Raw genomic sequence first — 55756 nt, 5'->3', positions numbered from 1 at the left:
CACAGCGGCGGCGCGTCGCTGCGCTACCTGCCCTCATCGGTGATTACGCGCTACGGCAACGATGCTTATGATGAACGCCTGCCTGCCCTAGCACGCGCGTTCGGCCTGCCCGATTGCGTGTTCTTCCGCGGCACGGAAGCTGGCTCGATGCCCGCCGCCGCCAGCCGCCACGGCGTGCTGCGGCTCAGCGCCGAAATCGGCGGCGGCCGCGAAACCAGCCAGGCGCTGGTGGATCGCTGCCGCGACGGCCTTTTGGGCTGCCTGGGCGAGCTGGGCCTCTTGCCCGACCGCCCTGCCGTCAGCACTCCCGAAGTCCGCCTCTACGATCTGGACGCTGCCGCCGCCACCTTGCGCGCCAACGAGGCTGGCGTGTTCGTACCCGCCGTCGAACTGGGCCAGATCGTAAGCGCGCGCCAGCGTATCGGCCAATTGATAGAACCCGCCCGCCCCGACTCTCCCGCGCGCGCCCTGACCAGTCCGCAGGCGGGCACCGTCGTCTGCCTGCGTTCGATTGCCCGCAGCGACGATGGCGATTGCCTGCTACAGGTCGCGCCCGCCCTTCCCCTCGACACTCTTGCTTCAAAGTACTGAAACATGCAGATGAACCCCAGTTTGTCCGGCCTGCGCTGCATCCGCTGCGCCAGCCTGTGGCCCCCCGCCGATTACCCCGAAGGCTGCCCCAGTTGCCTGGAAGCCGGCCATCCCGCCAGCCTGGAATGCCTTTACGAATCCTCCGCGGCGCAAACCATGCCCGTGCCGGTGCTGGGTGCCGTCACCCTGGGCGAAGGCGCCACCCCCTGCCTGGATGCGCCCGCGCTGGCGCAAGCCGAGGGTGTGGGCCAGCTTTGGCTGAAATGCGAAAGCGCCAATCCGACCGGCAGCCACAAGGACCGCATGGCAGCGCAGCTAGTGTCGCGCGCCCGTCTGGCCGGCGCCACGCGCGTGGCGGCCGCCTCCAGCGGCAATGCCGGCGTCTCGCTGGCGGCATACTGCGCCGCCGCCCGGCTGGAGGCCGATATCGCCATCACCAGCAACTGCCCTCCCTTGCAGCGGGAAGCCATGCAACGCTTTGGCGCCAGGTTGACCGCGTTCGAAGACAGCCTGAGCCGCTGGCCCCATGTGGAAGACCTGTGCCGCAATCATGGCGCCTTCGCCGGCACCAATTACCTGAATCCGCCGGTGGGCACGCATCCCTACGGCGTGGAAGGCTACAAGCCGATCGCCCTGGAACTGCTGGAGACTTGCGGTTTGCCCACCGACATCGTCGTGCCCACCGCGCGCGGCGATCTGCTGTGGGGGATATTCCTGGGGTGGCAGCATCTGCTGCAAAGCGGGCGCATTGCGCGCCTGCCCCGGCTTCATGCGGTGGAACCCTATGCCCGCCTGTCGCGCGCCCGCGCCACCGGCGACGCGCGCAAGATCTGGGACGGCGTGACGGACCAATACTCGATCGCGGGCGGCACCAGCACGCTGCAATCGCTGGAAGCCCTGTCGCGTTCCGGCGGCACGCCCGTGGAAGTATCGGACGCCGCAGCCGCTCAAGCGCAGCAGCGGCTGGAACGCATGGGCCTGGCCACCGAACTGTCCTCGGCGGCGGCGCTGGCTGCCGTCTCCCGGCTGCGGCGTTCAGGTCTGCTGGATGCCGAATCGTCCGTCGTGCTGATCGTGACCTCGGACGGACGTCGGGGTTGACGCGCGCGTAGCCGCCTGCAGCGCGCTAGACGCCGAAGCTGTCCGTCAGTGGCGCCAGCGCGCCGCGCAGGCAAGTAGCCCAGAACTTGCCCGCTTCGGACAAGGGGCGGCTGCCGTGCAGGATCATGTGGCATTCAAAATGCACGGGCGCCGCCAGCGGGCGATAGCACAGGCCCGCGGGCGCCATGCCCACCGCCGTGGCCGGATTGGCGATGCCCACCCCGTGTCCGGCCAGCGCGAGCTGGCACACGGTGCTGGAGTATGGCGTTTCGATGGCGATCTTCAGGCTCTGCCCGGCCTGCGCCAGCAGCGCGTCCAGGCGCTTGCGCGACCCGTCCTCTGCGTTCAGCGCGATCACGTCGGCGTCCGCGAGGTGCGAGAAATCCACTTGTTCCAGCCGCGCCAACGGATGGCCCTTCGGAAAGACCACCACGGCGCGCAGGCTGGCCAGCCGGTGGCCTCGCAACCCTTCAAGTTCGGACTCGTCGGCCACTGCGGCCAGGTCCAGTTCGCCCGACACCACCATGTCGCGCAAGGTGTTGGAATCCCGGATCTGCAGATAAAGCCCGGTATCGGGATAACGTTCACGGAAACGCGCGATGGTGTCGCTGATCACCGCACCGCTATACGCATGGATGCAGCCGATGCGCAGCCGCGGCTGCGCCGCGCCGCGAATCGCGCGGATCTTGCGGCCCAGGCTTTCGAGCCCGACATTCAGCCGGCGGATTTCCTCATACAGCAGAGTCGCTTCGGGCGTGCGCTGCATGCGCTGGCGCACGCGTTCGAACAGGCGCAGCTCGATGCTTGCTTCAAGCGCAGCGAGAGTAGCGCTGACGGTGGCCGGCGACACGTCCAGCCGCCGGGCGGCGGCTGTGACGCTTTCCGTTTCATAGACGGTGCGGAAGGTCTCGACCTGTTTTAGCGTGAAGGTCATGGCCGCGGCGCAATGCGCTCAGATGCGTTGCAGATCCAGCAACACACGCCGGGTCGACAAGGGACGACCCGCCAGGATTTCGGCCAGCCGTTCGCGCAGGTCGCGGCGCAGGGCGGGCTCGATCACCGGGTCGTCGAAATCAGGGGCTGCCTCATCCACGCCATAGCCCGTCTCGCGCAGCAGCGTCCATTCGAAGCGCCGCAGAGCGCCAGCGGCGCGCGTGCCGCCGGACAATTGCTGCAAGGCGAAATCGTAGGCGTCGAACAACAAGGGATGGGCATCTTCGCGAGGCAGCAGGCGCAATAGCAACTCGTTCATGTACCAGGCCGACATCAGCGCGGTGCCCGTCAGCGGCCGGATGCCGGCGATCTCGGCCCGCGTCAAGGTCTTGACCTCGCCGTTTCCGGTCCATGACAGCAGCAGCGGCTGGAACGCGGACAGCACCGGGCGCAGGACGGAATACGGGCGCTTGGCGCCCTTGGCGACCATGGCTACGCAGCCGTGGTCGCGGGAGAAAGTCTGAACGATAAGGGAAGTCTCACGCCACGCGGTGGCGTGCAGCATGTATCCGGGGCGATCCTGGACGCGGGGCGCCCGTCTACTCATAACCCAGATCGCGGAGCGCACCCTCGCGGTCGGACCAACCCTTGCGCACCTTGATGTAGACCTCCAGGTGCACCGGTTTGTCCAGCAGCTTGGCAATGTCCTGCCGCGCCTCCGTGGCGATGCGCTTCATGTGCATGCCGCCCGTGCCCAACAGGATGGGCTTGTGGCTGTCGCGTTCGACCACCACGCAGGCATTGATGCTGGCGCCCTTGTTGGTTTCTTCCCATTGCTCGATGACGACGGTACAGCCATAGGGCAGCTCGTCGCCCACCAGGCGGAAGATCTTCTCGCGCACCAGCTCGGCGGCGATGAAGCGCATGGGACGGTCGGTCAGCGTATCTTCCTCGAACATCGGCTCGCCTTCCGGCAGGCGCGACGCGATTTCTTCCAACAGCTGGTCCAATTGCTGGTTCTTGGTGGCGCTGACGGGGACCACGGCGCCGAACGGATGCAGCGCCATGATCTTGGACACGAAGGCGAACAGGTCGTCGCGGTTCTTCAGTGCGTCGATCTTGGAGACCACCAGGATGGTGCGCTCAGGCGCCGGCAGCAACGGCAGCAGCTTGGCATCGCCCTCCGACCATTTGCCGGCCTCCACCACGTGGACCACCACGTCCACGTCGGCCAGGGCCTGCGTGACCACGCGGTTCATCATGCGGTTCATCGCGCCGCCGTGGCGGGTCTGGAAACCGGGAGTGTCCACGAAGACGAATTGCTCGTGCTCGCGCGTCAGCACACCGTGAATGCGGTGGCGCGTGGTCTGCGCCTTGCGCGACACGATGGAGATCTTGGAACCGATCAGGGCATTCGTCAGGGTGGACTTGCCCACATTGGGGCGGCCCACGATGGCGACGAAGCCGGTACGAAAAGGGGTATCGCTCATTTAGTCTCTTGAGCCACTGCCACGGGCAGCGACAATTGCGCGGTTTTGCGCGCCTTGCCCGACTTGCGGGCAGCCTTGGTCGCCGGGCTGACGGCCAATGCGGCCTCCAGCGCCAGCTTGGCCGCCGACTGCTCGGCGGCGCGGCGGCTGGCGCCGGGCGCCATCACCTTGATCTCGAGCGCCGGAATGGCGCATTCGACTTCGAACTGCTGGCTGTGGGCCGCGCCATGCGTGGCCACCACCGTGTACACCGGCAGCGCCAGTTTGCGGCCCTGCAGGAATTCCTGCAGCAAGGTCTTGGCATCCTTGCCCAGGGTCTTGGGATCGACGGAGGCCAGCACCGGCTGGTACTGGCGCACGATCACGCGACGGGCGGCATCGAAACCCGCGTCCAGGAAGACGGCGCCGAACAGCGCTTCGACCGTGTCCGCCAGGATGGAAGGACGGCGGAAACCGCCGCTCTTCAGCTCGCCTTCGCCCAGGCGCAAGTACTGCGACAACTCCAGCCGCTGCGCAATATCCGCCAGCGACGCCTGTTTGACCAGGTTTGCCCGCAGGCGCGACAGATCGCCTTCGTCGATTTTCGAATAGCGCTCGAACAACATTGCGGCAACGACGAAGTTCAGCACGGAATCCCCCAGGAATTCCAGCCGCTCGTTGTGGCGCGCGCCGTGGCTGCGATGCGTCAGCGCCTGTTCGAGCAATGCCGGATCACTGAAGTGGTGATCCAGGCGGTTTTCTAGCGTGGCTAGCGACATGATCAGTTGAACCGGCCGATACGGCTGAGATCGCTGAAATTCATCCAGATGAAGAACGCGCGGCCGACGATATTGGATTCCGGAACGAAGCCCCAATATCGGCTGTCGGCGCTGTTATCCCGATTATCGCCCATGGCGAAAAACTGCCCTTCGGGTACTTTGCAGCGTACCCCATTACGGCTGTATTGGCAGTTCTGCCGGTTGGGAAATTGCCACATCGGTGCGTATTCCTGCGGTTTTCCCTCATCCAGCAGGATTTTGTGCTCAACTTCGCCCAATTTCTCTTTAAATTGCGCGATATACGAAACGCGATCCGGCTCGAAATAATCGCCGTCGCGCACATGCGGCACCAATTCGCCGTTGATGTAGAGCTTTTTGTCCAGGTAGGCGACCTCATCGCCCGGCAGGCCGACCACGCGCTTGATGTAGTCGACGTCCGGATCCACGGGGTAGCGGAACACGAACACGTCTCCGCGCTGGGGCTTGCCCACGTCGATGATCTTCTTGTCGATGACCGGCAGGCGCAGTCCATAGCTGAACTTGTTCACGAGGATCAAGTCGCCCGACTGCAGGGTCGGCAGCATGGAGCCCGAAGGAATGCGGAACGGCTCGACCACGAACGAGCGCAGCATGAACACGAACAGGATGACGGGGAAGAAGCTGACGGCGTATTCGATCCACCACGGCACACGGCGCGCGGCGTCGCCGGCTTCGCGCCGCAAGCGCTCGGCTTCCTGCGCATCGCCGACCAGGGCAGCATCGTACTGCGCCATCGCCGCCTGGGCCCGGCGTTCGCGGCCCTTGCGCAGCACTGCCAGATCAAGCACCCAGATAATGCCGGTCAATACCAGCAAAACAAAAAGAATCAGGGCAAAGTTCCAACTCATCAGCTAACCGCCTTCTTTGGGTTCTATTTGTCTTCCACTTGCAGGATGGCGAGGAACGCCTCCTGCGGAATTTCCACGCTACCCACCTGCTTCATGCGCTTCTTGCCGGCCTTCTGCTTTTCAAGCAGCTTCTTCTTGCGCGAGATATCGCCGCCATAGCACTTGGCCAGCACGTTCTTGCGCAGCGCCTTGACGTTCTCGCGCGCGATGATTTCGGCGCCGATGGCGGCCTGGATGACCACATCGAACATCTGGCGCGGGATCAGGCCGCGCATGCGCGTGACCACGTCGCGCGCGCGGTGACGGGCGTTGCTGCGGTGAACGATGACGGCCAGCGCGTCGACGCGGTCGTTGTTGATCAGCAGGTCCACGCGCACCACGTCGGCCGAACGGTACTCCAGGAACTCGTAGTCCATCGAAGCGTAGCCGCGAGAAACCGACTTCAGCTTGTCGAAGAAGTCCAGCACGATCTCGGCCAGCGGAATCTCGTATACCAAGTGCACCTGGCGGCCGTGGTAGCTCATGTTGACCTGCACGCCGCGCTTGTTATTGCACAGCGTCATGACAGGACCCACGTAGTCCTGCGGCATGAAAAGCGTGACCTTCACGATGGGTTCGCGGATGTCTGCGATCTTGCCGATTTCCGGCATGCGCGACGGGCTTTCCACCGTGATCACGGAGCCGTCGCGCTGTTCGACCTCGTACACCACCGACGGCGCGGTGGTGATGATGTCCATGTCGAATTCGCGCTCCAGGCGCTCCTGCACGATTTCCATGTGCAGCAGGCCCAGGAAGCCGCAACGGAAGCCGAAGCCCAGCGCCTGCGACACTTCCGGCTCGAACATCAGGGCGGCGTCGTTCAACTTGAGCTTTTCGAGCGAATCGCGCAGCTGGTCGTACTCGGAGCTTTCCACGGGATACAGGCCCGCGAACACCTGCGGCTTCACTTCCTTGAAGCCAGGCAGCGGCTGGGCTGCGGGCTTGTTGGCCAGGGTGACGGTATCTCCCACCTTGGCGTCTTCCAGCTGCTTGATGCCAGCGATGATGAAGCCCACTTCGCCCGCAGACAGATGCGGACGCTGTTGCGACTTCGGCGTGAACACGCCGGTCTGCTCGCACAGGTGGGTGGCGCCCGAAGCCATCAGCAGGATCTTGTCCTTGGGCTTGAGCACGCCGTTGATGATGCGCACCAGCATCACCACGCCCACGTAATTGTCGAACCACGAGTCGATGATCAGCGCTTGCAACGGTGCGTCCGGATCGCCCTTGGGCGCGGGCACGCGCGCAACGATGGATTCCAGGATCTCATCGATGCCCATGCCGGTCTTGGCGCTGGCCAGCACCGCTTCAGAGGCGTCGATGCCGATCACATCCTCGACTTCCTGGCGGGCGCCATCAGGATCGGCCTGGGGCAGATCCATTTTGTTCAGCACGGGCAGGACTTCCACGCCCAGCTCGATCGCGGTGTAGCAGTTGGCCACGGTCTGAGCCTCGACGCCCTGCGAGGCATCCACAACCAGCAGCGCGCCTTCGCAGGCCGACAGCGAACGGCTGACTTCATATGAGAAGTCCACGTGCCCCGGGGTGTCGATCAGGTTCAGGTTGTAGATCTTGCCGTCCTGCGCCTTGTAATGCAGAGCCGCAGTCTGCGCCTTGATGGTAATGCCGCGCTCGCGCTCGATTTCCATGGAATCGAGGACCTGCGCCGACATCTCGCGATCCGCCAATCCGCCGCAGCGCTGAATCAGGCGATCGGCCAGGGTCGATTTGCCGTGATCGATGTGGGCAATGATGGAGAAGTTGCGAATATGCTGCATGCTTGAAGTTATAAGGGACGGAACACTCGGCACGGAGCCGGAAGACACCGCCGCCGGAGTACGCACGGCTGACGAGGAGGGTGCCAACGGGCCTGGCCCGGGCAAAACAAGGGGGCGCCATGCGCCCCCTCTTGCGGCAACCAGGCATTTTAGCCGGTCTTGGACCTTTTTTGCCGACGGGACCGTCCTGAGGCAAAAAGGCGCCACGCCCCGGTGGGGTATAACCCGCCGCGCAGGGGCGTGGCGTTGAGCGAATTTACTTTGAAGCTGGCACGGCCACCCATTGCGTCTGGTCACCGCGGCGTACCAACAATCCGGCGGCGCGGCCCTTGTCCAGCTTGGCCACCAGGTCGCCGAATTGCTTGGCGCCAGTGACGTCGGTGTCGTTCAGGGCCAACACAATATCGCCTTCCTGCAGGCCGGCCTTGGCGGCAGCCCCTTCGGCGACCTTCACCTGGACGCCTCCCTTGATGCGCAGCTTCTTCTGCACGTCGGCCGGCACGTCAATCACGCCCAGGCCCAGCGCGTTGGTGACTTCCGGCGCCGGTGTCGCGCCCTTCTTGTTGGCGCTCGCCGCCTTCTCCGTCGGGATTTCACCCACCTTGACCGACAGCGTCACATTCTTGCCCTTGCGCCACACTTCCATGTCGGCGCGCGTGCCCGGCTTGGTTTCACCCACAATGCGCGGCAGATCGGACCAGCGCTTGATGGGCTCGCCGTTGAACTTCAGGATGACGTCACCGGGCTGCACCCCCGCCTGCTCGGCGGGACCGTCGGCTTCCACGCTGCTGACCAGCGCGCCTTCGGCCTTGGGCAGGCCGATGGCTTCCGCCACATCCTTGCCTACTTCGCCGATCTGCACGCCGACACGGCCGCGAGTGACTTTGCCCGTGGCGCGCAACTGGTCCACCACGCGCATGGCTTCGTCGATCGGGATGGCCAGCGAAATACCCATGAAGCCGCCGCTGCGCGAGATGATCTGGGAGTTGATGCCCACGACCTCGCCTTCCAGGTTGATCAGCGGGCCGCCCGAGTTGCCCGGGTTGACCGCCACATCGGTCTGGATAAAGGGCAGGTATTCACCGGTGTCGCGGCCGATGGCGCTGACGATGCCGGAGGTCACGGTGGAATCCAGGCCGAACGGCGAACCGATGGCCAGCACCCACTGCCCTTTCTTGAGTTTCTTGGGGTCGCCGATGACCAGCGGCGTCATGTCTTTGGCTTCGATCTTGATCAGCGCCACGTCCGTGCGCTCGTCCGTGCCGATGACCTTGGCCTTGAACTCGCGGCCGTCGGTAAGCGTCACGTAAATGTCCGTCGCATCCACCACCACGTGGTTATTGGTCAGGATGTAGCCGTCAGCCGAAATGAAAAAACCGGAACCCACGCCGCGAGGCACGGTGCGCTCTTCGGGCTGGGAAGGCTGGGGACGCTGGCGCGGCGACGGGCCGGGTTGGCCCGGAGGCTGGAATTCAGGACCGAAGAACCAGCGGAACAATTCGTAAGGGTCGCTGCCGCCGCCGGGCCCCATGCCGCGCACCGGCACGGTGGCCGTGGTGCGGATGTTCACGACTGCGGGGTCGGCCTTCTCAACAATGCTGGTGAAATCGGGCAGCGTTACCGCCGGCGCCTGGGCCACCGCGGCGGGCACGTAGGCGGCGGACATCATGACGCTGGCCGCGGCCGCCACCAGAAAGCGCCGGAAAACTGCATTCGACACTGTCATTGCTTTCATAAGTGTTACTCCGAAATTGCTGCTTGCCGCGCCCGGCCGATCACTTGGATTCGGCCGCGGGCGCCGCTGCCGCAGGCGCGGCGGGCACATATTCAGTGGATTGCGCAAGCTGCTCCAGCGTCGCGACGGGCACTTCGCCCACGGCCGTGAGCCAGAAATCAGCAATGCGGGTGCCGTATACCGTGATCGCCCCGCGCTGCGCCGCACCGTGGGGAGGGCGGTGGCCGCGCTGGCTGTCGTAGGGCTCGATGAATACGGAAATGGCCGCCAGTCCGTCTGACAATACCATCTGATTGACCGTTACACCCCGCCCCATCGAACGCGCGACCTGCATGACGGCCTTGAATCCCTTGGGCGCCGGGATGCGCCACCCCTGGGCGGCCAGATCCACCGGCTTCATCGAAGGCTCTAGCACCTTCCAGTCGCGCGTGCTCCAACGCGACGTCAGCAACTGGGGATCGACTTCCGAGCCCAGCCGCAGTGAGGTGAACGACACCTGCTCGACCACGCCGCGTGCGGCATTGAGGGTCTGGGCCTTGAGCAGCAGATTGGTCTCGACGTCGGCGCACAGCCGGTAACCATAACGCAGCTTGTCCAGTGGTTCGATCGTGATCAGGCGGCACTCACGTCCGGCCACACGATGCAGGGCAGACTCGGCGCGGATCTTGTAGTGCTCGGACAGGTTGGCGGCATCTCCCAGCAACAAGCCCGGGAAGCGGTCGCCGCGGCGGCGCTCCAGCAGCACGGTCTTGCGTTCGGGAATCAGGCACTGCACGTCTTCGTTGTGGCGGAGGTATTCGCGGGGCTGGCCGTCGAGGATTTCCAGGCGTTCGCGCTCGCCGGTGCCATCCATGACGTGCACGAGGCGAGAAGACTGGATCGTCTCGCCCTGCTGATACATGAAGACGCCCGCATAGTCCTGCTTGCGGGCGGCTTGTTGGATACGGGTCAGCAACTGGACCACGTCATCCGTGGCGGCGGGAGCGGCATCGGCGGCGCGCGCGGGTTCGTGCGCGGCCAGGAAAGCGGTCAGGAGCGTTGCGGCAAACCAGCCGGCGCGGTGGGCCTGCAGCGTGGCGGCCCGACCCAGCACCGGCCAACGCGATGGAAGCACCAGCGCCATCAGCGCCCCACCCCGGTGTCAAAGGACACCTGGCGCACGGCGCTGGGGCCGGCCATCTGGCGATGGGCCTCCAGATAGTCGCGCAGGCCGGAGTCGTCGGCAGCCGACGCCGGCGTACTGGCATCGGCCAGCACGCGCACTTCGGTGGCCGGCTCGCCGGTCAGGTAAGGCTGCGCCACCCAGGCAACCGTTGCAACCGCCGCGGCCACCGCCAGGCCCGACAGCCCGACGCGCAAAGGCGAACGGCGCCGAGGCGCCGCCACAATGGGCAATTCCGCGTCCAGCGCCCGTGCCAGGCGGGCCTGGAAGGCCGCGCTGGGGGTCAGCGCCAGATCGGCGTTGCGCAGGGAATCACCGATCAAATGATAGGTGTCCCAGGTCTCGCGCCCCTCGCGGGACAACAAACCGGGAAATATGTCGTCGGATTCTTCTCCGTCCATCCAGGCGGAAACCGATTCCTCCCAGGAGGACTCGGCGATCACGACGGATTTGGCTGCTGTTTGCATGACTGCCACTCCTTACCAGCGACGCTCGGCATCGGTGCCTAGCAATGGACGCAACTTGATGGCGATGGCTTCGCGCGCACGAAAAATGCGGGAACGCACCGTACCGATCGGGCAATCCATGCTCTGGGCGATGTCTTCGTAACTCATACCTTCGATTTCCCGCAGGACAATTGCGGTACGCAACTCTTCCGGCAATTCCTCAATGGCCGCATTCACCGTCTCGGCGATTTCGCGGCTGGCAACCATGGATTCCGGCGTGCTTATATCGGTTAGGTTGTCGGTTTCGTTAAAAGTTTCACCGTCTTCCGTTTCTATCGCATTGGGCGCGCTGGGACGCCGGCCCTGCGAGGCCAGCCAGTTACGCGCCGTATTGATGGCGATCCGATACAACCAGGTGTAGAAGGCGCTTTCCCCCCGGAACTGGGGCAAGGCCCGGTAAGCCTTGATAAAGGCCTCCTGGGCCACGTCCTCGATTTCCGAGGGGTCCCGGATCATGCGGGCCAATAGACGGAGAATCTTGCGCTGGTACTTGAGCACCAGCAGATCGAAGGCCTTTTTGTCGCCCCGCTGAACGCGCGCGACAAGCTCGGCGTCGACTTCGCGCTCGCTCATGACGCCTCCCGCAGGGTGGCCGCCGGACGGGCGGGCCGCGCCGCGCCCGCCAGCAGGCACAGGCGCCGCCAGGATTCGGGTCGCAACGTCCGCTGCCAGACGGTGAGGGTGATTGTGCTATTGGTAAAGGCCGTACTCCCGGTGGGCAAGGGCTGCAACGTGAGCGTCAGCCAGCCAAGACCGCGCTGGCCTTGCAACAGCCTCGCGTCCTGCCAGCCTTGCGGCAGGCGCACCTGCCAGCGCCCAGCCCCGGCGGCCGCACGTAATGCAGATACCGGGGACAGGCTGCTCCGTGCCGAGTGTAACAGCCCGGCCAGCACGAGCAGGAGCGCAACCAGCGCGCTCGCCACCCATGCCATGCCGTGCCAGTACGCTGCCGTCACCACGCAGGCCCCTGCCGAGACCAGCGCCAAGCCAAAAAGCGCCGTGGCGCTTCCTGGCCGTCGGACAGGCACGCGAAACGCCCAGCGTCCCCCGAGCGGCTCTTCCAAATCAGACCCGGCGAACGGCCATCGAGCCGTTGGTGCCGCCGAAGCCGAACGAGTTGGACAGGCCTACCTCGATCTTCATCTGCCGCGCCTCGTTGGCGCAGTAATCCAGATCGCATTCCGGATCTTGATTGAAGATGTTGATCGTGGGCGGCGACACCTGGTTGTAGACGGCCAGGGTCGTAAACACCGCCTCGATGCCACCGGCCGCGCCGAGCAGGTGCCCGGTCATGGACTTGGTCGAGTTGACCACCAGCTTCTTGGCGTGATCGCCAAAAGCCAGCTTCAAGGCATCGGTTTCGTTCTTGTCGCCCAGGGGCGTCGAGGTGCCGTGAGCGTTGACGTACTGGACGTCTTCCAGGTTCAGGCCGCCGTTACGCAGCGCATTCACGATGCCACGACGCGGACCGTCCTTGTCGGGGGCCGTGATGTGGTGCGCGTCCGAGCTCATGCCATAGCCGGCAAATTCACCATAGATGCGCGCGCCGCGCTTCTTGGCGTGCTCGTACTCTTCCAGCACCAGTACACCCGCGCCCTCGCCCAGCACGAAGCCGTCGCGGTCGCGGTCCCAGGGACGCGATGCCGTCTGAGGATCGTCATTGCGGGTCGACAAAGCGCGCATGGCGGCAAAACCGCCGATGCCAAGCGGCGACACGGTCGATTCCGCTCCGCCGGCTACCATCACGTCGGCATCGCCGTACTCGATCAGGCGGGCGGCATCGCCAATGCAATGCAGGCCGGTGGTGCAAGCCGACACGACGGCGTAGCTCGGCCCCTTCATGCCATAGGCGATGGACAAGTGCCCCGAGATCAGGTTGATCAGCGAACCCGGCACGAAGAACGGCGAAATGCGACGCGGCCCCTTGGACAGGTATTCGACCTGCGTTTCCTCGATGCGCGGCAAGCCGCCGATGCCGGAGCCCACGATCACGCCGATGCGTTCCGCGTTGGCTTCGGTAACTTCCAGGCCGCTGTCACGCCATGCCTGCATCCCTGCTGCCAGGCCGTAATGGATGAAGGTATCCATCTGGCGGGCTTCCTTGGCCGAGATATAGGTGCTGATGTCGAAGTCTTTGACTTCGCCAGCAATATGCGTGGTGATGGCCGAGGGATCGAAACGGGTGATGCGGCTGATGCCAGAACGTCCGTTGACGATATTGTCCCAAGCGGTGGTCAAGTCGTTCCCGACGGGAGAAACGATACCCAGGCCAGTGATGACGACACGTCGCTTCACGGATGACTCCTCAAACAGACAAAAGAAAGGCGGTTTTCGGGATGCGCTGCACGTGCGGCCCACGCGAAAGCGGGTCGGGCATTACAACGCCCTTCCCGCACGCGGACCACACGGCAAATTCCTGAAACCGCCCCGATTTCCCGGTTGGCCCCGACTTGCGTCGCGAGGCAACCAGAAGGGTAAAAGCCCAGCTTACTGCTTGCCGTGCGAATTGATGTAGTCAATCGCTTGTTGCACGGTCGTGATCTTTTCGGCCTCTTCGTCGGGGATCTCGGTCTCGAATTCGTCTTCGAGAGCCATGACCAGTTCGACCATGTCGAGCGAATCGGCACCGAGGTCGTCAAGGAAGGAGGATTCGTTCTTGATCTCGGCTTCGTTGACGCCAAGTTGTTCAGCGACGATCTTCTTGACGCGCTGTTCGATGCTTTCCATGCAGATCTCCAATTGGGAAAAATCCCGCGAATTATAGCCAAGCGCTGAGATTTGCGACGCCTGGCCGTGACAAAAATAACACCGCGCACTTGATCTGTCGCCGGGAATGGCGCAGGAAACCGGTGTGCGGCGTTTCCGGTTGAATCTCGCGTTGCCTGGCCGGTTGTCCGGCGGCGGCACGGCAGCCTGGGCCGCCTACGCGCGATCCGTGATTTATTGCATGTACATCCCGCCGTTGACGTGCAGGGTCGTGCCGGTAATGTAACCCGCCTGCGGCCCGGACAAAAACGCCACTGCGTGGGCGATGTCCGCGGGCGAACCCAGGCGGCCGAGCGGAATCTGCTGCAGCAGGGCCGCAGTTTGATTTTCGCCCAACGCGCGCGTCATGTCGGTATCGATGAAACCCGGTGCGACGCAGTTCACGGTGATGTTGCGGCTGCCCAGCTCGCGCGCCAGGGCGCGGGACATGCCTGCCACGCCAGCCTTGGCGGCCGCGTAGTTGGCCTGGCCGGGATTGCCGCTGGAACCCACCACCGACGTAACGTTGATGATGCGTCCCCAGCGAGCCTTCATCATGTTGCGCAATACGGCGCGCGACAGACGGAAAACCGAAGCCAGGTTGGTGTCGATGACAGCCGACCAGTCGTCGTCCTTCATGCGCATTGCGAGCGTATCACGGGTGATGCCGGCGTTATTGACGAGGATGTGCGGACCGCCGCCTTCCTTGCCCAGCGTGTCGATCAGCGCGTCGCATGCAGCGGCGTCGGTCACGTCCAGCACCACGCCGCGGCCGCCGAACGGGGCCAGCGCTTCGGTGATGGCGGCAGCGCCCGATTCGGACGTGGCGGTGCCGACGACCGTGGCGCCGCGCGCGGCCAGTTCCTGCGCGATGGCGCGGCCGATGCCGCGCGTGGCGCCGGTCACCAGCGCGATCTTGCCCTGCAGTTCGATCGAGGTGTTGTCCATGTTCTTAATTTCCGTTGACGGCGGCCAACGCTGCTTCAAGCGAAGCAGGATCGGTAATGGCCATGCCCGTGAGTTCGGGGTCGATGCGCTTGGTCAAGCCGGCCAGCACCTTGCCGGGACCGCATTCGATGACGTGCGTGACGCCCTGCGCTTTCATCGCGCGCAGGGTTTCAACCCAGCGCACAGGATGCCATGCCTGGCGCACCAGCGCATCCCGGATTGCCCCGGGGTCTGCGGGCGAAGCCACATCGACGTTGTTGATCACTTGCACCTGCGGCGCGGACACGGCCACGCCAGCCAACGCGCCAGCCAGCACTTCGGCGGCGGGCTTGAGCAGGCTGGAGTGGAACGGCGCGGATACCGGCAGCAGCAGCGCCCGCTTGGCGCCCGCGGCCTTGGCGGCCTCGCAGGCGCGCTCGACAGCAGCCTTGTGGCCGGCGATCACGACTTGAGCAGGCGCGTTGAAATTCACGGCCTCGACGACCTCGCCCTGAGCGGCGGCCTCGCAGGCAGCGCGCACGGCATCGTCGTCCAAGCCCAGGATGGCGGCCATCGCGCCCGTGCCCACCGGCACGGCGGCCTGCATCGCATCGGCGCGCACGCGCACCAGGCGCACGGCGTCTTCAAGCGCGAGCGAACCCGCTGCCGTCAGCGCGGAATACTCGCCCAGGCTGTGACCGGCCACGACATCGGGCTTGCGGCCGCCCGCGGCACACCAGGCCTCATACATCGCGACAGCGGCGGTCAGCATGGCGGGCTGCGTATTGGTGGTCAGGTTGAGTTGTTCCGCGGGACCTTGCGCAATCAGCGCGCCCAGGTCCTGCCCAAGCGCCTGTGAGGCCCGCGCCACGGTGTCCGTGACGGCCGCAACGCCAGACCAGGCGTCCAGCATGCCGACAGCTTGGGAACCTTGGCCAGGAAAGACAAAAGCGATTTTCATGATTGACCGTATGGATTGATTCAGTGTCTGTGTGGAATGCCAGGCACATCGTTCCGGCGGCTGCGGCGGGTACGCCGCGCCACGCCGGACCGCGCCCTTACATGCGGGCCAGTACCGAGCCCCAGGTGAATCCGCCGCCCACACCTTGCATCAGAATCAGCTGACCCGGCTTGACACGGCCATCGCGGCGCGCGGCGTCCAAGGCCAGCGGCACGCTGGCCGCAGAGGTGTTGGCGTGGCTGTCGACGGTTACGACGACCTTCTCGACCGGCACGGCAAGCTTGCGCGCCAGGAAATTCAGGATGCGCACGTTGGCCTGGTGCGGAATCAGCCAGTCGACATCGGCGATCTCCACGCCCGCTTCGGCGCAGGTATCACGCGCGGAACGGTCCAGCACGGTGACGGCCTGTTTGAACACGGCCTGCCCGTCCATGCGCAGGAACGGATCGCCGGTGACGTCACCGTACGCGACGTTGCCCGCGGCGTTCAGGATCTTGGCCTGGCTGCCGTCGGCGTGCAATTGCGCGGCCAGGATGCCGGGCTTGTCGGAAGCCTTGAGCACCACGGCGCCGGCGCCGTCGCCGAACAATACGCAGGTGGAGCGGTCGTTCCAGTCCAGGATGCGCGAAAAGACTTCAGCGCCGATGACCAGCGCGCAGCGCGCCCGGCCGGCGCGGATGAAGCTGTCGGCGGTGGTCATCGCATAGACGAAACCGCTGCACACGGCCTGCACGTCGAATGCCGCCGACCCCTTGGCGCCCAGGTTGGATTGCACGATGCAAGCGGTGCTGGGGAAGACGAAATCGGGAGTCGAGGTGGCCAGGACGATCAGGTCGATGTCCGAGGCCTCCACGCCAGCGTCGGCCAGCGCGCGGCGCGCGGCCTCGGTGGCCAATTGGCTGGTCGTGACGCCGCGTTCGGCCAGATGGCGCTGGCGGATGCCGGTGCGCTCGACGATCCATTCGTCGGAAGTGGCGATGTCGCGCGTCGCCAGCTCCGCCGCCAGTTCGTCATTCGAAACCACGCGTTCCGGCAAGAAGCTGCCGGTGCCCGCGATCACGGAATATTTCATTGCGGTATCCATCAAGCGGTGTCCCCAGCCACGTTTGGCAACGGCGCCGTAGGGCCCCCGCCAGATTGAACGCGCTTGGTAATCTGAGCGACCGTCTCAGCGGTGCGCTCCAGCAGTTTACTCACTACGGCTTCGCGGGCGCGCTGCAACGCAAAACCATAGGCGTAGACATCCGCGGAACCATGGCTCTTGATGACCACGCCGCGCAAGCCCAGCAACGCGGCGCCGTTATAGCGCCGGTTGTCGACGCGGGTGCGCAGGCGGTTGAGCACCGGCTTGGCCACCGCGCCAGCCAGCAGCGTGATCAGATTGCGTTTGAACTCTTCGCGAATGACGCTGGACAACATCTTCGCCAGTCCTTCGACGGACTTGAGCACGACGTTGCCGACGAAACCGTCGCAGACGACGACGTCGACCGTACCCTTGAATATGTCATTGCCTTCCACGTTGCCGTAGAAGTTGAGCGGGCTGCTCCGAAGAAGCTCGGCGGCTTCCTTGACGACTTCGTTGCCCTTGATGACCTCTTCGCCGATATTGAGCAAGCCCACCGACGGGCGCTCACGATGGTCGACCGCCTGCGACAGCGCGGCGCCCATGATGGCGAATTGGAGCAGGTGCTCGGCCGTGCAGTCCACATTCGCGCCCAGGTCCAGCACCGTGGTGGCGCGGCCCGTCTGGTTCGGAATGGACGTGGCGATCGCGGGGCGGTCTATGCCGTCCAGCGTCTTGAGCACATAGCGTGAAATGGCCATCCACGCGCCGGTATTGCCTGCGGAAACGCAGGCGTCGGCGCGCCCGTCCTTGACGGACTGGGCGGCCAGGCGCATGGAGGAGTCTTTTTTGCGGCGCAGGGCGACCTCGACCGGGTCGTCCATGGTGACGACTTCGGAAGCCGCCACGATTTCAATGCGATCACGCGCCACGCCGCGGTGCTCGGAGAGCGCCGCTTCGATGGCGTCGGGAAGCCCGACCAGCAATAGCCGGGTATCCGGAAATTGCCGGGCGAACTCGATCGCAGCCGGAATCGTGACGGGCAGACCGAAGTCTCCGCCCATACAGTCTATGGCGATGCGTATCACGGGTGCCAGGTATCAGCGCTCAGCCGAAATGGTCCGAGTACGAGTTCGGCCCGGAGGCCTTATTCGTCGGCCTTGGTCTTCAGGACCTTGCGGCCACGGTAAAAGCCGTTGGGGCTGATGTGGTGACGCAGATGGGTTTCGCCCGTGTTGGGTTCGATCGCCGTCGGCGGGTTCACCAGAAAATCGTGTGCACGGTGCATACCGCGCTTGGACGGGGACTTCTTGTTTTGTTGAACGGCCATGATGACTCCTAGAAACGGGGCGCATTGTACGCGATGCGGCCCGATGTTGATCTCAATCTTTGTGCTTCAGTTGTTCCAGCACCGCAAACGGCGACGGACGCTTGACAGCGGGCTCCTCGGGAGAAGCTTCGCTGACCTTGGCCAGCGCGCCCGGGCATACATCATGCTTGGGCACATACGGAACGCTCAGAATGAGCTCATCTTCGACCTGGGCCAGCAGGTCAAAATGATGCGAACCCACCACCTTTTCAGGCAGGTTGGACACAAAACCATTTCCTTCTTCGTCTTCGTCGTCCTCGCCGGATGCATCCCCGTAGGAAGCATCGTCGTCGAGATCGGCCTCGGACTTGACCAGCTGCAAAAGGACTTCGCTGTCGATCGGAAACACGAACGGCTCATTGCACCGCTGGCACACCAGCACAGGATTCGCCTGTATATGGAGATGCAACAGCGGCCGACCCAGCATCAGGCCGGATTTGCCGATTTCGCCACGCACGGACCACGTCACGAGTCCGGCATCGCCCTGCGGTTGTTCGGGCAGCCCGTCAACCACGCGCGTAAGCCGCACAAGAGGTATGGTTCCTTGCGCTTCCTTGCCCATCTGGGCAAATGCGTAGGCATCGATGCGCTTGATTTTCAGTCCTTTGCATTCGCGGGAAAAATTCGGGGGCGTCTATGCAGCTCTTTACTTCTCGCCAGCCGCAGCTACTTGCCACATGCTTAGCCGCATACACACCACCTGCATGGCGCTCTTAGAGTCTGCCTAAGCAGTCCGCCCTTAAGCGGTCCGCCCTTAAAGCAGTCTGCTTAGCAGTCTGCTTTATAAAGCGTCGGCCAAAGCCTCTCAGAGCGCGGGGCTCGCGCCCGCTCATGCAAAAATCCCGCAAAACGTTAGATAATACTGTGACTTACGTATTAACGTCAAATATCGCATGCCTTCAAAACCCAGCCTGATCCTCGCGTCCAGCTCGCGTTACCGCAAAGAACTGCTGTCCCGCCTGCGCCTGCCGTTCACGGCCATTTCTCCCGATGTAGACGAAACGCCACAATCCGGCGAAACCCCCGAAGCCTTGGCGCTACGCCTGTCCGTGGCCAAAGCCATGGCGGTCGCCGCCAACCACCCCGGCAGCATCGTGATCGGCTCGGACCAGGTGGCCACGGTGGACGGACAGCCTATCGGGAAACCGGGAGATTTCCCGCGCGCCCTGGCGCAATTGCGGGCCCTGTCGGGTCAGATCGTGGAATTCCACAGCGCTTTGGCGGTCACCGACGGCCAGAGGGTGGAAAAAGCCGACATTGTCACGCGCTGCCGTTTCCGCCAACTGACGGACCGCGCCATCGAAGCCTATCTGCGCGCCGAAGAACCCTACGATACCGCAGGCAGCGCCAAGGCGGAAAGCCTGGGCATCGCCCTGATGGAAAGCATCCAGAGCGATGACCCCACGGCCATCATCGGCCTGCCCCTGATCGCGCTGACCGGCATGCTGGCGCGTTTCGGCCTGGACCCGCTGGACGCCCCGGGGGCCGCGGCATGAGCGGCGCGCTGCACCTGATACCGGTCGGACTGGGAGAAGCCCCGCCCGAACGCTGGCTTCCGGCCGAGGTCCGCGCCCTGGCAGGCCGGCTGGATACTTACATCGCTGAAAACGCCAAGACCGCCCGCGCCTTCCTCAAGCTGATCGGCACCACCCGGCCGCTGCAGGAAATCACGATCCACACCCTGAGCGACAAGGTCGACGCCGCCCAGATCAAGACTTGGCTGACGCCGGCATTGAGCGGCGCGGAAATCGGCCTGGTTTCCGAGGCCGGCTGCCCCGCCGTCGCGGATCCGGGCGCCAAGGTCGCGGACGCCGCCCACCGACTCGGCATCACCGTGAAACCCTGGGTCGGCCCCTCCTCCATCCTGCTGGGCCTGATGGCCAGCGGCCTGGACGGACAGCGCTTCGCCTTCCATGGCTATGCGCCGGTGGACCCGGCGGAACGCGCCAAGCAGCTGCGGGCCTGGGAGCAGCATTCGGCCAAGCACAACCAGACCCAGTTGCTGATCGAGACCCCCTACCGCAACGCCGCCATGTTCGCGACGCTGCTGACCAGCCTGAAGGGCGACACCAAGCTGTGCGTGGCCCGCTCGGTCACCACCGCGGACGAATGGATCGTCACGCGTAGCGTGGCCGACTGGAAAAAGCAGCCGGCGCCCCAGCTCGACAAGCTGCCCACCCTGTTCCTTTTCCTGGCGCGCTGAACCATGCGCCACCTGATTCTTGCGCCGCTTGCCGCGGCCATCCTGGCGGGATGCGCCGCGCGCGGCCCTGCCGGTCTGGACCTGGACACCTCGGTCACTGCCGTCAGCCAGGCCAGCCGGGTTCGCAGCATCGTCCTGCACTACACCAGCGTTGATGACGCCCGCTCGATGGAATTGCTCTCCAAGGGCAAAGTCAGCGCCCATTACCTCGTGAACGAGGCGGGCCGCGTCTACCGGCTGGTCGACGAGAACCGCGCCGCCTGGCACGCCGGCGCCAGTTCCTGGTATGGCAACATCGCCATGAACAGCACCTCCATCGGCATCGAGATCGTCAACCCGGGCTGGACGGAGGGGACGGACGGCAAGCCTGTCTGGCACCCCTATGACGAACGGCAACTGCGCGCCCTGACCATACTGCTGCGCGACATCGCACAACGGCATGGCATCGCGCCCGAGAACGTGGTGGGCCATAGCGATATCGCGCCCCAGCGCAAGGTCGACCCCGGCCCTCTTTTCCCGTGGAAAATGCTGGCCGAAGCCGGAATCGGACGCTGGTATGACGAAAGCGGAGCCGCCGCGCATCTCGCGCGCCTGCAGGTCCAAGGCATCCCCGACGTGGCATGGTTCCAGAAGCAACTGGCGCGGCTGGGCTACGCCTGCCCGCAGGATGGCACGCTGGACCCGGCGACGATCGGCGCGCTGGCAGCCTTCCAGATGCATTACCGGCCAGCGCTATACGACGGCCAACCCGACGCGGAAACCGCCGCCATCATGCTGGCGATGCTGTAAAGCCGGGCAGGGCTAGCGCCGGCTGCGCAGCCACACAACCAACCGCCAGCCCAGCAACAGCGCCAGCACAGCGGCGTAAAGCGCAGGTTGCGCCAGATCGTTCTTGCCAGCCTTGTGCCACCAATAATGCAGCACCGCCAGCAGGCCGATGGCATAGATGGCACGATGCAAGGTCTGCCAGCGCTTGCCCAGCTTGCGCATGGCCCATTGCGTAGAGGTGGCCGCCAGCGCGGTCATCAGCACGAACGCCGCGAATCCCACGGTGATAAAGGGACGCTCACCGACGTCGCGCAGCATAGCCGCCGGGTCGAAGCCGCGATCCCACCAGACCCAGGCCATGAAATGCATGAAGCCATAGAAAAAGGCGAACAGCCCGCACATGCGGCGCAAACGCACCAGCGCGGGCTGGCCGGTGATCCGGCGCAGCGGCGTAATGGCCAGAGTCACGAGCAGACAGACCAGGGTCCAGGTACCCGATGAGCGGGTCAGGAACTCGACGGGATTGGCCGTCAGCCCGTTATTCATGCCCAACCAGATCCAGCGCGCGAAAGGCGCCAGCCCCAACAGGAACAGGAATGGCTTGAAGCGCCCCACCGTCTTGGCGGAAAGCGCCGTCTTGCGTGGCGGCGCGGCCGAAGCCGCCCGCGGGGTGCCGTCAGGCATGGAATCGCCTCAGTAGTTCGCCTTCAGATCCATGCCCTGGTAGAGCGAGGCCACCTGCTCGCCATAGCCGTTGAACATCAAGGTCTTGCGCTTCGGCGAGAACAAGCCGTCTTCACCTATGCGGCGCTCGGTGGCCTGGCTCCAGCGCGGGTGAGGCACATCCGGGTTCACGTTGGCATAAAAGCCATATTCCTGTGGCGCGGCCTTGATCCAGGACGACACGGGCGGCTTTTCCACCAGGCGGATCTTCACCAGAGACTTGGCTGACTTGAAGCCGTACTTCCAGGGCACTGCCAGCCGCAGCGGCGCGCCGTTCTGGTTCGGCAATACCTTGCCGTAGACCCCAAAAACCAGCATGGCCAGGGGATTCATGGCCTCGTCGATGCGCAAGCCCTCCACGTAGGGCCACTCCAGGATCGCCGCCCGCACGCCCGGCATGTTCTCGCGCTGCACGGCAGTCACGAATTCCACATACTTGGCGTTGCCCGTGGGCTCGACCTGCTTGAGCAGCGCAGACAGGGAATAGCCCACCCACGGAATCACCATGGACCAACCCTCGACACAGCGCAGCCGATAGACGCGTTCTTCCATCGGCGCCAGCTTGAGCAGCTCTTCGATCGAGAAGACACGCGGCTTGCCGACCTCCCCCTCAACGCTTACGCTCCAGGGGCGTGTCTGCAACTTGCCCGCATTCGCGGCGGGATCGTCCTTATCCACGCCGAACTCGTAGTAATTGTTGTACGAAGTGACATCGGCCAGGGAAGTCTGCTTGTCCATGACGCTCAGGGCGGCATTGGCCTTGCCCGGCAAGGCGCCAGCTTCCTGGGCGTGCGCACTGCGCATGGCCCATCCCGGCAAGCCCGCGGCAGCCGCAACCATCCCGGCGCGCAACATCAGTTCTCGGCGCGAGCGCCAGACGGCCTCGGAGGTGATCTCGGAGGGAAGAATATCGTCGGGCTTGCGTATCAACATCATGGTCTCCGGTCTGGCACCCGCCTAGTCATGGGCGCACCTGCGCAAGCCATGGACGCCGCGCCGCCCCATGATATTCCGCAGCGGCGAGCAATTGCGGGTATTTCCTATAGACCTGCGCCAGCGGCGGGCGTTCCACGCCCAGCGGTGATCAGACCCGCGGAAGCAACCACTCGCGCACTTTCGGCACGCTGTCCAGCACCGCCTGGGGCGAGCAACCCTCAAGTTCCTTCAGGGTATGCGCGCCGTAGGTGACTCCCAGGCCGTGCACGCCGGCGTTAATCGCCATCTGCAGGTCGTGCGAGGTATCGCCCACCATGACGACGCGATCCGGATCCACGTCCAGCTCCTGCATCAGTTCGTGCAGCATGGCGGGGTGAGGCTTGCTGAAGGTTTCGTCCGCGGTCCGGGTCGCGTCGAACAGCGGGCCCAGGCCGGTGGCGGCCAGGGCGCGGGTCAGGCCCACTCGGCTTTTACCGGTGGCCACCGCCAGGCGCACGTTCTGCCCCGCCAGCTCAGCCAGGAGTTCCTGCACGCCCTCGAACAGGCGCAGTTCCGGGTCGCGCAGCAGATAGTGCGTGCGGTAGCGCTCCAGGAAGCGCGGCAGCATTGCCTGCGTCAGTTCCGGCACCGCTCGGCGCAGGGCGCTTTCCAGGGACAGACCGATCACCCAGCTGGCGTCGGAAGCCGAGGGCACCGCCAGACCCAGGTCGCGGCAGGCGCCCTGGATGGCGGCCACGATGCTGTGCGTGGAATCCATCAGGGTGCCATCCCAGTCAAAGACGACCAGCGAATACGACATAATCAGACCGACTCCAGTTGTTTCAGTATTTTCCGGCAAGCTGGGGGCAGCTCGGCGGTAAGCGTCAGCGGCTCGCCCGTCACCGGGTGGGCCAAGGTCAATTGATGGGCGTGCAGGAACATCCTGCCAAAGCCCATGCGCGCAAAATGCGCCCGCACCTCGTCGTGGCCGTACTTGTCGTCGCCCACGATGGGAAAGCCGCTGGCGGCCAGGTGTACCCGGATCTGGTGGGTTCGGCCGGTGCGCAGCTCGGCGTCGACCAGACTATAGCCACCAAACCGCTGCTTGAGGGTGACGATGGTGTGCGCCGACTGACCGTCCGGATCCACCTTGACGCGCCGCTCTCCGGACTGGGTGGTCCACTTGGACAGACCCAGCTTGATGTGCTGACGGTCGTTGACCCAATCGCCCTCGACCAGGGCCAGATAGTGTTTGTCCCCTTTTCCTTCGCGCAGCATGGCGTGCAGCGCCAGCAAGGCGCTGCGCTTCTTGGCGACCATCAGGAGGCCCGAAGTCTCGCGGTCCAGGCGATGGACCAGTTCCAGAAACTTGGCGCCAGGCCGCGCCGCACGCAATTGCTCGATTACGCCGAAGGACACCCCGCTCCCGCCGTGGACCGCCACGCCGGCGGGCTTGTCCACCACCAGCAGCGCCTCGTCCTCGAAAACCACCGGAAACTCCGCGCCAGGCACCGGACGGGGCTTGCCCGGATCGGGCAGCCGCAGGGGCGGAACACGGACCACGTCTCCTTCAGCGACCCGGTAGTCGGCTGAAGTGCGTCCCTTGTTTACGCGCACCTCACCGCCGCGGATCGCTTTGTAGATATGGGTTTTGGGGACGCCCTTGCACAGACGCGCCAGGTAGTTGTCCAGGCGCTGGCCGGCATGCTCGGCGTCGACTTCCACCAGCCGGACGGCAGGGGGAGCTTTAGAGGGGGATTTCGAGGAGGAAGTTTCTTTGCGCATTGCGGAAAGCGACATATAATCGGGACAGCCTAAAGGGGCTGAACTAGCCGCCTGACGTAGAGATGCAACTGTACGCAACTCCGTCGAGCGCGCGGGCCGCCATTGTACTGCCTGCTTATTCAACCCCTGGGGTCATTTGGTCGCCGGCGCAACCGCGCCCTGCCGGATAGTGGTGTGGCATTCATTTTGCCCGCTGTCCCAGCAGGTCCGTTGCATGCCGCAAGCGGCTCTGAAGCACCGCAAGAATCGTCGCATATTTAAAGCACCAGCTGCGTGTGGGCAACCAATCCGACCGCAACTGCCGTTCACAGCACTTTTCCGTCAAACCACATTCAGTGAAGCTGACCCTCCTGCTGACAGAACCCCGTGCCCCACGGCACGACGTGCCCGCCTGACCCGCGGCGGATACGCCTGGGCGCCGCCCAGGTACGGTCCGCAACTCTTGCCCGCTTCAGCCCGCAGCCCGAGTGACCCGAGGTCACGCGCCGATATCGGCGCGTCATGACAACGGAGAACCCCTCTCATGAAGCGCATGCTGTTCAATGCGACGCATCAGGAAGAATTACGCGTCGCTATCGTCGATGGGCAAAAACTCATCGACCTCGACATCGAGACTGCCGGCCGCGAACAACGCAAAGGCAATATCTACAAAGGTGTCATCACCCGGATCGAACCCGGCCTCGAAGCTTGCTTCGTCAACTACGGTGAAGACCGTCACGGTTTCCTGCCCTTCAAGGAAGTGGCCCGCAGCTACTTCAAGGAAGGCGTGGATGTCCGCAGCGCCCGTATCCAGGACGCCCTGCGCGAAGGCCAGGAACTGATCGTCCAGGTCGAAAAAGAAGAGCGCGGCAACAAGGGCGCCGCCCTGACCACGTTCATCTCGCTGGCTGGCCGCTACCTGGTCCTGATGCCCAACAACCCCCGCGGCGGCGGTGTATCGCGCCGCGTCGAGGGCGAGGACCGCCAGGAACTGCGCGACACCATGGAGCAGCTCGACCTGCCCCAGGGCATGAGCATCATTGCCCGCACCGCCGGCATCGGCCGCAACGTCGAAGAACTCCAGTGGGACCTGTCCTACCTGTTGCAGCTCTGGACGGCCATCGACGGCGCCGCGCGCGACAACTCCGCGCCCATCCTGATCTACCTGGAATCCAGCCTGGTCATCCGGGCCATCCGTGACTACTTCTCCCCGGAAATCGGTGAAATCCTCATCGATACCGACGAGATCGCCGACCAGGCCACGGCCTTCATGAGCGTGGTGATGCCGGACAACGTCCAGCGCGTCAAACGCTACCGCGACGATATTCCGCTCTTCTCGCGCTTCCAGATCGAACACCAGATCGAAACGGCCTACTCGCGCACGGTGCAATTGCCCTCGGGCGGCGCCATCGTTATCGACCACACCGAAGCCCTGGTTTCCGTGGACGTCAACTCGGCCCGTTCCACCCGCGGCGCCGACATCGAAGAAACCGCGCTGCGCACCAATTCGGAAGCAGCCGACGAAGTGGCCCGCCAATTGCGCCTGCGCGACCTGGGCGGCCTGATCGTCATCGACTTCATCGACATGGAGGACAGCAAGAACCAGCGCGCCGTCGAACAGCGCCTGCGTGATGCCCTCCATTTCGACCGCGCCCGCGTCCAGATGGGCAAGATTTCGCGCTTTGGCCTGATGGAACTGTCGCGCCAGCGCCTGCGCCCCGCCCTGAACGAAGGCTCGCACATCACCTGCCCGCGCTGCAACGGCACCGGCGTGATCCGTGACGCCGAGTCCAGCGCCCTGCACGTGCTGCGCCTGCTGCAAGAAGAAGCAATGAAGGAAAACACCGCCGCCGTGCACGCCCAAGTGCCGGTCGACGTGGCCACCTACCTGCTGAACGAAAAGCGCGCCGACATCACCAAGATGGAGGCCCGCCTGAAGGTCAACCTGATGCTGATCCCCAACAAGCATCTGGAAACGCCGCACCACCACATCGAACGCCTGCGCCACGACGATCCGCGCCTGGAAGAAGTGAAGACCAGCTTCGAACTGGTTGAAGCTCCGGCCACGGACGCCCCCTGGCAGCCTCGCGAGCACGAAATCAAGTCGCGTCCCGAAGCGCTGGTCAAGGGCATCACGCCCTCGCAGCCCGCTCCGGTTTCGACGCCCGCTCCCGCCGCACCGGCCCCCGCTCCGGCGGCCACCGGCGGCCTGGGCGGCCTGTTCAAGCGCCTGTTCGGCTGGCTGGGCGGCGGCGCCGACACGGCCAAGCCCGCCCCCGCCGCCCAGGAAGACAGCGCCAAGCGTGCGAACTCCGGCCGCGGCAAGGGCCGCAGCAGCCATGATGGCCAGGAACGCCGTGGCGAACGCCACGGTTCGGACCGCAACCGCAACCGCCGCGGCGAATCGCGCGGCGAAGGCGCCGAGGGCAGCGAAGGCGGCCGTCACCACGTGCGCGGCAACCGGCGCGCCGAAGGCGAACGCCAAGAGCGCACGGATCGCCACAACCGCAACGAAGCCCGCGGCGAACGCGATACCCAGCCTACGCACGCCGCCCTGGCGTCCAACCGTCCCGAGCAGGCCGCGGAAGTCGGTGCCGAGGACAGCGGCGCCGGCCGCAACCGCCGCCGCGGCCGTGGCCGCAATCGGCGCGAAGAAGGTCAGTCCGACGCTCCGATGAGCGAACAGGAAAGCATGGTCGCCGCCCTGGCCCAGACCGTCGCTACCGCCCTGCCCGAGACCAAGCCTGCCGCTGAAGCAGCCCCGGTCGTGGCCGAGACCGCCGACACCGCTGAGCAAACCGCCGATGGCGTGCCCTCGGTGGAAGGCGCCGAAGGCGCAGCCGATCCCGAACGCAAGCGCCGCCGCCGCCGCAGCCGCCGTGGCCGCCGCAGCCAGGAAGAAGCAGGCTTGGCCGGCAGCGACGAGCAGCAGGATGATGGCGCCGACGACGACAGCGCCGACCAGTCGGAAGAAGCTGTCGCCCAGCCCGTCACGACGGCCGCGACCGCCGAGCAAGCCGTGGAACCCGCCCAGGCTCAACAAGCCGAGACCGTCCCGGCGCAAGCCCAGCAGACCGAAGCCGCGCCGGTTGAACCCGCCAAGGTTGCCGAGGCTCCCGTTCAGGCCCTGCAGGCAGAACCCGTCCAGGCCGAAGCCGTGCAAGCGGTCGAGCCGGTGGCCCAGCCCGTGCAGACCGCCGCGCCTGAAGTGACGCAGCCGATCGCCGTGCAGGCCGCCAGCGAGGTGTCCGCCCCCGCCGCGTCCGAACAGGCGCCGGTGGAAGCTGCCGCCGTCGAGCCCGTGGTTGCTCCTGTCCCGGCCCCCGCGCCCGCACCGGTCGCCCAGGAAGCGGTTGCCGCAGCGCCCGCGCCCGCGGCGCCCGCCAGCCAGCCCATCGTGGTGCCGGCAGCCGCGCCGTCCGCCAAGGCGCAAGCCTTGCATGACGTGGTGAACGCCGCTGGCCTGCAGTGGGTGGAAACCGATCCGGACCGCCACGCACAGACCCAGTTGCGCATCGCCGCCGCGCATACGCCGGTCCGTCTGGGCCGCGAGCGCAAGCCCGTTGCCCCCGTTTCCAACGAACCCTTGGTTCAGGTCGAAACGCGCCACTAAACCCCAGGCCCGCAAGGGCTTGTGGCTGCAGTAGCCTGCCACCCCGGAAGCTGGACACTGATCCGGCGCCGGGGTGTTTTTCATGGCGGACCTGGGGCAGCCGCGCCCAAGCCTGCCCCATCGGATCCATCCCTGCTGTTCAGTCCCCTTCTATTGGGTCAGCAGGCAGGTTGAGCGCCAGTCCCGCCTCCTCGACGAAAGCCTCCGCCAACGCCGAATGCGGCATATGCCTCGCCCAGATAATCCCCATGCGGCGCAACGGTGCGCGCCCGGGCAAAGGCACGCGCTTGACGCGCCGGCTGTCCAGCCAATCCGGCGCCCAGTCTGGCACCAGCGACACTCCCAGCCCTTCCGACACCATGCAGGCGATACCCATCAGGCCGTCGACCTCCAGGCGTTCGCGCGGCACGATGCCATGCTGCCGCAGGTATTGGTCCGCCAGGCGGCCTCCCCAGACGTTGCGGTCGTATCGGATGAAAGGCTGGGTGCTCATCAGCTCGTGCGCATCATTGCTCACGGTATCGGGCGGCGCCAGCACTACCAGCGGCTCTTCCGCCACCAATTTCCAGGCGTAGCCCTTGGATAGGTTGAATTGGGGCTTGACGATGAAGGCTGCGTCCAGGTCGCCATTGATCACGCGGTGATACAGGTGATTGGAAGTGCCGGGTTCCACGAATACGGCAAGTTTGGGCAGGCGGCGGTAAAGACGCGCCAAGACCGTGGGCATGATGCCGGTCAGCGCCGACACCGACACTCCCAGGCGAAGCTCGCCCAGCGGTGCATCGTCGCTTGCGCTGGCGCGCAGATCCCGCACCTCGCGCAGCACGCTGCGGGCCCGCTCCAGCACCTTCAGCCCCGCCTCGGTGGCCTTGACGCTGCGGCCCACGCGCTTGATCAGGATGGCGCCCAGTTCTTCTTCCAAGGTGCGCACACGCGCGGCGATCGCGGCCGGGGTCAGGTCCAGTCTGCGAGCCGCCTCCGCCAGCGATCCGCTCTCGACGACCGACACAAAGCTCTGCACATACCGAGTATCCACTGCGCCCCCCTTTTTCTATATGCACGGTTTGCGCCAGGGCAAACCACAACAATTTTATGGATTGAAGCAATTAAACAGCAGATGTTCATCGGCCGGTTCGATGCCAGAATCAGATGTTGTTGGCGCGCCGCCATGGCGCGTCTTCCCCATCCATCCGACTGCGAGTACAGATCATGAGCACCCAAGCCAGCATTCCCGGCGTTTTTTCTCCGGTCCTGACGCCGTTCGACGAAGCCTATCGCCCGGCACTGGGACGCTACGTGAAGCATTGCCGCTGGCTGCGCGAACAATCGGTCGGCCTGGCCATTTTCGGAACCAATTCGGAAGCAAACTCGCTGGCTTTGTCCGAAAAGCGCAGCCTGCTAGACGCCTTGCTGGAAGCCGGCGTGGAGCCCTCCGCGTTGATGCCCGGCACGGGGGCCTGCGCGCTGCCTGACGCGATCGAACTGACACGCCATGCCGTGCACAGCGGCAGCATGGGCGTGCTGGTCTTGCCGCCCTTCTATTACAAGGGAGTGAGCGACGAGGGCCTGTTCCGCTACTACGCCGAACTGATCGAAGGTGTGGGCGACGACAGACTGCGCATGTACCTGTACCACATCCCGCCCGTGAGCCAGGTACCCTTGAGCCTGGACCTCATCGACCGCCTGCTGGACCGCTATCCCGGCCAGGTCGCGGGCGTAAAGGACAGCGGCGGAGACTGGAACAATACCGCCGCCATGATCGAACGCTTTGCGCCGCGGGGCTTTCAGGTCTATGCCGGCAGTGAAGCATTCCTGCTGCAGACCCTGCGCGCGGGCGGCGTGGGCTGCATCACCGCCACCGGCAACGTCAATCCGGGCCCCATCGTCGCGCTCCAGCAGCGCTGGCAGGAGGCAGACGCCGACGCCCGCCAGGCTGGGCTGAACGCGACCCGCAATGTGTTCGGGAAGTTCCCCATGATTCCCGCAATGAAGGCCGCCATCGCCTGGAAGTCCGGCGATCCCGCCTGGGCGACGGTGCGCCCGCCGCTGGTGGAACTGAACGCCGAGCAACGCTCCGCCCTGCAAGCCGCCCTGAACGACAACGGCTTTGACATGCCGGGCGCGGACTCGTTGGCCGACAACTGATCCAACCCGCCCGCAGGTACGCCAGTACCTGCGGGACAGGACGGTAGCCCTGTGCCGCGGGGTGGGCCTTAGCTCACCACGCCGATGTTCCAGGGCACGAATTCGTGGTCGCCCAGTCCCAGGAGCTCGCTTTTGCTTCGGGTGCCGGAGGCCACCAGCAGGATTTCCTCGAAGATCCGCTGCGCCACCTCTTGCAGAGTGGCCGTGCCATCCAGGATGTCGCCGCAATTGACATCCATGTCTTCCGTCAGCCTTTCATACATCGGCGTATTGGTCGCCAGTTTGATCGACGGCACGGGCTTGGCGCCGAACATCGAGCCTCGACCGGTGGTGAAACAAATCATATTGGCGCCCCCGGCGATCTGGCCGGTCGCGGACACGGGATCGAAGCCCGGCGTATCCATGAAGACCATCCCGGGCTGCCGCACCGGTTCCGCGTAACGGTACACCTCCATCAACGCCGTCGTGCCGCCTTTCATCGAGGAGCCGAGTGACTTCTCGAAGATGTTGGCCAATCCGCCCATCTGATTACCGGGGCTGACCTTGCCGTTGATCTGCACGTCCCGCCCGGGAGAATACTCTTCCTTCCACCATCGGATGCGCTGCACCAGTTTCTCGCCGACCTCGCGGTTCCGGGCTCTCGACGTCAACGTATGCTCCACGCCGTAGATCTCAGGCGTTTCAGACAGAATGGCGGTACCGCCATGGCGCACCAGGATGTCCATGGCCGCACCCAATGCCGGATTGGCGGTAATGGAAGAGAATCCGTCCGAGCCGCCGCACTGCAGTCCTACCGTGAGATGACTCGCCGGTACCGGCACGCGCTCGACATTGTTGGCCTCGGGCAGCAGCGCCCGCACGGCGGCGACGCCCGCCTCGATGGTCTTCCGAGTGCCGCCGGTCTCCTGCATGATGAACGTCTTCAGGCGCGCGCCCGCCTCCAGCCCCTGGTCCTTGAGCAAGGCATCCAGCTGGTTGCGCTCGCAGCCCAGTCCAACAATCAGCACCGCCGCGAAATTGGCGTGGCAGGCATAGCCGCCCATCGTCCGGCGCAACAGATCCATGGGTTCACCCGACATTTCCATGCCGCAGCCCATGCCATGGCTCAATGCCACCACGCCATCCACATTGGGATAAGCGGCCATCAACGCCGGCGTGAAGGCCTCGGCGATGCGGTGTACTACCGTCGCCGAACAGTTGACGGTCGCCATGACTCCTATGTAGTTGCGCGTGGCGACCTGGCCGTTGGCGCGCACGATGCCGAGAAAGCGCGCCTGCTCGGACTCGGGCAGGATGGGTGTGGGCACGTAATCGCGGGCATGCGCATAGTCGCGGTCGAATTCCTGGAAATCCATATTGTGCGAATGGACGTAGGTGCCCGCCGGGATGTCGTTTGCCGCGAAGCCTATGCACACGTTGTACTTGAGTATGGGCTCGCCTGCGCGCAGGTCGCGCGCCGCGATCTTGTGCCCGGCCGGAATCTGGCTGCGGCTGACGATGCCTTCGGAAGGCACGGCCATCCCTATGCTGATAGGCACGCGAGCCACCACGACGTTGTCCGCGGAATGCAGCCGGATGACAGGGCCGGCAGCGCGCTTTTCTGTGAAATCGATCATGTCTTGCTCTCGTATGGATGAACGGATGCCCGGCCGAGGACGCTCGCGCGCGGGCGGGCCGGCTATTCGGGTTTGATGCCTATGTCGCGGATCAGGACGGACCAGCGCGGCAACTCCGCGCCCACGAAGCGCGTGAAGGTCTCGGAGTCGCTGCCCACGACCGTGAATCCCTGCTCGCTCAGCTTGGCCTGCATGTCGCTCTGCTCCAGGGCGGCGCGAATGGAATTGGAGAGTTTGCCCACCACGGGTTTGGGAGTGTTTGCCGGCGCGAAAACGCCATACCAGGTGGACACCTCGAAGTCCTTGAAGCCCGACTCGGCCAGCGTCGGGATCGTCGGCGCCTTGGGATCCCGCTTCAGGCTGGTAATGGCCAGCGGCCGGACCTTGCCCGAATTGATGTGCGGCAGCGCCACCGGCAGGTTGGCGAACATGTACGGTACATGCCCGCCCAGCACGTCGGCCATGGCCGCCGATTCGCCTTTGTAGGGCACGTGCGTGACCTTGGTGCCCACCATGTGCGCGTATAGTTCCCCGGCGATATGTTGTGGCCCCCCTTGGCCGGAAGAGGCGTAGCTCACCGCGCCATCGCCCGCCTTGCGGATGTGCTCGGTGAGTTCCTGCACGGTTTTCGCTTCGACCAGTGCCGGGTTGACGACCAGTATCAGGGGCATGGTCACGACCTGCGACACTGGCGCGAAGTCCTTTTCAGGCTTGAACGGCAGGGAGGGGAACAGGGACGGAGCGACCACCATGGTGGATTGCGATCCCAGGAACAGCGAATAACCATCGGCTGGCGAACGCGCGACGTTGTCGGCAGCAATGGTGCCGGTGGCGCCAGCCCGGTTTTCCACGACCACCTGCTGCCCCAGGCTTTCGGCCATCTTGGCACCCACCAGGCGCGCCACGATGTCCGCGCCGCCTCCGGGAGCAAAGCCCACCACCATGCGCAGCGGCTTGTTGGGAAACTCCTCGGCCATGACGGCGGACGCGCCGCTGGACAACGCAAGGGCCAAGCAGACGGCGGGGGCCATGCGCGCCAGGCGACGCGCGGGCGTACAGGGGTAGTTCATGTGTTGGTCTCCGTCGGCCGCCGTCTCTTCCCTCCCCCCCGCGCGGCCATGGGCGCGACGGAGAGGCCAGGCCTAGGGGCGGCCATTGTGTGTGTTGGGCAATGCCAGGGCATTCTGGCGATTGCATCCCTTACCAACAAGTATGTGTACACACCGTCAGAACATAATATTTTTATGTTCTTGAATCGAATCAGATCCCGAACGGCAGAACGGGGCGGCGGCCGCCAAAAAAAAATCCACCCCGGTGGGGGTGGATCTGTGTGTGTGGCGCACCCGCGGGCGGCGCCATGCGCGCATCAACGCGCCGGGGATCAGAACTGGTAGGTGTAGGTCAGCTGCACCACGTCCAGGCCGGGATTCGGGCGTTTGATGCTGGCGTTCGAAAAGTGGGAATAGCGCACGCCGATGCGATTGTTCGGCGTCACGAGAAAGCCCATGCCGATGTGATCGCCAAACTGGAAGGCCGTGCTGATGTTCTCGTCGGCGAAACGCGTGCTGGAAAAGAGCGTGGCGCCAATACCCGCTTCAATGTAGAAGCGCTCGCCGGTCCACCAGCGGAACATCGGGATGGCGTTCAGTTGCCAGACATGGCCCGGGGAACGCGAGCCGCTCGCCTTCCAGTACGACGCGCCGAGTTCAGGCGTGAGGTCCAGGCGCCCCCAGTTGCCGCCGAATTGGTACGTCCAGACCGAGGGCGTCTCGTAGTTGATCGTCAGACGCTGGTAGTGGTCTCCAATGCCGTAATGCACGCTGACGCCGCCCTGAGTACCCGTGGACGATTGGGCGCTTGCCAACGACGCGCCAGCAGCCAGCGCAAGCCCCAAAAGGCCGGTAAGCATCTTCTTCTTGGTCAACTGCATTGGGAAACTCCGTAGATTTCAATCCTAGTACGCAACATAGCAAAATCCGGGCCGGACGGCTCCCGCTTTGTCGCACGCAGGCAACATCGCGGATGGAAAACACTGTTCCGCAAAACAAGCGTCACACGGGCTCCCAGTCCATACGAAAATGCCGCCGGGAGCCCGATGCCGCCGGCGGCATTTCTGCCACTATCTGCCCTACCCGCGCATGGGCTGGATCACCAGGCCCTCAGGCCGCGGTGACGACATCTGCCGGCTGGTTGGTCAGCAAGGCAAGCAGACGGGCAATTTCTTCGCGCAGCTGGCGGCGATCGACGACCATGTCGATGGCGCCCTTCTGCAGCAGGAATTCGGCGCGCTGGAAGCCTTCCGGCAGTTTTTCGCGCACGGTCTGTTCGATCACGCGCGGACCGGCAAAGCCGATCAGCGCCTTGGGTTCAGCGATGACCACGTCGCCCATGAAGGCGAAGCTGGCCGATACGCCACCCATGGTCGGGTCGGTCAGGACGCTGATGAACGGCAGGCCGGCCGCCGACAGACGCGTCAGCATGGCGTTGGTCTTGGCCATCTGCATCAGCGACAACAGGCTTTCCTGCATGCGTGCGCCGCCCGAGGCGGCCACGCAGATGAAAGGCGTCTTGTTGTCCAGGGCGGCCTGGGCGCCGCGCGCAAAGCGCTCGCCCACCACCGAACCCATGGAACCGCCCATGAATTCGAATTCGAAGCAGGCCAGGGTCGCCGGCACGCCACGGATGGAGCCGCTCATGACCACGAGCGCATCGGTCTCGCCGGTTTGCTTGACTGCTTCCTGCAGGCGCTCGGGATACTTGCGCGTGTCCTTGAACTTCAGCGTGTCGACCGAACGCGTGGTCTGGCCGATCTCGACGCGGCCCTCCACGTCCAGCAGCGAATCGATGCGGGCGCGGGCCCCGATGCGCATGTGGTGGTCGCACTTGGGGCAGACGTGCAGATTGGCCGCCAGGTCTTCGCTGTACAGCACCGATTCGCACGACGGGCATTTCACCCAAAGGCCTTCGGGAACGCGGCGGGCGCCGCTATCGCTGGTTTTGTTGATGCGAGGAGGCAGGAGTTTTTCGATCCAGCTCATTGATTATTCATCCCGTTTGAGGTCACGCCCGCCGCTCAGGCCGACGCGCTTTCTCGTTTTACTTGATCCAGCGCTTGCCGGATGGTGCGCAGCCAGCCGCTGGCGGCGGTGACTGCAGCGTCGGTTTTCTGGGCCGCGGGGGCATCCGCCGCCGCCTGCTCCATGGTTTCAATCAGTTTGCTGCCGATCACGACGGCATCCGCCGCGCGCGCCACGCGTTGGGCGCTTTCGGCGTCGCGGATGCCGAAGCCCACGCCGACCGGAATATCGCGCACATGGCGGCGGATCACGGCCAGCCGCTCGGCGACGTCATCGGTATTCAGCGAGCCCGCGCCGGTGACACCCTTGAGCGACACGTAGTACACGTAGCCCCGCGCTACTTGGGCGACGGCTTTGATGCGCGCTTCCGTCGACGTGGGCGCCAGCAGGAAAATGGGCGCAATGCCGTGTTCGCCCAGCGTGGCGGCGAACTCGACGACTTCTTCGGGCGGATAATCCACCACCAGCACGCCGTCCACGCCAGCCTGCTCGGCGCGGCGCGCAAACTCCGCCTGGCCCATGCGTTCTATCGGGTTGGCATAGCCCATCAACACCACGGGAGTGGAGGCGTCGCCCTGGCGGAACTCACCCACCAGCTCCAGCACGCGGGCCAGGCCCACGCCCTGAGCGATGGCCCGATCGGCTGCGCGCTGGATCACCGGACCGTCGGCCATGGGATCGGAGAACGGTACGCCCAGCTCGATGACATCGGCGCCGGCCTCGACCAGCGCGTGCATCAGGGGGACGGTCGCGGCAGGCGAAGGGTCGCCGGCGGCAATGTAGGGAATCAGCGCCGCGGCGCGGCCGGATTCGGCGGTGCGCGCAAAAGCGGCGGCGATACGATCGATGCGAGTGGTCATGGACGGGGCCTCAGAGCTCGATACCGGCCTTTTCGGCCACGGTATGCATGTCTTTGTCGCCGCGGCCCGACAAATTGACCAGGATGATGGCGTCACGCGGCAGCGTGGCGGCCATCTTCACGGCTTGCGCAATGGCGTGCGACGACTCCAGGGCCGGCATGATGCCTTCAATACGGCAGCAATCGTGGAACGCCTTGAGGGCTTCCTCGTCGGTAATGCCGACGTACTCGGCGCGGCCGGAGTCCTTCAGCCAGGCGTGCTCCGGACCGACGCCGGGATAGTCCAGGCCGGCGGAAACCGAATGGGTTTCCTGGACCTGGCCGTCGGCGTCCTGCATGACGTAGGTGCGGTTGCCGTGCAGCACGCCCACCTGGCCCGCGGCCAGGGAAGCTGCGTGGCGGCCGCTGTCCATGCCCTCGCCCGCCGCCTCGACGCCGATCAGGCGCACGTTTTCGTACGGGATGTAGGGATGGAAGATGCCCATGGCGTTGGAACCGCCGCCCACCGCCGCCACCACGTAGTCGGGCTGACGGCCGACGGCTTCGGGCATTTGCGTCAGGCATTCATTGCCGATGACGGTCTGGAAATCGCGCACCATGCGGGGGTAGGGATCGGGACCCGCCACCGTGCCGATGATGTAGAAGGTGTTCTCGATGTTGGTGACCCAGTCGCGCATGGCTTCGTTCAGCGCGTCCTTCAGGGTGCGCGAGCCGGAGGTCACCGGCACGACCGTCGCGCCCAGCAGCTTCATGCGGTAGACGTTCGAGGCCTGGCGGCGAACGTCTTCGCTGCCCATGTAGACGACGCATTCCATGCCGTAGCGGGCCGCCACCGTGGCCGTGGCCACGCCATGCTGGCCGGCGCCCGTTTCGGCGATGACGCGGGGCTTGCCCATGCGCTTGGCCAGCAATGCCTGGCCGATGCAGTTGTTGACCTTGTGGGCGCCGGTATGGTTCAGGTCTTCGCGCTTGAACCAGATCTGGGCGCCGCCCAGCATTTCCGACCAGCGGCGGGCATGGTAGACCGGGCTGGGCCGGCCGACGAAATGCTTGAGTTCGTAGTTGAACTCTTCCTGGAAGGCGGGGTCGAGACGGTAATGGTCATAGGCCGCGCGCAGCTCGTCGAGCGCGTGCATGAGCGTTTCTGCCACGAAAACACCGCCATAAGGGCCGAAATGGCCCTGGGCATCCGGAAAGTCGTAAGGTTTCACCAAGCATCTCCCCCGGGTATCGCGGCAGGCCACTGCCGGCCGCAAATCCGGTTTGCAACCCGTCATTTTACCTGACGCCGGCAACGGCCGGGCGCAATGCCGTGGCCGTGCCGGGAACCGTCAGCTTGCCGTCAGAGCGACTGCCCCAGGCGGCGCAGGAAGGTATCGCAGGCGGCCAGTTGGTCCAGCGCCACGTATTCGTTGGGCTTGTGGGCCTGTTCGATATGGCCTGGGCCGCAGACCACCGTCGGGATGCCGATGCCCTGGAACAGGCCGGCCTCGGTGCCGTAGGCGACCTTGCGGGTGGCACGGTCTTCGGTCAGGGCACGCACCAGCTGAGTAATGGCGGCCTCTTCGGACGCTTCCAGGGCCGGCGCCGCGGCGCCCGTCTCGATTTCGATGCTGGCGCCATCGAATTCGGCTTTCATGCGCGGCAAGAGCTCTTCGCGCACGTATTTCTCGACTTCTGCCTGGATCTCGTCGGGCTGCATGCCGGGCAGGTTGCGGAATTCGTATGTGAATTCGCACAGCTCGGGGATGGTATTGACCGCGATGCCGCCACGGATCTGGTTGGTGGTCATCGTGGAGAACGGCACGTCGTAGAACTGGTCGTACGGACCGTTGGCCTTGAAGCTGTCGGCCAGATCGCGGATGCGGCAGATCAGGCGGGCGGCGTATTCGATGGCGTTGCAGCCGCGCGGGGTCAAGGACGAGTGCGCCGCCTTGCCGTGCACCTTGCAGCGGAACAGGTTAATGCCTTTGTGCGCCACGACCACCTGCATGCCGGTGGGCTCGCCCACCACGCAGCCTTCGGGACGGATGCCGCGCTCGTGCAGGTCGGCCAGCATGTAGGGCGCGCCGGCGCAGCCGACTTCCTCGTCGTAGGAAAAGGCCAGATGCATCGGCTTCTTGCGCGGCATGGCCAGGAATTCCGGCACCAGCGCCAGCGAACTGGCGATGAAGCCCTTCATATCGCAGCTGCCCCGCCCGTAGAGCAGCCCGTCTTTTTCGACGAGCTTGAACGGATCCGTGCTCCATTCCTGGCCGTCCACGGGGACCACGTCGGTGTGGCCGGACAGAACGATGCCGCCCTGCATGCCGCCGTCCTGGGCGGGCAAGGTGGCGAACAGATTGGCCTTGGTGCGCTCGGGGTTGTGCGCCAGCCATGCGTCGACGCCCTGGCCCTTGAGCCAATCTCGGACGGTTTCGATCAGGGCAAGATTGGAATTGCGGCTGGTCGTGTCAAAGCCAACCAGCGTTTCCAGCCAGGTGCGCGCGTTCATGTCACTACTCTCTTGGGGAAAAACAGGAGTGTAAGGCCAGCGGGCGTTCGCGTCTCGGACGGGGTGCGGCGCGCAAGCGCCTAGAATGTCGCCCGGTTAGGCAAACCCCCAAGGAGAAACCGTGCAGCACAAAGCAGTTCCCACGCGCAACATCGTGGCGGCAGTTATAGGCAATGCCCTCGAATGGTACGACTTCCTCGTGTTCGCGTTCATGACGCCGATCATCTCGAAGCTGTTCTTCCCCACCGACCCCAGCGTTCCCGGCAGCGAGCTGAACGCCATCCTGATGACGACGGCGATCTTCGGCGTAGGCTTCTTCATGCGGCCGGTCGGCGGCATCATCCTGGGCCTTTATGGCGACAAGAAAGGCCGCAAGGCGGCCATGGTCATGGTGACCTCGCTGATGGCCATTTCGATCGCGCTCATCACCGTCGCTCCTACGTATCATGCGGCAGGCATCCTCGCCCCGATCTTCATCCTGATCGCACGCCTCCTGCAGGGCTTCTCGGCCGGCGGCGAATTCGGCACCTCGACAGCGCTGCTGATTGAAATGGCGCCCAACGGCAAGCGCGGCTTCTATGGCTCTTGGCAGATGGCTGGCCAGATGCTGGCCCTGCTGATCGGCGCAGCCTGCGGCACGCTCATCACCGAGTTCTTCACGCCGCAGCAGATCGCGGACTGGGCATGGCGCCTGCCTTTCGCCTTTGGCCTCGTAATTGTGCCCATCGCCATCTATATTCGCCGCAACGTCGACGAAACCGACGCCTTCAAGCAGCTCAAGGAAGAAGAGCGCCAAGCCGCCGCGCGCGGCGACGTGCAACGCCTGAGCCTGGGCCAGATGCTGAAGACGCACACCCGGGAGACGCTGATCGGCGTGGGCCTGGTGGTGACGGCGACCGTGTCCATCTACATCACCTTCACGTATCTGGTGACCTACTCCACGCAAATCCTGAAGCTGCCGCTGAACCAGACCTTCCTGGTGCAGATGGCGGGAGCGGCGTTGATGGTGCTGCTGACGCCCTTCATGGGCGCCTGGTCGGACCGCGTCGGTCGCCGTCCGATCGTGATCGGCTCGCTCATCGGCTACCTGATCGTGCTGTACCCGCTGTACTACTGGCTGTCGGACGCCCCGTCCATCGGCCGCCTGCTGGCCGTGCAAGTGGTGGTCTGCCTGTTCGTGTCGGCCTTCTTCGGCGTGTTTAGCACCGTGATGGCGGAACTGTTCCCGGCTCGCGTGCGCTCGGTGGGCCTGTCCCTGGCCTATAACGTCGCCGTGATGATTTTCGGCGGCTTCGCGCAGTTCATCGTGACCTGGCTGATCAAGACCACCGGGTCTCCGATGGCGCCTGCCTACTACGTGATGTTCGGCGTGGCGCTGGGGCTGATCGCCGCGTTCTACATGCGCGAGCGCGCACACGAGCAGCTGGACCACTGAGTCCCGCCGCCACCCGGGCCGCAGGGCCCGGGTTTCCCGCCTAGCGGCGCGTCGCCGACGACACGCCCGGCACCTCGGCCAGGGCGTCCAGGGCGCGGGACAGCGACTCCCCCCCGCGCACTTCCACCGTGAACACCATGTGGGCCAGCGACTGCTTGCTCTGCGTGTTCACGCCCACCACATTCAGGCGCAGCCGGGCAAAAACCTCGGACAGGTCCCGCAGCAGGCCGGAACGGTCGTGCGCGCGCACACTGATGTCCACCGGATAAAAGGTATCGGCGGTTTCGCCCCAGGCGACCTCGATGACGCGCTCGGGCTCGCGCGCCGCCAAAGCCAGATAGCTGTGGCAATCGCTGCGGTGAATCGACACGCCCCGCCCGCGCGTGACAAAGCCGGCAATCGGGTCCGGCGGCGCCGGACGGCAGCAGCGCGCCAGCTGGGTCAGGAGCGATCCCACCCCAACCACCAGCACGCCGCTCTTGCCGCTTTTTTCAGCGCTGCCTGCGCTGGCATGGCGCAAGGCAGCCGGTTGCGACTCGGCGGCCGGCGCCGGCTGCTGGAACAAGGTATCGATCTGCCGCAGGCTGAACTCTTCCTTGGCGGCCGCCACGTACAGGTCGTCGGCGCGGGCGAACCCGAGGTTCTGCGCCAGCTGCTCCAGGTTGACGGCAGTCTTGCCCAGACGTTGAAGTTCTTTTTCGACCAGGGCCTGGCCCTGCGTAATGCGTTGCTGCAGCTCGATCGCGTTGAACCACATGCGCACCTTGGCCCGGGCCCGGGGGCTCGCCAGAAAGCCCAGCTGAGGATTGAGCCAGTCGCGCGACGGCCCGCCAGACTTGGCGGAAATGATCTCCACGGTCTGTCCGGTGGACAGATGCGTCTGTAGCGGCACCATCTGGCCATCGACGCGCGCGCCGCGGCAGCGGTGGCCCAGGTCGGTATGCAGGTGATAGGCGAAATCCACGGGCGTGGCGCCCGCCGGCAATTCAATCACGCGCGCCTGCGGCGTCAGCACATAGATGCGTTCGTCGGTATGCGGCGGGGCTGCCGCGGGGCCACGGCTCTTGCCCGACGCCGGCTTGGCGGGCACGGCCTTGGCGGGTTCGCTACCGCCCTCGACATCGCTATTCCAGGCCAGCAGCTGGCGCATCCACGCCAATTGGCGGTCGTATTCGCTGGAGGCGGCCACTTGGCCGCCCTTGGCGCCCGCTTCCTTGTAGCGCCAGTGCGCGGCCATGCCGTACTCGGCGAACTGGTGCATCTCGCGCGTGCGGATCTGCACCTCGAACGGACGGCCGTCGTCATCGGCCACCACCGTGTGCAAGGAGCGGTAGCCGTTGGGTTTGGGCCGCGAAATATAGTCGTCGAACTCTTCGGAGATGGGCGTCCACATTTCGTGCACCATGCCCAACGCCGTATAACAGGCGCGCACGTCGTCCACGATGATGCGCAACGCCCGCAGGTCGTACATCTGCGAGAAATCCAGCCGCTTCACGCGCATCTTGTTCCAGATGCTGTAGATGTGCTTGGGACGGCCACTGACCTCGGCCTCGACCCCGGCGCGGGCCAGGCCGGTCTGCAGGCGTTCGATAGCCCCGGCGATGAAGGCCTCGCGCTCGACCCGCTTTTCTTCGAGCAGGCGGGCGATCTGCTTGTATTTTTCGGGCTCCAGGAAGCGGAAGGCCAGGTCTTCCATTTCCCACTTGATCTGCCAGATCCCCAGGCGGTTCGCCAGGGGCGCGTACAGATCCAGGGTCTCCCGCGCGAAATCGGTAGAGCACGGCGCCTTGCTTTCCGCGTGCCAACGCAAGGTGCGCAGGCGCGACGCAAGCCGCATCAACACGATGCGCAAGTCGGCCGCCATGGCCAGCAGCATCTTGCGCTGCATTTCCTTCTGCGAACCGCTTTCGGCAGCGGCATCGCTTGCCTGCCGGGCCACCACGCCCAGCCGCAACAGGGCGCGCGCGCCCTGCACCAGCCGCGCGATCTCGGCGCCGAATGCGGCGGCGACCGGATCGTTGCGCAAGGACGGCGCAGGCGCCATCAGGTCGGTGGGCAAGGCGGCCAGCAACGCCGCCGCGCGGGTGGCGGCATCGGTATGCAAGGCTGCAAGTATGCGGACCACGCCCGCGCCATGCCCGGCCAGGGGCTCGCCGGTCAAGGCGTGCTGTCCTTCAAAACGCGGCTCGGCCCAGGCCACGGCCTGGTCGATCAGCGCCATGCCGTCGGCGTCCAGGCCGGCGCCTACCTCCTGCCGCCAGGAAGCGTCGAAAGGCGTAGGCGCGTCGGGAACAGGCGGGGCGGACATGACGGATGTCGAGCAGATGTAGTTTGATATCCCGACACTCTACACTAGGGTTTGTTATCGCTAAAACAAGCCGCTAGCCCCGGCATATGGAAGGAACCAAAGCTTATGTTGCGCTGGCTGAAGGGCCGGGGTGCCCGCCCGTCCGCGGTGGCCGAAATGCAGGCCCGCATCTCGCCGGAATTGTGGCGCCAGGTGCTGGACGCCCACCCGTTCCTGGCGGCGTTGACCGCCGAGGAAGCCGCTCAATTGCTGGCGCGTTCGGCCTGGTTGCTGGCCAGCAAGAACATCAACGGCGCGCAGGGGCTCGAGGTCTCGGATTTCATGCGCCTGAGTATCGCCGCGCAGGCCAGCCTGCCCATCCTCAACCTGGCGCCGGAACTGTACGAAGGCTGGGACGAGATCATCGTGTACCCCGCCAGTTTCCGCATTCCGCGCTCGCGCCAGGACGACGATGGCGTGGTGCACGAATACCTGGAGGACGCGGCCGGCGAGGCCTGGGAAGGCGGGCCGCTGGTCCTGTCCTGGGAAGACACGCAGTTCTCCGATGGCGGCTTCAATGTGGTCATCCACGAATTCGCCCACAAACTCGACCTGCGCTCAGGTTACGCCGACGGCATGCCCTCGCTGGCCGCCCACCCCGAGCTCAAGCCGCAGTCCTGGCGCCGCATCCTGGACGACAGCCTGGATCGTTTCATTGCAGCCGTGGACGCGGTCGAGGCAGCCATTCCGCACGACGTCGACCCCGAGAGCGAGGCTGCTGACGCCTGGTACGGCCAACTGCCGATGGACCCATATGCCGCCACCGACGAAGCCGAGTTCTTCGCGGTCAGCTCGGAACACTTCTTCGTGGATCCCTACCCCATGCACGAAGCCCTGCCGCAATGGTATGGGCTGCTGCGGGCCTACTACCGGCAGGATCCGCTGGAACGCTACGCATGAAACAGCTGCTGATCGTGTGGCATTCGCGTACCGGCGCCGCGCGGCAGATGGCCGAAGCCGCGGCGCGCGGCGCGCGCTCGGCCGCCACCCAACTGGATCAGGCGTCCGATCTGAGCGTCGCGCTGCGGCCGGCCGCGGAGGTTCAGGCAGAGGAGTTGCTTGCCAGCCACGGCTACCTGTTCTGCGCGCCCGAAAACCTGGCGACGCTAAGCGGCGAGATGAAGGAATTCTTCGACCGCAACTACTATGCGGTGCTCGATCGGATACAGGGATTGCCTTACGCCTGCGCCATCAGCGCGGGCAGCGACGGCACGGGCGCGGCGCGGCAGGTGGAACGCATCTGCACCGGCTGGCGGCTCCGATCGCTGGCGCCGCCGCTCATCGTCAACATGGGCGCTCAAACCGCGCAGCAAATCCTGGCGCCGAAGACGGTGGCCGGCGCGGACCTGGATAAGTGCGAGGAATTAGGGGGCCTGCTGGCCGCGACGCTGCTGCTGGGGCAATAGACGGCAGAGCGGAAGAAGAGGCATGCATGGGCGGATGCGCACACCCGCCCCCAGGGGATCGCCCTGGCATGCGCCGGGCGCTGATGCGCCCAACGCGGGGAAGGCGTCTTAGACGGCAGCCGTCACGACGATTTCGACCTTGTAATCCGGATTGGCAAGGCGGGCTTCAACGGTGGCGCGCGGAGGCGAATTGCCGTCGGCGACCCAGGCGTCCCAGGCCTTGTTCATGCCATCGAATTCCTTCATGTTGGCCACGTAGATCTGGGCCATCAGGATCTTGGTCTTGTCGGTGCCGGCTTCGGCCAGCAGGCGGTCGATCGTGGCGAGCACCTGTTCGGTCTGGCCGGTGATATCCAGCGTGGAATCGTCCGGCACCTGGCCGGCCAGGTACGCGACGCCGTTGTACACGGCCATGTCGGACAGGCGCTTGGCCACGTGGAAGCGCTTGATGCTGCTCATGAATAGTCCCCTAGATTCGAGTGGGTTGGGTGGAACAATGCAGAAGAACCCGCAATTTACCCCGAGCCGCCATCAGGCGGGAGGCAATTGGAATACCTGGCGCAGATAGGCCAGGTAGGCCGGATCGTCGCACATGGTCTTTTCCGGCGCGTCGGACACCTTGGCCACCGGCTGCCCATTGCAGCGGACCATCTTCATGACGATCTGCAAGGGTTCGTGGCCCAGGTCGTTGGTCAGGTTGGTGCCGATGCCGAAAGACACCTTGCAGCGGCCGGAAAACTGGCGGGCCAGCTCGATGGCACGCGGGAAAGTCAGCGAATCCGAGAACACCAGCGTCTTGGCCCTGGGATCCACGCGATTCTTGCGGTAGTGCTCGAGCAGGCGCTCGCCCCAGACGAAGGGATCGCCGGAGTCATGCCGCGCGCCGTCGAACAGCTTGCAGAAATACATGTCGAAATCGCGCAGGAAGGCATCCATGCCGTAGACGTCGGACAACGCAATGCCCAGGTCGCCCCGGTACTCCTTGGCCCACACTTCCAGCGCGAAAACCTGCGAATCGCGCAAGCGCGGACCCAGCGCCTGGCAGGCCTGCAGGTACTCGTGGCCCATCGTGCCCAGCGGCAGCACTTCATGCTGCTTGGCCAGCAGCACGTTGCTGGTGCCGGCAAAATGCACGCCCATCTGGGCTTTCATGGTGGACACGATCTCTTCGTGCCAAATCTTGGAGAAGCGGCGTCGCGTGCCGTATTCAGCCACGCGGAAGTCGGCCAGCGCCGGATCGTCCAGCACCAGGTGCATCTTGGACTGCAGGCGCTTGCGGCCCTCTTCCCAGTCGGGATTCTTGCGCGTGTTGCGGAAGTAGACCTCGTTGACGATGGCCAGGACCGGGATTTCGAACAGGATGGTGTGCAGCCAGGGCCCCTTGACCTCGATGCTGATTTCGCCCGGGCCTTCGCCTTCGCCGATATGGATGCACCGCTCCGGCAAGTGGAACAGCTCGAGGAAATCGACGAAGTCGCTTTTGATAAAGCGCAAGCCGCCCAGATATTTAAGTTCGTCTTCCGTGAAGCGCAGCTGGCACAGCTGGTGCACTTCTTCGCGGATTTCGTCCAGGTAGGGACGCAGGTCGATCCCCGGCGTGCGGCATTTGTAACGGTACTCGACCTGAGCAGCGGGAAACTGATGCAGAACCACCTGCATCATGCTGAATTTATACAGATCGGTGTCGAGCAGCGAAGTGATTATCATGATGGCGCGTTTCGTTTCGCGACACCATAGCATAGAGCCCGCGCCGTCCGGGGCGAAGGGCCACTATGTCAATACGGGTATTGCCGGCACATCGGCGCCGCATTGGGTAAAATCCGCCCAACAAAGACACATATGCCGCCGCTCCCGGAGTTCCTGAATGACCCACGTTGTCACCGAAAACTGTATTAAGTGCAAGTACACCGACTGCGTAGACGTGTGCCCGGTGGACTGTTTTCGTGAGGGTCCGAACTTCCTCGTGATCGATCCTGACGAATGCATCGACTGCGCCGTCTGCATCCCGGAATGCCCGGCCAATGCAATCTACGCCGAAGAAGACGTGCCGCAGGACCAACTGAATTTCATCGCCCTGAATGCCGAACTCTCCCCCGAGTTCGCCAGCATCAGCCGCGCCAAGAAGCCCCTGCCCGACGCCGACGAATGGAACGGCAAGCAGGACAAGCTGCAATACCTGGAAAAATAGTCCGCGAACGCCGGCCGCCGCCTGGCGGCCGGCCTCGCGCGATGTGCCGATGACCGACGACTCCAAATACACGCGCCAGACCGTAACCCACGTTCATACCTGGGTGCCCGACAAGCTTTTCTCCGTGCGCGTGACGCGCGACGACGCGTATACGTTCCTGCCGGGCCAGTTCGCCCGGGTCGGTCTGCCGGAAGCCGGCGCCTCTGAAGGCGAACCCACCCTGTGGCGCGCCTACTCCATGGTGTCGGCACCGCATCAGCCCTGGCTGGAGTTCTATTCCATCGTTGTCCCCGAAGGCCTGTTCAGCCCGCGCATGGCGCGGCTGCAGCCCGGCGATTCCCTATACGTGGAAAAGAACCCCTACGGTTTCCTGACCCTGGAACGCTTCGCGCCTGGCGGCGATCTCTGGCTGCTGGCCTCGGGCACGGGCCTGTCGGCCTACCTGTCGATCCTGCGGGACCCCGCCGTCTGGCGCGCCTACCGCCGCATCATCCTGGTGCATGGCGTGCGCACCGCCGCGGAGCTTGCCTACCGTGGCGAAATCGAATCTTGGCGCGTCGAGCCCGAGCTGGCCGAGTTCTTCGCCGCCGACCCGCAAAAACTCATCTATCTGCCTATCGCGACCCGCGAGGCCCTGCCGGGCATGCCCCAGGAACGCCTGACCACGCTGATCGCCGACGGCCGCCTGGAGCAACTGGCGGGGCAGCGGCTGGATCCCGCCCAGGCCAAGGTGATGCTCTGCGGCAATCCCGACATGCTGGCGGACGCCCGCAAGCTGCTGGGCGAGCGCGGTTTCAAGCCCGGGCGCCGCGGCATCCCCGGCAACCTGGCGGTGGAAAACTACTGGTAGCGCCACGCCGCCCGACTTAGTGCATAAATCCTCCGTTTGGTGCTGCAACACCTCGCAAAAAGCGCCCTAAACTGGTGCCCAATGGGTAATGGGTCGCTTTTTAGCAACAGATTTGCTTTTTTTGTCGGCGTTTCTTCAGGCTGTTTAGAAATATCGTTAGTGCCCGGGGCAATAATCGGGACACACGCACGACCCAGAAGGACTTTTCTCAAATGCTGTATCAATTGCACGAAATGCAGCGCGCCTTCCTGACTCCGTTCGCAGCATTTACGGACGCCGGTTCCCAGCTGTTTTCCAGCCCCTACAGCCCTCTCGCCTATACCCCGATTTCCCGTCAGATGGCGGCCGGGTATGAGCTGATGACCCGCATCGGCAAGGAATATCAGAAGCCTGCCTGGAACCTGCCCACCACCGAAATCAAGGGCAAATCCGTCCGCGTCATCGAAGGCGTCGCGATGGACAAGCCGTTCTGTCGCCTGTTGCACTTCCAGCGCGATGTCCGCCACGCGGGACGTGACGATCCCAAGGTGCTGCTGGTCGCGCCGCTGTCGGGCCACCACGCCACGCTGCTGCGCGACACCGTGCGCGCCCTGCTGCCGGCCCACGACGTGTACGTTACCGACTGGGTCGATGCCCGCATGGTGCCGCTGTCTGCCGGGCCGTTCCACCTCAATGACTACGTCCGCTACGTGCAGGACTTTATCCGTCACCTGGGCCCGGACGTGCATGTCATTTCCGTGTGCCAGCCCACGGTGCCCGTGCTGGCCGCGGTCTCGCTGATGGCCTCCGCCAATGATCCCTGCCAACCGCGCAGCATGGTGATGATGGGTGGCCCCATCGACCCGCGCCAGTCGCCCACGCAGGTGAACCGCCTGGCTACGACCAAGCCCTACGCCTGGTTCGAGAACCAGGTCATCCACCCCGTGCCGCCGCGCTACCCGGGCGCCGGCCGCAAGGTCTATCCAGGCTTTCTGCAGCATGCCGGATTCATGGCCATGAATCCCGACCGCCATATGAAGTCGCACTATGACTTCTACCTGGACCTGCTGCGCGGCGACGATAGCGACGCCGAAGCGCACCGCCGCTTCTACGACGAATACAACGCCGTGCTGGACATGCCGGCCGAGTTCTACCTGGACACGATCCGCATGGTGTTCCAGGAATTCCAGCTGCCCAACGGCACCTGGGAAGTAGACGGCAAGCTTGTGCGGCCGGCGGATATCAAGAACGTCGCCCTTTTCACCATCGAAGGTGAACTGGACGACATCTCGGGCCAGGGCCAGACCCGCGCCGCCATCAAGCTGTGCAAGAACATTCCGGCCGAACGCAAGATGCATTACACCGCGCCCAACTGCGGCCACTACGGCATTTTCTCGGGCCGCCGCTGGCGCGAAATGATCTGTCCTAAAATTGCCGAATTCATCCGGCAATCTGCGTAGGATGGGTATCGCGCGAGTCAACCTGGACTAGCACCCGGACCTTCGACGCGCGCAATCCATCAAACTACGGTGGCTAGAAGTATCACCGTTGCTTGATGGGTTGCGCGCGATCCGCATTTGGATTCCTGGCCCCCGTGCTTCGCGCTCCCGTCCCACGGTTTTTTCTTCATATCCATGTCCTGTCGCTCACTAGCCGACCGCATCGATGCCTTGCTGCCCCAGACGCAATGCACCAAGTGCGGATACGACGGCTGCCGGCCCTACGCCGATGCCATCGCGGACGGCGCCGCCCCGATCAACCGTTGTCCTCCCGGAGGCGATGAAGGCATCGCCGCGCTGTCGGCCCTGCTCGACGTGCCCGCCCTGCCCCTGGACACCACCCGCGGGGAACCCGGCCCGTTGCTGGTCGCGCGCATCGACGAAGCGCATTGCATCGGCTGTACGCTATGCATCCAGGCCTGTCCCGTGGACGCCATCGTGGGCGCCAATAAGCATATGCATACCGTACTGGCCGACTGGTGTACCGGCTGCGACCTGTGCGTAGCGCCCTGTCCGGTCGATTGCATCCAGATGGTGCCGGCAGGCCGCGCCTGGGGCCCGCACGACGCCACCGTCAGCCGCCAGCGCCACCGCAGCCATCTGGCGCGTACCGAACGCCTGGCCGCCGACAACGCGCGCCTGATGGCGCCCGAAGCCGCCGCCCCCTCAAACGCGACCACGCCCGCTCCCGCCGCGGACGATACGCGCAACGAGGACCGCAAGCGTTCCGCCATTGAATCCGCGCTGGCCCGCGCCCGGGCCCGCCGCAACCCGACGCAATCATGAACGCCGCCAAACGCCGAGAGATCTTCGCCCGCCTGCAAGCCGCCAACCCGCACCCGACCACCGAGCTCGAATACGACACCCCGTTCCAGTTGCTGATCGCCGTGTTGCTGTCGGCGCAAGCCACCGACAAATCCGTCAATATCGCCACGCGCAAGTTCTTCCCTGCTTATGGCACGCCGCAGGCCTTGCTGGCGCTAGGCGAAGAAGGCCTCGCCGACTACATCAAGACTATCGGCCTCTATCGCACCAAGGCAAAGAACACCATCGCCACCTGCAAGATCCTGATCGAGCAGCACGGCGGTGACGTGCCGCAGACTCGCGAGGCGCTCGAAGCCCTGCCCGGCGTGGGGCGCAAGACCGCCAACGTAGTGCTCAACACGGCTTTCGGCCAACCCACGATGGCGGTGGACACACATATCTTCCGAGTGTCCAACCGCACCGGCATCGCTCCTGGCAAGAACGTGCTGGAAGTCGAACAGAAACTCGAAAAATTCGTGCCGCGCGAATACATGCAGGACGCGCATCACTGGCTGATATTGCTGGGCCGCTACGTCTGCGTGGCGCGCAAACCCAAATGCCCTCAATGCGGCATTTCCGACCTCTGCGAATTCAAGCAGAAAACTCCCGCCTGAGCGCCTGCGCCGCGAACGCCGATACCGCATCGGCCTGCGGAAAACCGGGTTTTCCCTCGCTACGAAATGCATGACGCGTTGATGACGATCAACGCGTATTTGCTGCAATGCATTTCCATTATGGAAAGGCTCTCTTCCCTTGTGGCGCAAGCATTGTCGGCCTGCCGACAATTGCCCTTTCCGCACTGCAAAACCTATGACAAACCCTCATGGAATTTTGATAAAGAGGTGCGCATACTCGCCGGCAACTCATAAGAAAACTGCGAGGCTTCGCCAGTTTTCCGGACCCTGCGGGGACCTGACGCAACGACGACAGGTGGAGACCGAAATAAATACAACGCCGGTGCAGCGAACATGGACGACACGATCCTGGAGACAAAAGGCCTCACCAAGGAATTCCGCGGATTCGTCGCGGTCAATGGGGTCGATTTGCGTATCAAGCGGGGCGAGATTCATGCCTTGATCGGGCCTAACGGCGCGGGCAAGACCACTTGCTTCAACCTGCTTACCAAGTTTCTCTCTCCCACGTCGGGAACCATCAAGTTCAACGGTATCGACATTACCGGCGAGCGACCCGCGCAGATCGCGCGGCGCGGCGTGATCCGTTCGTTCCAGATCTCGGCGGTGTTTCCGCACCTGACCGTTCTGGAAAACGTGCGCATCGGCCTGCAGCGCAAGACCGGCCTGTCGTTCCACTTCTGGAAAAGCGACAAACAGCTGGCCGCGCTGAACGAACCGGCGCGCGCCTTGCTGGACCAGGTCGACCTCGGTGCCTTCGCCAACGAAACCACCGTCAACCTGCCCTATGGCCGCAAGCGCGCGCTGGAAATCGCCACGACGCTGGCCATGGAGCCCGAGCTGATGCTGCTGGATGAACCGACCCAGGGCATGGGCCACGAGGACGTGGACCGCGTCACGCAGCTGATCAAGCGCGTCAGCGCCGGACGGACCATCCTGATGGTGGAACACAACATGAATGTCGTGTCCTCCATCGCCGACACCATCACTGTGCTGGCGCGCGGCAGCGTGCTGGCCGAAGGATCGTACGCCGAAGTCTCCCGCCATCCGGCCGTGATGCAGGCTTACATGGGCACCACCGAGGGCGAACTTCAAGGAGCGCACGCATGAGCACCCCGGCACTGGAAATTTCGGGCCTGCAAGCCTGGTACGGGGAATCGCATATCCTGCACGGCGTGGATATGCGGGTTGGACAAGGCGAAGTGGTCACGCTGCTCGGACGCAACGGCGCCGGACGCACCACGACACTGCGGGCCATCCTGGGCCTGACGGGCTCGCGCAAGGGCTCGGTACGCATCCACGGCACCGAAGCCATCGATCTGCCCACCTACAAGATCGCTCATCTGGGCGTGGGCTATTGCCCCGAAGAACGCGGCATCTTCGCCAGCCTGTCCTGCGAAGAAAACCTGCTGCTGCCCCCGGTCGTGGGATCGCTGGGCGGCGGCATGTCGCTGGCCGAAATCTACGATATGTTCCCGAACCTGCAAGAGCGCCGGAATTCTCCGGGCACGCGCTTGTCTGGCGGCGAACAGCAGATGCTGGCCGTCGCGCGCATCCTGCGCACTGGCGCGAACCTGCTGCTGCTGGACGAAATTTCGGAAGGCCTGGCTCCCGTCATCGTGCAGGCGCTGGCACGCATGATCACCGCGCTGAAGCAGCGCGGCTACACCATCGTCATGGTGGAACAGAACTTCCGCTTCGCCGCGCCGCTGGCCGATCGCTTCTACGTCATGGAGCACGGCCAGATCGTCGAGCACTTCGAAGCCGCAGAACTTTCAGAAAAACAGGACACGCTCAACGAACTGCTGGGCGTCTAGAACCTGTGTCATCCGCCGGAAATCCGGCAACACTACACCGTAGGGAAGAGAGGAGTCATCCCATGAAGCTGCACACCATCACTGCTGCACTGGCCATGGCGGGCCTGGGATTTGCTGGGGCAACCGCCCATGCGCAAGGTATCTCCGACGATGTCATCCGCATCGGCTTCATCACTGACATGTCTGGCGTGTATTCCGACATCGACGGCAAGGCCGGTCTGGAAGCCGTGCGCATGGCGATCGAAGACGCTGGCGGTTCGATCAACGGCAAGAAGATCGAAGTCGTGTCGGCGGATCACCAGAACAAGGCCGACGTCGCGTCGGCGCGCGTGCGCGAATGGTTCGACGAGCAGAAGGTGGACGTCATCATCGCCGGCACGAACTCGTCGACCAGCCTGGCCATGGCCGGCGTGGCCGCCGAGAAGAAAAAGCCCTTCATGGCCATTGGCGCGGGCGCGTCGGACCTGACCAACGCCCAGTGCTCGCCCTACACCGTGCACTATGCGTACGACACCGTGGCGCTGGCGCGCGGCACTGGCTCCGCCGTGGTGAAGGACGGCGGCAAGAGCTGGTTCTTCCTGACCGCGGACTATGCCTTCGGCCACGCCCTGGAGCGTGACACCATGGCCGTGGTCAAGGCGGCCGGCGGCGAGGTCAAGGGCCAGGTGCGGGCCCCCCTCGGCGCATCCGACTTCTCGTCCTTCCTGCTGCAGGCGCAAGCCTCCAAGGCCCAGATCCTGGGCCTGGCAAACGCGGGCGGCGACACCATCAACTCCGTCAAGGCCGCCAACGAATTCGGCGTGACCAAGACCATGAAGATGGCCGGCCTGCTGGTCTTCATCAACGACGTGCACGCGCTGGGCCTGCCCGCCACGCAGGGCATGTACCTGACCGATGGCTGGTACTGGGACCAATCCGACGCCTCGCGCGCCTGGTCGAAGAAGTTCGAAGCCAAGGTGGGCCGCAAGCCTTCCATGCTGCAAGCGGGCGACTATTCGGCCACGGCCTTCTACCTGAACGCCATCAAGTCCCTGGGCACGGATGACGGCGACGCCGTGATGAAGTGGATGAAGTCGAACAAGATCAACGACTTCTTCGCACAGGGCGGCTATGTGCGCGAAGACGGCCGCATGATCCACGACATGTACCTGATGCAGGTCAAGACGCCGGCCGAATCCAAGGCCCCGTGGGACTACTACAAGGTCGTGGCGACGCTGCCCGGCGACGAGGTCTACACCAAGTTGTCCGAGTCCACCTGCAAGCTGGTCAAGAAATAAACCAGCCCATGTGATCCCAGGCGCGACCCGGCAGCCCAAGGCGCCGGGCCGCGTCTTTGACCGGGTCGCGTTTTCGACTAGCTCGCTTTCATCCGTACGCGCAGGACTTTCACAAGATGACTGACATTTTCGGCATCCCCATACAGGCCTTGTTCGGCCAGCTATTGCTAGGCCTGGTCAACGGCTCCTTCTATGCCATGCTGTCGCTCGGGCTGGCCGTTATCTTCGGGCTGCTGAACGTCATCAACTTCGCGCACGGCGCGCTCTACATGCTGGGCGCTTTCATCGCCTGGATGGGCCTGTCGTACCTGGGGTTGAATTACTGGATCATGCTGATACTCGCGCCGCTGGTCGTCGGGCTATTCGGCATCATCATAGAAAAACTGTTGCTGCGGCATCTATACAAGCTCGATCACCTGTACGGACTGCTGCTGACTTTTGGCCTTACGCTGCTCATCGAAGGCCTGTTCCGAAGCTTCTATGGCGTTTCGGGCCAGCCCTATCCGACGCCCGATGCGCTGCGCGGCGCCACCAACCTGGGCTTCATGATCCTGCCCAACTATCGTGGCTGGGTCGTGGCGGCCTCCGTGGTGGTGTGCCTGGCCACCTGGTTCGTCATCGAGCGCACCCGCCTGGGCGCCCTGCTGCGCGCTGGCACCGAAAACCCGCGCCTGGTCGAAGCCTTCGGCGTGAACGTGCCCCGCATGATCACCCTGACCTACGGCTTCGGCGTCGCGCTGGCAGGCTTTGCCGGCGTGCTGGCCGCGCCTGTGCTGCAGATTTCCCCGCTGATGGGCTCCAACCTCATCATCGTCGTGTTCGCCGTGGTCGTGATCGGAGGCATGGGGTCCATCATGGGCGCCATCGTGACCGGTCTGGGCCTGGGCGTGATTGAAGGACTGACCAAAGTGTTCTGGCCCGAGGCCTCGAGCACGGTCGTGTTCATCATCATGGCCATCGTTCTGTTGATCCGCCCGGCCGGGCTGTTCGGAAAAGAAAAATGAATCGTCAATTCCTGGGCTATGCGGTACTGGCCGTCGTGGTGGCCATTCTTCCCTTTGTCGGGGTGTATCCGATCTTCGCCATGAAGATCATGTGCTACGCGCTCTTCGCCTGCGCATTCAACCTGCTGCTGGGCTTTACCGGGCTGCTGTCGTTCGGCCATGCCGCCTTCCTGGGCAGCGCGGCCTACGCAACGGGGCACGCGCTCAAGGTCTGGGGCTTTCCCACCGAGATCGGCCTGCTGTTCGGCGTGGCCGTGGCCGCGCTGCTGGGCCTGGCGATGGGCGCCCTGGCCATCCGGCGCAGCGGCATCTACTTCGCCATGATTACCCTGGCGCTGGCGCAGATGGTGTTCTTCTTCTTCCTGCAAGCGAAGTTCACTGGCGGCGAAGACGGCCTGCAAAGCGTGCCGCGCGGCACCCTGCTCGGTCTGATCGACCTGTCCAAGGACCTGAACCTGTATTACCTGGTGATGGCCATCTTCATCATCGGCTTCTTCATCATCTGGCGTACGGTGCATTCGCCCTTCGGCCAGGTGCTGCAGGCGCTGCGCGAGAACGAGCCGCGCGCCATCTCGCTGGGCTACGACGTCGACCGCTTCAAGCTGCTGGCCTTCGTGCTGTCTGCCGCGCTGGCCGGACTGGCGGGCGCGACCAAGACCCTGGTCTTCGTGTCGGCCACGCTGTCCGACGCCACCTGGCAGATGTCCGGACTGGTCATCCTGATGACGCTGATCGGCGGGCTGGGGACCTTGACCGGCCCCATCCTCGGCGCCTTCATCGTGGTGCTGCTGGAAAACAAAGTCGGCGACTTCGGCCAGATGATGGCCAAGCTGACCGGCGTGGACTGGTTCCTGCGCCTGGGTGAATCCGTCACCATCGTGATCGGCCTAATCTTCGTGATCTGCGTGCTGGCCTTCCGCCGCGGCATCGTGGGCGAGATCGGCGCGTTCATCAATCGCCGGCGCGCGGCCCGCGCCTGAGACCTGGCATCCGCTTGCACGGGGCCGCATGCTTCATGCGGCCCCGTTTCCATTTGGCGAGACGCCCGTCACCCGTACAATGAACGGCACCCAACCAAACAGGTGCCTGACCATGCGCAACCCGCATCCGCTCGCCCCCGTCATTGGCGCCCTGGCGCTGGCCGCCGCCCTGCTCCCCGCGGCCGCGCAAGCCGCTGAATCCGGCGCCCCCGTCTGTGAAGTCAACCGGCCGGTACGCTTCAGCGGCCTGAACTGGGAATCCAACCTGGTGCTGGCCGGAATCGAACGCTACGTCCTGGAACACGGCTACGGCTGCAAGACCACGGTCGAGATCGGCGAGACCCTTCCCATGCTGGCCGCTCTGCAACGCGGCGACGTAGACGTCACGCCGGAGGTGTGGCCCGGCCAGATCGAAGGCGCCTGGAAGAAGGCGCTGGCCAGCGGCAAAGTGCTGGGCGTGGGCCACGTATACGACGCCGGCGAAGGCTGGTACGTGCCGCGCTACACGGTCGAACGCCATCCCGACTTGAAATCCGCCGCCGACCTGGCGCGCTTCAAGAAAGTTTTCGCCGATCCCGAAGAGCCAGGCCGCGGCCGCATCTACGGCTGCCCGGCAGGCTGGGCCTGCGGCACCCTGAACGAGAACCTGCTGCGCGCGCTGAACCTCGAACAGGACTACACGATGTTCGCTCCCGGCTCCGGCGCCGCGCAAAAGGCCGCCATCGTGTCCGCCTACAAGCGCAAGCGCGACATCGTCTTCTACTACTGGACACCCACCTCGCTGGTCGGCGCGCTGGACCTGGTGAAGCTGGAATTGCCGCCCTTCGACCAGGCCGCCTACACCTGCATGACCGATCCCAAATGCGCAAAGCCCGTGGCCACCGAATTCAAGCCCAATCCCGTCGTCACCGGCGTAAATGCCGAGTTCGCGAAACAGGCGCCGAAGGTCGCTGAGTTCCTGAGCAAGCTGACGGTGCCCAGCGATGCGATCGACGCCACGCTGGGCTGGCTGGAAAACGAAGGCAAGGAACCCGAGGACGCCGCGCGTTATTTCCTCAAGCAATACTCCCCCGTCTGGCGGCAGTGGATGCCGGCGCAGGAGGCCGACCGCGTGCAGGCCGCGCTGGCGCGCGAATGACGCCTGCCGCCTCATGTATCCTGACGTTTCGGCGCGCCGATAGCGCCAACCCAATTCAAGCGAAGGAAGACAACCATGGACGCCCTGTTCTGGCACAACGGTCACTGGACCACTGAAAACCCCAAATTGCTCGGCCCGGCCGACCATGCCTTCTGGATGGCCAGCATGGTGTTCGACG

General features: G+C 64.6%; 56 protein-coding genes (2 of these 56 only partly in view). 22 read left to right on the top strand and 34 right to left on the bottom strand.

Going from position 1 to position 55756, the window contains the following annotated elements; translation table 11 throughout:
* A protein-coding gene (locus tag VCS63_RS09980) for a succinylglutamate desuccinylase/aspartoacylase domain-containing protein (protein WP_323879558.1) crosses the window boundary here: on the top strand, positions 1-591 show its 3' portion. Its footprint begins 390 nt before the window's first position; only the last 591 of its 981 coding nucleotides appear in the window; its start codon lies off the left edge, out of view; its stop codon occupies positions 589-591.
* A gap of 3 nt (positions 592-594) precedes the next feature.
* Positions 595-1692: a pyridoxal-phosphate dependent enzyme gene (locus VCS63_RS09975; RefSeq protein WP_253637641.1), complete on the top strand. Its 1098-nt coding sequence runs from the start codon at positions 595-597 to the stop codon at positions 1690-1692.
* A gap of 25 nt (positions 1693-1717) precedes the next feature.
* Here the strand turns inward: VCS63_RS09975 and VCS63_RS09970 are convergent, their stop codons facing one another.
* The 19 genes from VCS63_RS09970 to VCS63_RS09880 all read right to left on the bottom strand — a co-directional run bounded on the left by VCS63_RS09970 (position 1718) and on the right by VCS63_RS09880 (position 18607).
* A complete protein-coding gene (locus tag VCS63_RS09970) occupies positions 1718-2626 on the bottom strand; it encodes a LysR family transcriptional regulator (protein WP_063641997.1) in 909 nt (302 codons plus the stop codon).
* A gap of 18 nt (positions 2627-2644) precedes the next feature.
* Entirely contained in the window at positions 2645-3232 is a 588-nt protein-coding gene (gene recO / locus VCS63_RS09965; RefSeq protein WP_063641998.1) for a DNA repair protein RecO, read from the bottom strand.
* Positions 3225-4115 (bottom strand): GTPase Era, encoded by an 891-nt coding sequence (era, locus tag VCS63_RS09960; RefSeq protein ID WP_063641999.1) that lies wholly within the window; start codon positions 4113-4115, stop codon positions 3225-3227. Before era ends, recO begins: the two co-directional genes overlap by 8 nt.
* Positions 4112-4873 (bottom strand): ribonuclease III, encoded by a 762-nt coding sequence (gene rnc / locus VCS63_RS09955; protein WP_042792396.1) that lies wholly within the window; start codon positions 4871-4873, stop codon positions 4112-4114. Before rnc ends, era begins: the two co-directional genes overlap by 4 nt.
* 2 nt (positions 4874-4875) lie before the next feature.
* Positions 4876-5760, bottom strand: a complete 885-nt coding sequence (gene lepB / locus VCS63_RS09950) for a signal peptidase I (protein ID WP_042792395.1) — start codon at positions 5758-5760, stop codon at positions 4876-4878.
* Positions 5761-5783: 23 nt separating this feature from the next.
* Entirely contained in the window at positions 5784-7577 is a 1794-nt protein-coding gene (gene lepA / locus VCS63_RS09945) for a translation elongation factor 4 (RefSeq protein ID WP_063642000.1), read from the bottom strand.
* A 256-nt stretch (positions 7578-7833) separates the two neighbouring features.
* Positions 7834-9246 carry a DegQ family serine endoprotease gene (locus VCS63_RS09940; RefSeq protein WP_372341558.1) on the bottom strand — a complete coding sequence of 471 codons (1413 nt, stop codon included), beginning with the start codon at positions 9244-9246 and terminating at the stop codon, positions 7834-7836.
* Positions 9247-9352: 106 nt separating this feature from the next.
* Positions 9353-10435 carry a MucB/RseB C-terminal domain-containing protein gene (locus tag VCS63_RS09935; protein ID WP_063642002.1) on the bottom strand — a complete coding sequence of 361 codons (1083 nt, stop codon included), beginning with the start codon at positions 10433-10435 and terminating at the stop codon, positions 9353-9355.
* Positions 10435-10941: a sigma-E factor negative regulatory protein gene (locus VCS63_RS09930; RefSeq protein ID WP_063642003.1), complete on the bottom strand. Its 507-nt coding sequence runs from the start codon at positions 10939-10941 to the stop codon at positions 10435-10437. Before VCS63_RS09930 ends, VCS63_RS09935 begins: the two co-directional genes overlap by 1 nt.
* A gap of 12 nt (positions 10942-10953) precedes the next feature.
* A complete protein-coding gene (gene rpoE, locus VCS63_RS09925) occupies positions 10954-11553 on the bottom strand; it encodes an RNA polymerase sigma factor RpoE (RefSeq protein ID WP_063642004.1) in 600 nt (199 codons plus the stop codon).
* Entirely contained in the window at positions 11550-11966 is a 417-nt protein-coding gene (locus tag VCS63_RS09920) for a hypothetical protein (protein ID WP_243759346.1), read from the bottom strand. Before VCS63_RS09920 ends, rpoE begins: the two co-directional genes overlap by 4 nt.
* Positions 11967-12045: 79 nt before the next feature.
* Entirely contained in the window at positions 12046-13275 is a 1230-nt protein-coding gene (gene fabF / locus VCS63_RS09915; RefSeq protein ID WP_042792392.1) for a beta-ketoacyl-ACP synthase II, read from the bottom strand.
* Positions 13276-13467: 192 nt separating this feature from the next.
* Positions 13468-13707 carry an acyl carrier protein gene (gene acpP / locus VCS63_RS09910; protein ID WP_003813816.1) on the bottom strand — a complete coding sequence of 80 codons (240 nt, stop codon included), beginning with the start codon at positions 13705-13707 and terminating at the stop codon, positions 13468-13470.
* 213 nt (positions 13708-13920) lie between these two features.
* Positions 13921-14673, bottom strand: coding sequence for a 3-oxoacyl-ACP reductase FabG (fabG, locus tag VCS63_RS09905; protein ID WP_042792391.1), 753 nt, complete (start codon positions 14671-14673; stop codon positions 13921-13923).
* A gap of 4 nt (positions 14674-14677) precedes the next feature.
* Positions 14678-15613 (bottom strand): ACP S-malonyltransferase, encoded by a 936-nt coding sequence (gene fabD, locus VCS63_RS09900; protein WP_042792390.1) that lies wholly within the window; start codon positions 15611-15613, stop codon positions 14678-14680.
* A gap of 97 nt (positions 15614-15710) precedes the next feature.
* Positions 15711-16697, bottom strand: a complete 987-nt coding sequence (locus tag VCS63_RS09895) for a beta-ketoacyl-ACP synthase III (protein ID WP_042792389.1) — start codon at positions 16695-16697, stop codon at positions 15711-15713.
* Positions 16697-17764, bottom strand: a complete 1068-nt coding sequence (gene plsX, locus VCS63_RS09890) for a phosphate acyltransferase PlsX (protein WP_042792388.1) — start codon at positions 17762-17764, stop codon at positions 16697-16699. The genes VCS63_RS09895 and plsX overlap by 1 nt, the downstream gene beginning before the upstream one ends.
* 59 nt (positions 17765-17823) lie before the next feature.
* Positions 17824-18006: a 50S ribosomal protein L32 gene (gene rpmF / locus VCS63_RS09885; RefSeq protein WP_042792387.1), complete on the bottom strand. Its 183-nt coding sequence runs from the start codon at positions 18004-18006 to the stop codon at positions 17824-17826.
* Positions 18007-18058: 52 nt separating this feature from the next.
* A complete protein-coding gene (locus VCS63_RS09880; protein ID WP_323879492.1) occupies positions 18059-18607 on the bottom strand; it encodes a DUF177 domain-containing protein in 549 nt (182 codons plus the stop codon).
* Positions 18608-18938: 331 nt separating this feature from the next.
* Between VCS63_RS09880 and VCS63_RS09875 the strand changes: the two genes are divergently transcribed.
* From VCS63_RS09875 to VCS63_RS09865, 3 genes are read left to right on the top strand one after another with little or no spacing between them, the layout of a single operon-like run.
* Positions 18939-19541 (top strand): Maf-like protein, encoded by a 603-nt coding sequence (locus tag VCS63_RS09875; RefSeq protein ID WP_112966480.1) that lies wholly within the window; start codon positions 18939-18941, stop codon positions 19539-19541.
* On the top strand, positions 19538-20248 hold the full coding sequence (locus tag VCS63_RS09870; RefSeq protein ID WP_042792385.1) for an SAM-dependent methyltransferase: 711 nt from the start codon (positions 19538-19540) through the stop codon (positions 20246-20248). The genes VCS63_RS09875 and VCS63_RS09870 overlap by 4 nt, the downstream gene beginning before the upstream one ends.
* Before the next feature lie 3 nt (positions 20249-20251).
* Entirely contained in the window at positions 20252-21037 is a 786-nt protein-coding gene (locus VCS63_RS09865; protein WP_063642009.1) for an N-acetylmuramoyl-L-alanine amidase, read from the top strand.
* A gap of 12 nt (positions 21038-21049) precedes the next feature.
* Here VCS63_RS09865 and msrQ read toward each other — a convergent pair whose 3' ends face one another.
* The 4 genes from msrQ to VCS63_RS09845 form a co-directional block, all read right to left on the bottom strand.
* Positions 21050-21700 (bottom strand): protein-methionine-sulfoxide reductase heme-binding subunit MsrQ, encoded by a 651-nt coding sequence (gene msrQ / locus VCS63_RS09860; protein ID WP_175199263.1) that lies wholly within the window; start codon positions 21698-21700, stop codon positions 21050-21052.
* 9 nt (positions 21701-21709) lie between these two features.
* Entirely contained in the window at positions 21710-22672 is a 963-nt protein-coding gene (msrP, locus tag VCS63_RS09855; protein WP_063642011.1) for a protein-methionine-sulfoxide reductase catalytic subunit MsrP, read from the bottom strand.
* 151 nt (positions 22673-22823) lie between these two features.
* Positions 22824-23474: an HAD family hydrolase gene (locus VCS63_RS09850; protein ID WP_042792381.1), complete on the bottom strand. Its 651-nt coding sequence runs from the start codon at positions 23472-23474 to the stop codon at positions 22824-22826.
* A gap of 2 nt (positions 23475-23476) precedes the next feature.
* Positions 23477-24454, bottom strand: coding sequence for an RluA family pseudouridine synthase (locus VCS63_RS09845; RefSeq protein ID WP_088607576.1), 978 nt, complete (start codon positions 24452-24454; stop codon positions 23477-23479).
* A gap of 508 nt (positions 24455-24962) precedes the next feature.
* Between VCS63_RS09845 and VCS63_RS09840 the strand changes: the two genes are divergently transcribed.
* Complete coding sequence (locus VCS63_RS09840; protein ID WP_323879488.1) at positions 24963-28031, top strand: Rne/Rng family ribonuclease; 3069 nt, start codon at positions 24963-24965, stop codon at positions 28029-28031.
* A gap of 139 nt (positions 28032-28170) precedes the next feature.
* On the opposite strand, the gene VCS63_RS09835 is transcribed toward VCS63_RS09840, so the two are convergent.
* A complete protein-coding gene (locus tag VCS63_RS09835) occupies positions 28171-29067 on the bottom strand; it encodes a LysR family transcriptional regulator (RefSeq protein ID WP_063642318.1) in 897 nt (298 codons plus the stop codon).
* Between the two features lie 173 nt (positions 29068-29240).
* On the opposite strand from VCS63_RS09835, the gene VCS63_RS09830 reads away from it, so the two are divergent.
* Positions 29241-30176, top strand: coding sequence for a dihydrodipicolinate synthase family protein (locus VCS63_RS09830; protein WP_063959840.1), 936 nt, complete (start codon positions 29241-29243; stop codon positions 30174-30176).
* A 68-nt stretch (positions 30177-30244) separates the two neighbouring features.
* Here the strand turns inward: VCS63_RS09830 and VCS63_RS09825 are convergent, their stop codons facing one another.
* The 7 genes from VCS63_RS09825 to argE all read right to left on the bottom strand — a co-directional run bounded on the left by VCS63_RS09825 (position 30245) and on the right by argE (position 38222).
* Entirely contained in the window at positions 30245-31792 is a 1548-nt protein-coding gene (locus tag VCS63_RS09825; protein ID WP_323879485.1) for an altronate dehydratase family protein, read from the bottom strand.
* Between the two features lie 62 nt (positions 31793-31854).
* A complete protein-coding gene (locus tag VCS63_RS09820; RefSeq protein ID WP_042796834.1) occupies positions 31855-32862 on the bottom strand; it encodes a Bug family tripartite tricarboxylate transporter substrate binding protein in 1008 nt (335 codons plus the stop codon).
* A 311-nt stretch (positions 32863-33173) separates the two neighbouring features.
* Positions 33174-33722, bottom strand: a complete 549-nt coding sequence (locus tag VCS63_RS09815; protein WP_112966487.1) for an acyloxyacyl hydrolase — start codon at positions 33720-33722, stop codon at positions 33174-33176.
* A 229-nt stretch (positions 33723-33951) separates the two neighbouring features.
* Complete coding sequence (gene accD / locus VCS63_RS09810; protein WP_042796832.1) at positions 33952-34830, bottom strand: acetyl-CoA carboxylase, carboxyltransferase subunit beta; 879 nt, start codon at positions 34828-34830, stop codon at positions 33952-33954.
* Between the two features lie 35 nt (positions 34831-34865).
* Entirely contained in the window at positions 34866-35729 is an 864-nt protein-coding gene (trpA, locus tag VCS63_RS09805; RefSeq protein ID WP_063642017.1) for a tryptophan synthase subunit alpha, read from the bottom strand.
* 10 nt (positions 35730-35739) lie between these two features.
* The gene (gene trpB / locus VCS63_RS09800; RefSeq protein WP_063959865.1) at positions 35740-36939 is read right to left on the bottom strand and encodes a tryptophan synthase subunit beta; all 1200 of its coding nucleotides are present in this window, start codon (positions 36937-36939) and stop codon (positions 35740-35742) included.
* A gap of 131 nt (positions 36940-37070) precedes the next feature.
* A complete protein-coding gene (gene argE, locus VCS63_RS09795) occupies positions 37071-38222 on the bottom strand; it encodes an acetylornithine deacetylase (protein WP_042796831.1) in 1152 nt (383 codons plus the stop codon).
* A 121-nt stretch (positions 38223-38343) separates the two neighbouring features.
* Here argE and VCS63_RS09790 point away from each other — a divergent pair, with 121 nt between their 5' ends.
* Positions 38344-39657: an MFS transporter gene (locus tag VCS63_RS09790; RefSeq protein WP_042796830.1), complete on the top strand. Its 1314-nt coding sequence runs from the start codon at positions 38344-38346 to the stop codon at positions 39655-39657.
* Between the two features lie 40 nt (positions 39658-39697).
* Here the strand turns inward: VCS63_RS09790 and VCS63_RS09785 are convergent, their stop codons facing one another.
* Positions 39698-41965 (bottom strand): RelA/SpoT family protein, encoded by a 2268-nt coding sequence (locus VCS63_RS09785; protein WP_149065035.1) that lies wholly within the window; start codon positions 41963-41965, stop codon positions 39698-39700.
* Between the two features lie 105 nt (positions 41966-42070).
* Here VCS63_RS09785 and VCS63_RS09780 point away from each other — a divergent pair, with 105 nt between their 5' ends.
* Both VCS63_RS09780 and VCS63_RS09775 read left to right on the top strand, forming a co-directional pair.
* Entirely contained in the window at positions 42071-42904 is an 834-nt protein-coding gene (locus VCS63_RS09780) for a zinc-dependent peptidase (RefSeq protein ID WP_042796827.1), read from the top strand.
* Entirely contained in the window at positions 42901-43410 is a 510-nt protein-coding gene (locus VCS63_RS09775) for a flavodoxin family protein (protein WP_149065036.1), read from the top strand. The genes VCS63_RS09780 and VCS63_RS09775 overlap by 4 nt, the downstream gene beginning before the upstream one ends.
* 108 nt (positions 43411-43518) lie before the next feature.
* Here the strand turns inward: VCS63_RS09775 and VCS63_RS09770 are convergent, their stop codons facing one another.
* Positions 43519-43869: a RidA family protein gene (locus VCS63_RS09770; protein WP_042796825.1), complete on the bottom strand. Its 351-nt coding sequence runs from the start codon at positions 43867-43869 to the stop codon at positions 43519-43521.
* A gap of 72 nt (positions 43870-43941) precedes the next feature.
* Positions 43942-45117 carry a nicotinate phosphoribosyltransferase gene (pncB, locus tag VCS63_RS09765; RefSeq protein WP_042797612.1) on the bottom strand — a complete coding sequence of 392 codons (1176 nt, stop codon included), beginning with the start codon at positions 45115-45117 and terminating at the stop codon, positions 43942-43944.
* Between the two features lie 157 nt (positions 45118-45274).
* Here pncB and fdxA point away from each other — a divergent pair, with 157 nt between their 5' ends.
* The 12 genes from fdxA to VCS63_RS09705 all read left to right on the top strand — a co-directional run.
* Positions 45275-45598 (top strand): ferredoxin FdxA, encoded by a 324-nt coding sequence (gene fdxA / locus VCS63_RS09760; protein WP_006389264.1) that lies wholly within the window; start codon positions 45275-45277, stop codon positions 45596-45598.
* A gap of 49 nt (positions 45599-45647) precedes the next feature.
* Positions 45648-46448, top strand: a complete 801-nt coding sequence (locus VCS63_RS09755) for a ferredoxin--NADP reductase (protein WP_063959844.1) — start codon at positions 45648-45650, stop codon at positions 46446-46448.
* Positions 46449-46660: 212 nt separating this feature from the next.
* Positions 46661-47887, top strand: a complete 1227-nt coding sequence (locus tag VCS63_RS09750; RefSeq protein ID WP_042796822.1) for a polyhydroxyalkanoate depolymerase — start codon at positions 46661-46663, stop codon at positions 47885-47887.
* A 174-nt stretch (positions 47888-48061) separates the two neighbouring features.
* Positions 48062-48712 (top strand): electron transport complex subunit RsxB, encoded by a 651-nt coding sequence (rsxB, locus tag VCS63_RS09745; RefSeq protein WP_063959845.1) that lies wholly within the window; start codon positions 48062-48064, stop codon positions 48710-48712.
* Positions 48709-49344 (top strand): endonuclease III, encoded by a 636-nt coding sequence (nth, locus tag VCS63_RS09740; protein WP_149065037.1) that lies wholly within the window; start codon positions 48709-48711, stop codon positions 49342-49344. Before rsxB ends, nth begins: the two co-directional genes overlap by 4 nt.
* Before the next feature lie 354 nt (positions 49345-49698).
* A complete protein-coding gene (locus VCS63_RS09735) occupies positions 49699-50472 on the top strand; it encodes an ABC transporter ATP-binding protein (protein ID WP_042796819.1) in 774 nt (257 codons plus the stop codon).
* Positions 50469-51179: an ABC transporter ATP-binding protein gene (locus VCS63_RS09730; protein ID WP_013392192.1), complete on the top strand. Its 711-nt coding sequence runs from the start codon at positions 50469-50471 to the stop codon at positions 51177-51179. The genes VCS63_RS09735 and VCS63_RS09730 overlap by 4 nt, the downstream gene beginning before the upstream one ends.
* Positions 51180-51241: 62 nt before the next feature.
* On the top strand, positions 51242-52456 hold the full coding sequence (locus VCS63_RS09725) for an ABC transporter substrate-binding protein (RefSeq protein WP_042796818.1): 1215 nt from the start codon (positions 51242-51244) through the stop codon (positions 52454-52456).
* Between the two features lie 116 nt (positions 52457-52572).
* Positions 52573-53460 (top strand): branched-chain amino acid ABC transporter permease, encoded by an 888-nt coding sequence (locus tag VCS63_RS09720; RefSeq protein WP_042796817.1) that lies wholly within the window; start codon positions 52573-52575, stop codon positions 53458-53460.
* Positions 53457-54440, top strand: coding sequence for a branched-chain amino acid ABC transporter permease (locus VCS63_RS09715; RefSeq protein WP_042796816.1), 984 nt, complete (start codon positions 53457-53459; stop codon positions 54438-54440). Before VCS63_RS09720 ends, VCS63_RS09715 begins: the two co-directional genes overlap by 4 nt.
* 112 nt (positions 54441-54552) lie before the next feature.
* Positions 54553-55578 (top strand): ABC transporter substrate-binding protein, encoded by a 1026-nt coding sequence (locus tag VCS63_RS09710; protein WP_042796815.1) that lies wholly within the window; start codon positions 54553-54555, stop codon positions 55576-55578.
* A gap of 75 nt (positions 55579-55653) precedes the next feature.
* Positions 55654-55756, top strand: partial view of a branched-chain amino acid aminotransferase gene (locus tag VCS63_RS09705; RefSeq protein WP_063642021.1) — the 5' end (the start) only. 743 nt of this gene lie beyond the right edge of the window; 103 of the gene's 846 nt are visible here — the first part of the coding sequence; it begins with the start codon at positions 55654-55656; its stop codon lies off the right edge, out of view.

It is taken from the genome of Achromobacter sp. D10, assembly GCF_035282245.1.
GTDB classification, from domain to species: domain Bacteria; phylum Pseudomonadota; class Gammaproteobacteria; order Burkholderiales; family Burkholderiaceae_B; genus Achromobacter; species Achromobacter insolitus.
This window is presented reverse-complemented; position numbering and strand designations above follow the sequence as displayed.

Bases quoted from the DNA above. Each gene is read 5' to 3' on its own strand.
- VCS63_RS09975 (WP_253637641.1), top strand. From the start codon at position 595: ATGCAGATGAACCCCAGTTTGTCCGGCCTGCGCTGCATCCGCTGCGCC.
- VCS63_RS09970 (WP_063641997.1), bottom strand. From the start codon at position 2,626: ATGACCTTCACGCTAAAACAGGTCGAGACCTTCCGCACCGTCTATGAA.
- recO (WP_063641998.1), bottom strand. From the start codon at position 3,232: ATGAGTAGACGGGCGCCCCGCGTCCAGGATCGCCCCGGATACATGCTG.
- era (WP_063641999.1), bottom strand. From the start codon at position 4,115: ATGAGCGATACCCCTTTTCGTACCGGCTTCGTCGCCATCGTGGGCCGC.
- rnc (WP_042792396.1), bottom strand. From the start codon at position 4,873: ATGTCGCTAGCCACGCTAGAAAACCGCCTGGATCACCACTTCAGTGAT.
- lepB (WP_042792395.1), bottom strand. From the start codon at position 5,760: ATGAGTTGGAACTTTGCCCTGATTCTTTTTGTTTTGCTGGTATTGACC.
- lepA (WP_063642000.1), bottom strand. From the start codon at position 7,577: ATGCAGCATATTCGCAACTTCTCCATCATTGCCCACATCGATCACGGC.
- VCS63_RS09940 (WP_372341558.1), bottom strand. From the start codon at position 9,246: ATGATGTCCGCCGCCTACGTGCCCGCCGCGGTGGCCCAGGCGCCGGCG.
- VCS63_RS09935 (WP_063642002.1), bottom strand. From the start codon at position 10,435: ATGGCGCTGGTGCTTCCATCGCGTTGGCCGGTGCTGGGTCGGGCCGCC.
- VCS63_RS09930 (WP_063642003.1), bottom strand. From the start codon at position 10,941: ATGCAAACAGCAGCCAAATCCGTCGTGATCGCCGAGTCCTCCTGGGAG.
- rpoE (WP_063642004.1), bottom strand. From the start codon at position 11,553: ATGAGCGAGCGCGAAGTCGACGCCGAGCTTGTCGCGCGCGTTCAGCGG.
- acpP (WP_003813816.1), bottom strand. From the start codon at position 13,707: ATGGAAAGCATCGAACAGCGCGTCAAGAAGATCGTCGCTGAACAACTT.
- fabG (WP_042792391.1), bottom strand. From the start codon at position 14,673: ATGGACAACACCTCGATCGAACTGCAGGGCAAGATCGCGCTGGTGACC.
- fabD (WP_042792390.1), bottom strand. From the start codon at position 15,613: ATGAAAATCGCTTTTGTCTTTCCTGGCCAAGGTTCCCAAGCTGTCGGC.
- VCS63_RS09895 (WP_042792389.1), bottom strand. From the start codon at position 16,697: ATGGATACCGCAATGAAATATTCCGTGATCGCGGGCACCGGCAGCTTC.
- rpmF (WP_042792387.1), bottom strand. From the start codon at position 18,006: ATGGCCGTTCAACAAAACAAGAAGTCCCCGTCCAAGCGCGGTATGCAC.
- VCS63_RS09880 (WP_323879492.1), bottom strand. From the start codon at position 18,607: ATGGGCAAGGAAGCGCAAGGAACCATACCTCTTGTGCGGCTTACGCGC.
- VCS63_RS09875 (WP_112966480.1), top strand. From the start codon at position 18,939: ATGCCTTCAAAACCCAGCCTGATCCTCGCGTCCAGCTCGCGTTACCGC.
- VCS63_RS09870 (WP_042792385.1), top strand. From the start codon at position 19,538: ATGAGCGGCGCGCTGCACCTGATACCGGTCGGACTGGGAGAAGCCCCG.
- VCS63_RS09865 (WP_063642009.1), top strand. From the start codon at position 20,252: ATGCGCCACCTGATTCTTGCGCCGCTTGCCGCGGCCATCCTGGCGGGA.
- msrQ (WP_175199263.1), bottom strand. From the start codon at position 21,700: ATGCCTGACGGCACCCCGCGGGCGGCTTCGGCCGCGCCGCCACGCAAG.
- msrP (WP_063642011.1), bottom strand. From the start codon at position 22,672: ATGTTGATACGCAAGCCCGACGATATTCTTCCCTCCGAGATCACCTCC.
- VCS63_RS09850 (WP_042792381.1), bottom strand. From the start codon at position 23,474: ATGTCGTATTCGCTGGTCGTCTTTGACTGGGATGGCACCCTGATGGAT.
- VCS63_RS09845 (WP_088607576.1), bottom strand. From the start codon at position 24,454: ATGTCGCTTTCCGCAATGCGCAAAGAAACTTCCTCCTCGAAATCCCCC.
- VCS63_RS09840 (WP_323879488.1), top strand. From the start codon at position 24,963: ATGAAGCGCATGCTGTTCAATGCGACGCATCAGGAAGAATTACGCGTC.
- VCS63_RS09830 (WP_063959840.1), top strand. From the start codon at position 29,241: ATGAGCACCCAAGCCAGCATTCCCGGCGTTTTTTCTCCGGTCCTGACG.
- VCS63_RS09825 (WP_323879485.1), bottom strand. From the start codon at position 31,792: ATGATCGATTTCACAGAAAAGCGCGCTGCCGGCCCTGTCATCCGGCTG.
- VCS63_RS09820 (WP_042796834.1), bottom strand. From the start codon at position 32,862: ATGAACTACCCCTGTACGCCCGCGCGTCGCCTGGCGCGCATGGCCCCC.
- VCS63_RS09815 (WP_112966487.1), bottom strand. From the start codon at position 33,722: ATGCAGTTGACCAAGAAGAAGATGCTTACCGGCCTTTTGGGGCTTGCG.
- accD (WP_042796832.1), bottom strand. From the start codon at position 34,830: ATGAGCTGGATCGAAAAACTCCTGCCTCCTCGCATCAACAAAACCAGC.
- trpA (WP_063642017.1), bottom strand. From the start codon at position 35,729: ATGACCACTCGCATCGATCGTATCGCCGCCGCTTTTGCGCGCACCGCC.
- argE (WP_042796831.1), bottom strand. From the start codon at position 38,222: ATGAACGCGCGCACCTGGCTGGAAACGCTGGTTGGCTTTGACACGACC.
- VCS63_RS09785 (WP_149065035.1), bottom strand. From the start codon at position 41,965: ATGTCCGCCCCGCCTGTTCCCGACGCGCCTACGCCTTTCGACGCTTCC.
- VCS63_RS09780 (WP_042796827.1), top strand. From the start codon at position 42,071: ATGTTGCGCTGGCTGAAGGGCCGGGGTGCCCGCCCGTCCGCGGTGGCC.
- VCS63_RS09775 (WP_149065036.1), top strand. From the start codon at position 42,901: ATGAAACAGCTGCTGATCGTGTGGCATTCGCGTACCGGCGCCGCGCGG.
- VCS63_RS09770 (WP_042796825.1), bottom strand. From the start codon at position 43,869: ATGAGCAGCATCAAGCGCTTCCACGTGGCCAAGCGCCTGTCCGACATG.
- pncB (WP_042797612.1), bottom strand. From the start codon at position 45,117: ATGATAATCACTTCGCTGCTCGACACCGATCTGTATAAATTCAGCATG.
- fdxA (WP_006389264.1), top strand. From the start codon at position 45,275: ATGACCCACGTTGTCACCGAAAACTGTATTAAGTGCAAGTACACCGAC.
- VCS63_RS09755 (WP_063959844.1), top strand. From the start codon at position 45,648: ATGACCGACGACTCCAAATACACGCGCCAGACCGTAACCCACGTTCAT.
- VCS63_RS09750 (WP_042796822.1), top strand. From the start codon at position 46,661: ATGCTGTATCAATTGCACGAAATGCAGCGCGCCTTCCTGACTCCGTTC.
- rsxB (WP_063959845.1), top strand. From the start codon at position 48,062: ATGTCCTGTCGCTCACTAGCCGACCGCATCGATGCCTTGCTGCCCCAG.
- nth (WP_149065037.1), top strand. From the start codon at position 48,709: ATGAACGCCGCCAAACGCCGAGAGATCTTCGCCCGCCTGCAAGCCGCC.
- VCS63_RS09735 (WP_042796819.1), top strand. From the start codon at position 49,699: ATGGACGACACGATCCTGGAGACAAAAGGCCTCACCAAGGAATTCCGC.
- VCS63_RS09730 (WP_013392192.1), top strand. From the start codon at position 50,469: ATGAGCACCCCGGCACTGGAAATTTCGGGCCTGCAAGCCTGGTACGGG.
- VCS63_RS09725 (WP_042796818.1), top strand. From the start codon at position 51,242: ATGAAGCTGCACACCATCACTGCTGCACTGGCCATGGCGGGCCTGGGA.
- VCS63_RS09720 (WP_042796817.1), top strand. From the start codon at position 52,573: ATGACTGACATTTTCGGCATCCCCATACAGGCCTTGTTCGGCCAGCTA.
- VCS63_RS09715 (WP_042796816.1), top strand. From the start codon at position 53,457: ATGAATCGTCAATTCCTGGGCTATGCGGTACTGGCCGTCGTGGTGGCC.
- VCS63_RS09710 (WP_042796815.1), top strand. From the start codon at position 54,553: ATGCGCAACCCGCATCCGCTCGCCCCCGTCATTGGCGCCCTGGCGCTG.